A 56,378-nucleotide genomic window follows, 5' to 3' on the forward strand; every position below is an offset into this window, starting at 1 on the left:
CCAGCCCGATGCAGAGCAGGACAATTTCCAGCGTAAGCATGACGCTGGCCCAGAAGATGCCGGGAAGGCCCAGAAAGCTTGAGACGTGATGGGCAACAGACGGCGTGAGTGCCCCGAGAGCGGCTACGACCAGCAGCGGCAGAATAGGGCGCAGAACAGACACCGTCATGACAAGCCTCCTGTCATATTGCTGTCATGAAGCTGGCGTTTTTGAGTGCATGGCGTCAAGGAAAAAGACGCAACTTCCGATCGTGTTGCTGTGTTGTTTTGTATCATGACCAAAACTTCGTTCACTACGTCTCCCTCCAGCACCGAAGACCTCATGCAGAGGCTGGAGAAGCTAAGGCGTCTTGCCTGGATTCTGAATGCTGCCGTGCGCATTCCCGGTCTGCGCCTGCGGGCGGGTGCAGATACGATTCTGGGTCTTGTTCCGGGTGGGCTTGCGTTCGGAACGCTTCTTTCACTTTACATCGTGTGGGAAGGCCATCGGATGGGCGTTGGAAGGCGCATTGTTCGCAAGATGCTGCTGAATGTCGGAATTGAAGCGGCTGTTGGTGTGGTGCCGCTTCTTGGAGATGTGTTTGATACGGTCTTCAAGGCTGATCTCCGGAATGTTGCGCTGATTGAAGAGGTTCTTGCGCGGACGACATTCCGGAATAATGCGGGATCAGTGATCGAGAAGAATCCGGCGGACGGACTCTTCTACCCGTCCCGAAGTCGGTTTTGACAGCGGCGTGAACCAGCGGGTGAGATTGCCGTCACGGCCGATCAGGTATTTGTAGAAATTCCAGCGTGGGCGCGAAAGGAAGCCGCCCTCCTGACGAAGCCACTGGAAAAGGGGAATGGCTTCTGGTCCTTTCACATGAGCCTTTGCGGCCATGGGGAAAGTCACGCCATAATTCCGATAGCAGAATGTTTTAATTTCTTCCGCTGATCCTGGTTCCTGCTCGCCAAAATCATTTGACGGGACGCCAAGAACCATCAGTCCATCAGGTTTGTCTCGCCCGTAGAGAGACCAGAGATGTTGCAGGTCTTCATATTGGGGCGTGAAACCACATTTTGATGCCGTATTGACCACCAGAAGTGGGCGACCACGATAGGCGGAGAGGTCGATGGTTTCACCTGACAGGCCCGGCAGGTGGAAGTCATAGGCGCAGGACATGGGTTTCTCCCTCTCGTTTTGAATGAGTGTAATGGCATAACGCGTCGGACGCGAGAGGAGGGCTGGACACGGCGCTGTCATGCAGACAGTTTGGGAACCGTTCTGTCTCTGAAAGGGAGCTTCTGTTCGTGATCCTGCGCGTCCTGATCGGCATGGCCGGTCTTCTCTGCCTCGGCGCGCTGTTTTCTACGAACCGTCGGGCGATTGACTGGATTTTCGTTCTGCGGGCACTCGCTTTGCAGGTTGCGATTGCTGCTGTGATTCTGTGGGTTCCGATGGGCGCGCATCTCCTGCACCTGGTGTCTGATGGTATTACGAAAGTGCTGTCTTACGGCGATCAGGGAAGCGCTTTTCTGTTCGGAGGGCTCGTTGGGCCCAGAATGGCTGATGTGCTGGGCAATGGTGGCTTTGTTTTTGCCCTGAAAGTTCTGCCTGAAATCGTTTATGTCGCGGCCCTTCTGGCGCTGTTGCAGCACTGGGGCGTTCTCCAGTTTTTGTCCCGACTGATTGGTGGGGGCCTTGCCAAGATTTTGCGAACCACCCGGATTGAATCTTTCTCCGCAGTTCTGACGATTTTTCTCGGGCAAAGCGAAATGCCCATCGTGCTTCAGAGTTGTCTGGCTGGATTGTCGATGGGAGAACTGGCGACCGTTCTGTGTAGCGGGACGTCCTCTATCGCGGGGTCCGTACTGGCCGGGTATGCGTCTCTGGGTGTGCCGATGGAGAACCTGCTCGCAGCGTCTGCCATGGCTATTCCGGGTGGTTTGCTGTTTTCCCGGGTGCTGTTCCCCGGTCCGCGGCATGCCAGCACGGAAATTGCCGGGGCCGATCATGGCCATCACAGCATGTTCGAAGCGTTGGCCGAAGGCGCGATGAACGGGGCCAGGATTGCCGTTGCCGTTGGTGCGGTTCTCATTGCGTTTGTGGGAATTATTGCGCTGACGGATGGGCTGCTCGCCATGGTTGGGCTGTCTCTGTCCCGCATTCTCGGAATGGTTTTCGCGCCTTTTGCATGGCTGATTGGTGTTCCTTGGGCGGAATGCAATGTCGCGGGTGGCCTGTTGGGTCAGAAAATCGCGTTCAATGAGTTTGTGGCTTACGTGAACCTGTCGCCGATGATTCAGGCGCATGCTTTGTCGCATCGGACGATTACAATCCTGTCTTTTGCGCTGTGTGGCTTTGCCAATATTTCCACGATTGGAATTCTGATCGGCGCGTTCGGGAGCGCGGAACCACGTCGGCGGACGGATGTAGCGAAGCTGGCTGTCCGGGCAGTTGTGGCTGGAACGTTTTCCAATGCGATGAGTGCAGTGATTGCGGGACTGTTTGTTTGACGCGGCTTCTGGAGACGGGCTTCAGAGGCGTTAGGGCTTTGGCGACGTTCTTTTAAAAACGAGCATTGCCCATAGGGAAGCTACGGCGATCCCGACCCATTCCCAGAAGTGAAAGCTGTTGAAGATGTTCTCTTGGGTCGTGAAGAATTTCAGCAGGTTGACGCCTATCCCGAGCAGAGAAAAAATGAGCATCGTCAGAAAAAATTGCCGCGAGAGTTTCATATTTGTCGTTTCAATATAAGGAACTACTCAACTGTTGGTGGACGATCCAGCAGCAGGGACCGGGCTTCGTCGATCGTCAGCTTCTCTGAGAGAAGATGCGTGATGGTTTCGAGAATGGGGACCTGAACATTCAGGCTTCGTGCCAAAGTGACGAGCGCCGGAGCTGTGAGGACACCTTCAGCCACAGTAGTGCGAGAACTTAGGATGTCCGTTAGTGAGCGTCCTTCACCGAGTTCGATGCCTAGGCTGTAGTTTCGTGATCCCCGCCCGGTGCACGTCAGGATCAGATCGCCAACGCCGGAGAGACCTGCAAGGGTGGAGGCTCGACCGCCGAGAGCTTCCGCCAGACGGGCGATTTCTGCCACAGCGCGTGTGATGAGAGCGGCGCGTCCATTCTCACCAAGCCCTGCGCCGATGACGATGCCCGCACCGATCGCCACAACGTTCTTTGCAGCTCCGGCAAGCTGGACGGCGGCAGTGTCCTGACTGGCATAGAGGCGGAAGGAAGAAGAATTGAGTTGGCTGGCCAGATGATGGGCAAGCGACAGATCCGCACTGGCGAGCGTCGCGGCGGCGGGCAGGCCCTGGGCGACTTCAATGGCGAAATTCGGGCCGGAAAGGACGGCTGTTGGCCGGCCGGGCATGGTCTCGGCGAGAACACCGAGGGGGAGAAGGGATGTGCCCTGTTCCAGTCCTTTGCAACAGGTGATGATGGGTATTCCGGGCGCTAAAGACCGTTCTAACGCACTCGAAACCTGTCGTGCGGTTTGAACAGGAACGACCAGAAGGATCAGATCGGCCTGTGTTGGAAATTCTCCCGTGATGTGCACTGTATCGGGCAGGCAGATGCCGGGCAGGCGAGGGAGTTCTCGAACAACGGGGGCAACAGGCGAACGCATCCAAAGCGTCACGCGAGCTCCTGTCCGGGCTGCGGCACAGGCAAGGGCCGTTCCCCAGGCGCCTGCTCCGATGACGGCGATATGGCGGCCCGTCATGCTCATTCTTCGGCCAGTCGTTCGATATGCACCTGCATGTCTTCCCGATCCTCTGTAGCCAGTCCGGTTTTCATAGCCTCCAGAACTGTGCGGGCTTCGTTCTCAAACCCATATGGGGCGTTCACGACCAGCATTCCACATCCATTCAGGCGAGAGGGGTCGAGGGCGGGGCGCAACAGGAATTCACAGGCGATAATGTCCCGGATGCCAGCATCGGTCAGGGCATTATAGAAGGCGCGGACGGGCGTACGATGTTTGATCGGATACCAGACCGCTACGATCCCAGCGCGGAAGCGATTGCGGATAAGTGAAACGGCCTGCGCGCATTGCTGGAAATCATCCAGCTTTTCAAACGGGGGATCGATCAGGACCAGACCGCGCTTCAAATGCTTCGGTGGCAGGAGCGCGCGCAGGGCTTCATAGCCGTTGCGATGATGGATGGAGACCTGTGGATCATCCCGAAACAGACGACGCAGAGGGCGAACGTCTTCCGGGTGTAGTTCGCAGGCGATGAGTTCATCCTGCGGGCGCAGGACGTGGCGTGTGAAAGCCGGGGAGCCGGGATACAGCCCAAGATCCCGTACGGTTGCCAGATAGTCCTGAAGCGCAGGGTCTTCCGAATCTTCCAGGAGGCCGATCCCCGTTTTCCACTCGCCGGTTTTCTGGGCTTCCTCGGAAGACAGGTCGTATTGCCCGCAGCCGGCATGTGTGTCCAGAACGCAGAACCCTGCCGGTTTGCGGGCGAGGGCTTTCAGAAGGGCCAGAAGGATCGCGTGTTTGACGCAGTCCGCGAAGTTTCCCGCGTGGTAGGCGTGGCGGTAGTTCAAGGGTTCTGTATTCCGGCTTGGGGTCAGGACAATGCGGTGGCGGGCTGGCGTTCCGAAAGAGGCCAGCGGGGACGTGCGGCGACGTCGATTTCGTGTGGCTGTTCGCCTGCATGCAGGCGTTCCAGGGCGGCCCAGCCGATCATGACGGCGTTATCCGTGCAGAGGCGTAGGGGCGGTGCGATAAAGGGGATGCCATGACGGTCGGCAACGGCTTCGAGCGCGCTGCGTAGCGTGCGGTTCGCCGCGACCCCTCCGGCCACGACAAGGGCCGTGGAATGGGGAGCCATGGCAAGCGCGTGTTCCGCACGATCTGCCATGACGTCGGCAACGGCGCGTTGGAAGGATGCGGCAACATCAGCGGCGAACTGGCGGGGGAGTGCGCCGGACCCTTGTGGTTTGATAAGGCGGCTTACGGCGGTTTTTAGACCAGAGAACGAGAAGTCGCATCCCTCGCGTCCTTTGAGCGGACGAGGCAGGGCGAAGGCATCATCCCGGCCTTCTGTGGCGAGTTTTTCAAGAGCGGGTCCGCCGGGCCAGCCGAGGCCGAGCATTTTGGCAACTTTATCGAAAGCCTCACCAGCGGCATCGTCAATGGTGCCTCCGAGGCGAATGTACTGCCCGGTCTTCTCCACGGAGATGCACTGGCAATGGCCACCAGAGACCAGCATCGTCAGAAATGGGAACTGAAGGTTAGCGTTAAGCACGGGCAGTCGTGCCGTCAGGACATGTCCCTCGATGTGATTGACCGCAATGAAAGGCCGCCTAAGGGCAAGAGCCAGCCCTTTTGCGTAGGAACTGCCGACAATCAGGCCACCGATCAGGCCGGGTCCGGTTGTTCCAGCAAAGGTGTCGATGTCTGCCAGTGTGAGGGAGGCCTTGGCGAGAACGGACTGAACCAGTGCGGGCAGGGCATCCAGATGCGCACGGGCTGCAATTTCGGGAACAACGCCGCCCAGAATGGCATGATCGTTCTGGGAGAGGACGCCTTCGGCCAGAATGGTACCATCATAGGCAAGAATGGCGCAGGCGGTGTCATCGCAGGACGTTTCGATCGCCAGAAGCGGGCGCAATGCAGCAGGGTCGGACATGCCATGCATTATGACCGAGTCTCTCTCATCATGACAGCCCCGCATGAATAAGCTAAAGCTGCCGTCCATGAATGCTTCCGTCCTGTCTTCCGACGCCCTCCAAAAGGTCGCGGCGGAAGCCGTCCGCCGATCTCATGCCGCCAGCCCCTCCGGTCAGCGCAAACTCCCGCTCAGAGTTGGCTCACGCGCCTCTCCGCTGGCGCTCTGGCAGACGCGGACGTTTCTGACCCGTCTGACGCGGTTCTGTCCTGTGCTCCGAGACATGGGAGCGTTTCAGGAGCATCAGATCAGCACTGAGGGCGACCGTAACCTTACGCAGCGTCTGGCTGAAATTGGTGGCAAAGGTCTGTTCGCCAAAGAAATTCACGAAGCACTTGTGGCTGGACGGATTGATTTTGCGGTTCACAGTCTCAAAGATCTTGAAACAAATCTGCCTCCCGGTCTGGTTCTGGCCTGTACGTTGAAGCGGGAAGATGCGCGGGATGCGATTATCCTGCGTGATCGGACGGTCAAGGTTGACCCAGCTGATCCGTATGCGTGCTTGCCAGAAGGTGCTCTGATTGGGTGTGCGTCTGTGCGTCGTCAGGCCCAGATGCTGAGTCGGCGCCCGGATCTGCGGTTCGGATTGCTGCGTGGAAATGTTCAGACTCGCCTGGACAAGCTTCAGGCTGGCGCTTGTGATGCTACGCTTCTGGCTCTTGCTGGTCTGCGCCGTCTCGGGATGGAAGACCGCGTTGATATCGTTCTTGAGCCGGATCAGATGCTGCCCGCCGCCGGGCAGGGCATTGTGGGTGTGACGGTGCGTGAGAGCGACACCGAACTGCGTGAACTGCTCTCCGCGATCGAAGATCCGGAAGCTCGCGCTGTGTCCACAGCGGAGCGTGCGCTTCTGGCTGAGCTTGATGGCTCCTGCCGGACACCGATTGGCGGCTATGCTCGCATCGAAAGTGGCGTTCTGAAGCTGACTGGTATGATCGCCAGTGAAGATGGAACATTCCTGATTCGCCGTGAAATTACTGGCGCACCGTTGGAGGCCGCTCGCATGGGAACGGAACTGGCGGAGGAACTACGCCGGGATACGCCTGCGGCCATTTTCGCTGAGATGATCCGCACCTGACCATGAAGCGGCAGGCCGTTCTTGTAACGCGTCCTGAACCGGGTCTGACGGGCACGCTGGAGGACGTCCGGCGCCTTGGGTGGAGCGCGATCGCCTGTCCAATGCTGGATGTTCGGGCTTATGCGCCTATAGCGGTGCGAGAATGTGTTGCTGTCGCTATTACCAGTGCGAATGCACTGGTCGCGCTGCAGGACTGGCCGCGCGATCAGCGGATTGTCGCTGTGGGCTCAAGTACCGCTGCCCGTGCTCGCGATATGGGATTTCAATGGGTCGAGGCGGCGGATGGTGATGCGCGTTCTCTCGCTGCGTATTGCCATAGCCATAATCTGACCGGTCCCTCACTCCTGCTGGCTTGCGGCAAAGGCTACGGGCTGGATCTTGCAGAAGAATTGAATGCATCCCGGGTGAGCGTTTATGGTGTGACCAAAAATGTCAGGCTTACGGATGCCGCTCGGGAGGCCCTGTTGAGGCATGAAGCCGAGGCCGTTGTTTTTTATTCCGGAAAAACGGCAGACGCCTTCTTGGAGGCGCTGGAGGAACAGGACAGGAAAAGCCTGTCCGGTGTAAGGGCGCTCTGTCTGTCAGAGGCCATCGCTGCACGCCTGACCGAAAAGGACTGGCGTGCAGTGGAGTGGCCCGATCCGCTGGAACGGCTCGGGCCTTACTGATCGGAAGATCAGGCTTCGCCAGCTGGCTCCGGGAACTGCTGGGCGCGCTTGGCCTGCCACAGGGCCACGAAGTCGATCGGCTGCAGAACCACCGGCGGGAAGCCGCCGTCACGGGTGACGTCGCTGATGATGGAGCGCACATACGGGAAGATTAGGCGCGGAACTTCAACTAGCAGGATCGGCTCGACGAGTTCCTGCGGGGCGTTGCCCAGCGTCACGATAGCGGCATAGGTCAGTTCGGCGATGAACACCGTGCGGCCAGCCTTGCCACCTTCTTCTGCTGCGGGTTCAGCAGCTTCGGCGCGGACGGCCAGAGCCACTTCATAAACCGGCTGCTCTTCTTCGAGGCGGTTTGCCTGAACGTCGATGTTGACGGAAATCTGCGGGGCCGAGCGGAGCGTTGCGAAAATGGAAGCGCCAGCCGGGACTTCGAAGGACAGGTCCTTCGTGTACTGCAGGTTGACAGCAAGCGGCATCTGCGGCGGAGCGCCGTCAAGATTTTGCGTGGCGTTGTCGTTGATGGTCTCGGACATAAAACGGTCTCCCGATCCGTGAGGCGGATAGCAATAGAACGATTGCGATACAGTGGCGGTAGCATGATGTGTCATGCACGCCAAGACAGGCTTCCTGCATGCATGAGGTTGAGATTGGGCCGCGGTCGCCCTATCTGTAAGAGAATAGAAACCTTAACGATCTGCGTGAAACATAACCTTCATGTCTTCTGACGACATTCATCTCCCGTCCGCCCTGATCGGTCATACTGGCCACGACTTTCCTTGGGACATCGTGGTGCTGGCCGTTCTGGCGGTTGCGTTGGGTTTCCGCCTCTATCGCGTGCTGGGACGTCGTATCGGGATGCAGGGCGTTCGTCAGGCACGCCCCCCAGTGTTTCCGGGCGCGGCAGGACAGGCTCAAACGCGCCAGACGCCGCCGCCTCTTCCGGCCGCTGCCGGGCAGGGGCAAGCCGAGCCTGCAGTTCAGGTCGATTATGATATTCCCGCACCAGCCACGCGTGTGGGGGGCATTCTGGGACAGATGACGCAGCTTGAGGGCAGTTTCACGCCGCAGGGCTTCCTGAAAGACGCCGAGACTACTTTCCGTCAGGTGGTTCCTGCTTTCGCTGCGGGAGACCGGGCGGCACTGTCAGGCCTGATGACACCGGAGACAGAAGAGGCATTTCTGGCTGCCATTAACGCGCGCACGGAAGCTGGCGAGACGCAGCGTAGTGATCTTCGTGGCATCGACAGCATGACTATTCTGGATGCGATGCTCGTTTCCGGGGACGCCAATACGCAGACCGGTCGAATCGAAGTACGGATTGTGTCGCGTCAGGTGAACATGTTGACGGATCGTCAGGGCGAGCCAGTACAGGGCACGGATGCCGTGACCGAGTTCCATGATCTGTGGTTGTTCGAACGCGAGTTTGGAGCCTCTGGAACACAATGGCGTCTGGCGGCATCCTGCCCGGCCTGATTATATACGCGCATCATGAAAAAACTGCTGACACTGGCTGCGCTTGCCTTCGTTGCGGGCTGCGCCACACAGAATGAGACGTCCGCTCCCCTTTCCCTGACAGCGACCAGCTTTGATGCCCTTGCAGGCTGGAACAGGGAGGATTTTTCCTCTCTTCTGCCTGTTCTGCGGCAGAATTGTCATCGGGTCATGCAGCTTCCGCCAGAAACCTCTTTGGGGGGCGCGGACGAACTGCCCTATGGCCGGGAAGCGGGGAACTGGTCTGCAGCCTGTGCGGCTCTTGAGACCACGACGGATGCCCGGAGCTATGTTCAGACATGGTTTCAGCCTTATGCTGTTGATGGAAACGCCTTCTACACAGGCTATTTCGAGCCACAGATTGAAGCTTCTCTGACACGCTACGGCCCTTATCAAACCCCGGTTTACGGGCGGCCCAAAGATCTTGTTCGGACCAAGGCTACCAATGGTCAGATGGTGACGGGGCGCTGGGACAATGGTCAGTTCAAGCCTTACTACGATCGTGCCCAGATTGATCAGGGCGCGCTGGACGGACAGGGGTTGGAAATTGCCTGGCTGAAAAGTCCGGTGGACCTGTTCTTCCTTCAAATTCAGGGATCGGGTCGATTGATTCTTCCTGATGGTTCCCAGATCCGCATGAGTTACGACGGGAAGAACGGTCAGCCTTATGTGCCGCTGGGCCGGGTGCTGGTTCAGGATAACGAATTGGCGTCCTCGGCCGTCAGCATGGACAGCATCCGCGGCTGGCTGGAAGCGCATCCGGATCGTATGATGGCAATGATGGAGCGTAATCCGAATTACGTTTTTTTCCGTCGTGATGATGGAAGTTTGGCACAGGGCGCAACCGGAGCTTTTGGCGTGCCGCTGACGGCTGGTCGGTCTGTCGCTGTTGATCGGTCTGTTATTCCGTTCGCGACCCCGCTCTGGATCGAGACGAAATTGCCGGATGCCAAAGGTCAGCCCGCGCCATGGCAGCATCTGGTCTTTGCGCAGGATATCGGAACGGACATTAAAGGAGCAGGACGGGCCGATCTGTTTACCGGATGGGGGGCTTTTGCCCAGTATGTGGCCGGTAATCTGCATGAAGAGGGCAGGATGGTTGTTCTGCTGCCACGTCCTCCTGCGGATTCCTCCGCTCCATGATCCGAAGCCGCCGGGAGACGCTCGGCGCCCATACGATGATCCGTGGAGACTGCACGACCGTTCTGCGGCGGATGCCGTCGCAGAGTGTAGATATTGTCGTCACATCCCCGCCGTATAATCTGGGCATTGAGTACCGCACCTATCAGGACCAGTTGCCTGAAGATGCCTATCTGGACTGGATGGAAGACGTCTGTGCCAGCGTGAAGCGGATCATGAAGGATGATGGATCGTTCTTCCTGAATATCGCGGGCTCATCGTCTCAGCCCTGGCTTCCGTTTGAACTGATGTCCCGGTTGCGCAAGCTGTTCGTGCTCCAGAACCATATCACCTGGATTAAATCGATCTCCGTGGGGGAAATCACATACGGGCATTTCAAGCCTTTGAATTCGCCGCGCTTCGTGAACCGGAACCATGAGCATATCTTTCATCTGACCAAGAAGGGCGATGTGAAGGTGGCCCGTTTGGATGCTGGCGTCCCCTTTACGGACAAGAGCAATATCTCCCGTAGACAGCACGAGATGGACCGGCGCTGTCGTGGTGATACGTGGTTTATTCCCTATGAAACGGTTCGGAGCCGTAAAGAAAAGTTCAGCCATCCGGGCACCTTTCCCATCGCGTTGCCGGAAGCCTGTATCCGTCTGCATGGTCTGAAGCCTGGCGGTGTATTGCTTGACCCGTTCATGGGGGTGGGCACGAGCCTGATTGCCGCAGAGCGCAAGGGGCTGTCGGGTATCGGGGTCGAGAAAGATACGCGTTACGTCAACATTGCACGCAAGCGTCTGCGGGCAGCGATCGGCACGCCAGAGGAAGACTGGGAGGACGAATGATCGGTCAGACCTGTGTGTCTGACAGGATCAATCGTTTTGACTTCTTCTGTTACAGTCTCCACATCTCACGATATCGTGACAGTGAGGAGATTTGCGGTGCGTCGCAGCACACTTACCAAAGGAATTGCCGGTCTGGTGGCATTGGGCGTTGTCGCCTGGGGTGGTACAGTCACCTATCTTGAGCATTTCGATCATGCTGGCGCGCCCAAGCTTCCAGCCAATAGCCCGACACGTCATGACCCTGTTGCCATGACGGCGTTTGCAGCTTTTCAGGAAGTGCGCTGTGATTATTGTCACACGCGGAATGCTGATCTGCCGTTCTATTTCAAGCTGCCTCTGGCCAATCAGATCATGAGCCGCGACTTGGAACAGGGGCAGCGTCACTTTGAATTTGCGCCGATCATCGAAGCGTTCCAGCAGGGCAAGCCGCCTTCCGTTGAACAGCTGTCGCGTATCGAAGAAGTCATTGTACAGAACCGGATGCCACCGGCCGCTTATCTCACGATGCATCCGCACGCTCATTTGAACGAAAAGCAGCGTGCTGATATCCTGAAGTGGGTACGTGACCAGCGCGAGCGTTATTACGCCAGCACGGATGTCGCTCCGCAGTTTCGTGGTGAAGTCATTCAGCCGATCCCGGAAACGATTGCCGTGGACTGGAAGAAGGCTGAACTGGGTCGCGCGCTGTTCTTTGATAAGCAGCTTTCCGGCAATGGCCAGCTTAACTGTGCAAGCTGCCACGGTCTGGACAAGGGCGGCGTGGATAACCAGACGACTGCGACAGGCATCAACGGCCAGACCGGCCCGATCAATGTGCCGACGGTTTACAACTCCGTCTTCAACATTGGGCAGTTCTGGAATGGTCGTGCCAAAGATCTGGCCGAACAGGCTGCTGGTCCTGTCATGAACCCGCTGGAAATGGGCTCGCATGACTGGGCTGCCGTGGCAGATCGCGTGCGTGCAGAGCCGGGTTATTCGGATCAGTTCACGGCTGTTTACGGGTCTGACGATGTTACCAAGAATACCGTGACCGATGCGATTGCCGAGTATGAAAAGACGCTGATTACGCCGGACAGCCGCTTTGACCTGTATCTGAAGGGCAAGGCAGACGCTATTACGGCGCAGGAAAAGCGCGGCTATGAGCGCTTCAAGGCCATTGGTTGCTCAGGGTGCCATAGTGGTGTTGCGGTTGGTGGCGATGCCTACGAAATTCTGGGCCTGGAAGGGCCATATTTCGAAGACCGTCACAGCAAGCTGACGGCTGCGGATGATGGACGCTTCTCGTTCACCAATAATCCGTCTGATCGTGAACGCTTCAAGGTGCCGAACCTGCGAAACGTTGAACTGACCGGTCCCTGGTTCCATGACGGATCAGCAAAGACACTGGAGGCTGCGGTTCGAGCGATGGCGCGTTACGAAACGCCGGATCACGACATTACTGATCAGGATGTTGCAGACATCGTGGTGTTCCTGAAGACCTTGACGGGCAAGTATCAGGGGATTCCGCTCAAGGATGTTCCTGCTGATGCTCCGCTGCGGGCGGCGCAGGCGAACTGATTCGGTGTTGAGAGAAAACGGCCTCGGAGTGATCCGGGGCCGTTTTTGATTCTGGCTAGTTTTTGTTCAGTTTTCGATCTGCAGCACGGTCGATTTCATCCCGCTCTTCTGGCGTGAGAAGCCCCCGTTCGAGTTCCTGCGTGGCGCGGGCTTTCGCATTGCGTGCTCGTGCCTTGGTATCGACAGGATAGGCCCGTTTTTCAGGGAGCCCGAATTCATCGTCAGGCAGGCTGTCCCGTTCTTCTTTTGTGAGTTTGCTCATGGGGTGCTTCCTTGTTTGCAAGGATATATGGGATGGACAGTAAGGTTTGTGCAGATATCACGAACTTTATCCCTATGTGTGCGGAAGAAAGTCACAGGATGGAATTGTTTCCTGGGAGGCAAGGTCAGGAAATTCTGTCTTTGCCATTGTTCGAGAGCCACGGAAGCAGTTACACGTTTCGCAGGTTTTGTGCGGGTTGCGTGCCCAGGGTCGGTTCAGAGGAAACATGCGTGGCAAAACGGGTTTTGAAGGAGGAGGAAGTGGCTTTGTGGCGCATGGTCGTGCGCGATATCGCTCCCATGCATCCTGCTCGCGCGAAGCCTGAGCCGCAGCCTGTTTCCCAGAAGATCAAGGAAGACCCGAAGCCGATGAAGGCTCTGCCGGCCGCTGTGACGGTGCCGGAAAGGGAGTTGTCTTTTGGGGCGATGCTTGCGCGCCCGGTGGTTCGCCGGACCCGGGCGCAGGATCTCCGCATTGGGGTTCGTGCACCAGGGCTGGATGATACGAGTTGGAAGCGTCTTTCGCGTGGCAATCTCAAGGTCGATGCCAAGCTGGATCTGCATGGGTATATCGTTCAGGACGCCTTTGATCGCCTGATCGAGTTCATGCATCGCGCCAAGGCCAGAAACTGGCGTTGTGTCGAGGTTGTGACCGGGTTGGGAAGTGGAGCGACAAGCGGCCTGATCCGTCGTGAACTGCCGCTCTGGCTTCAGAGGGCGGATATTCGCCCGATGGTGCTTGCTGTTGTGCATCCGCACGCCGCCAATCATGGCTCCGTGCGGATTTTGCTGCGTACAAAACGGAAGTAGATCTCAGATCGGGCGTGTTTCCTGCCCCAGTCTCCAGCGCGGTGTGTTCATGGCAATCCAGCGCCTCAAGGCGAGGATGGCTCCTATGTCTGGTGTGGCGCGGGAGAGGAAGGGAGCAGCGTTATCACCGGCAGCCAGCATGAAATGGTGTTTTTCTGCCCAGCGGTGCACGGTCGGATCAATGGCCGCATCCCAACAGGCTTTCTGCCAGCTTTTGACCAAATCAGGCGGCGTCAACATGGGGAGTGCCACAGTCAGGGCTGTATAGGTGCTGGCCGAGACTGCCTGCCATGCTCTGTAGAGCGCTCCTTCTGGCGGTCGCCGCCGGGCCTGCTGATAGGCCTCAAGGAAATTCGGAATGCTGTTTGCGCTTGTCTCGGCCAGATCGCCTGTATGATAAAGCGGGACCGTATCTGGGGGCAGTTTGGCCAGAATGTCCTCCACCGGAACCCCGAGTGTGTAGGGAAGAAGCTGCACGGCATCGACCTGATTGTTGGCCAGCGCGTCCAGCGCATCCTCCGTACGAACAAAGCCGGAAACAGGGATGGGGCGCAGACCCAGCAGGGTCAGACCCAGCAATGCATCAAGCTCTGTCCCTGTTGGCCGTGACACGGCGAGGCGAACGGGATGATCGTGGAAAAAGCCTTTGAGGCGGCTTTTGAGAGTTTTGTGCAGTTCTGCCCGGGCAATCACCACCGTTGTGGTGTGAGCCGTCAGCAGGGGCGTCCATCGGGTAAAATCATAATGGACGCGTGAGTCCCCTGTTAGTGAGGCCAGCAGAACACTTCCCGGCGCAATCAGGGCTGTGCTGCCATCAGGGGCGGTATTGGCGTCAAAGAGGTTTGCCGCCCGTACACCATCCTGACCGATGTCAGGTGTGATTTCGAGTGGTGCATCCAGGCCTAGCGTATGAGAAATGACGCCGGCGGCCAGTTCTGCAAACTGGCCCTGTATGGAGGCCAGTGTTCCACCAAGGAGGAGGCGGGCATCAGAAATATCTGCGGCCTGAGCCCCTGCCAACGGTATGGCGCTTCCGGCACCGAGCAGGGCTAGCCCTTTCAGGCAGTCACGGCGGGTCGGAGAATGGGGCATCACGGCCAGCGGACTTCCGGTGGCATGCTCATCAGGATTGCTTCCGTGTTTCCACCTGTTTTCAGGCCGAACAGGGTTCCGCGATCGTGGAGCAGGTTGAATTCGACGTAGCGGCCACGGCGAATGAGCTGGGCTTCGCGGTCGGCTTCAGTCCAGGGGGTGAACATGCGACGGCGGACCACGGCGGGGTAGGCGTCGTGGAAAGCCATCCCCACGTCCTTTGTGAAGGCAAAGTCGCCTTCCAGGCTGCCGGTTGAGAACTGATCGTAGAAGATGCCACCCAGACCGCGGGGTTCGTCACGGTGATGGAGATGGAAGTAGCGGTCACACCATTCCTTGAAGCGCGGATAGTGTTCCGGGTCGTGCTTGTTGCACGCGGCTTCAAACATCTTGTGGAAGTAATCCGCGTCACTGCGGGCTTCGGCGCTGTCGGGGAACATGGGCGTAATATCGCCACCACCCCCAAACCAGCCCTTGGTCGTGATGATCATGCGCGTATTGAAATGCGCGGCGCTGACATGAGGATTGCAGGGGTGCGCGACGAGAGAAACGCCTGTTGCAAAGAAGCGTGGATCTTCCGAGGCACCGGGGATGTTCTTCCGGAATTCGGGAGAGAACTCGCCCCAGACCGTGGAGACGTTAACGCCCACCTTCTCGAAGACGCGGCCGCGCATGACCGACATAACGCCGCCGCCGCCTTCCGGTCGGCTCCATGCGGTACGAGTGAAGCGGCCCGCTTCCGTGCGGTCCCGGAGAACCTGTGAATCACCTTCTACGGCCTCGTCTTCGAGCTGCTCGTAGGACGCGCAGATCCGGTCCCGGAGAGTTTCAAACCAGGCCTTCGCCTCACGCTTCAGCGTATCATGAGGCACATCCGGGCGAACGAGTTCAGCAAAATCGGGGCTGGTCTGGTCCATTTTTCTCTCCCCTACCATCCTGGGTACAAAATCACGTTAACGCGGAATGTCCTAGCAAATCGCACTTGATACGAACAGTTGGTTGGTTGCATGTCAGCTGCGGCTCTGTGGCGCGATGATGGCAGAGAATGTCTTGCTGCTTCGTAAATATGAAACCGTTTTTTGCACCGGGCTGAACAGCAGAGACTTGCGCAGGGCTTCGGTCTCGTGTTCCTGAACGATCCTCAAACATGTTCATCAGGGGCGGATTGAACACTCATGTCTTCGGAAACAGAAATTCAGCCGGTTATCGGCGTCATAGGCGGCTCTGGCCTGTATGATATTGATGGTCTGGAAAACAAGGAATGGCGCCGGGTTGAAACGCCTTGGGGCGAAACATCCGACGAACTGCTTTTCGGAACATTCGAGGGCGTAAAATGCGTCTTCCTGCCGCGTCATGGCCGTGGGCATCCAATCCCGCCGTCACGTCTTAACTTCCGTGCAAATATTGATGCTCTGAAGCGCTCGGGCGTGACGGATATTCTGTCGCTCTCAGCTGTGGGCTCTTTGAAAGAAGAGCTGCCACCAGGCCGTTTCGTGCTCGTCGATCAGTTCATTGATCGCAGCTTTGCGCGCGAAAAGAGCTTCTTTGAGACGGGATGTGTGGCGCATGTCGGCATGGCTGATCCGGTATCCAGCCGTCTGCTGGATGTTCTGGAAGCGGAGTCCCGTAAACTCGATATTCCGGTGACGCGCGGTGGCACTTACATCGTCATGGAAGGCCCGCAGTTCTCAACGCGTGCCGAGAGTGAACTCTATCGGTCCTGGGGATGCTCGGTCGTGGGCATGACCAACATGCCGGAAGCGAAACTCGCCCGTGAAGCTGAAATGACATACGCCACTGTTGCGATGGTCACGGATTATGACTGCTGGCACACCGAGCATGACAGTGTCACGGTTGAGGCTGTTGTGAAGGTCATGAAGGGGAATGCGGATAATGCCCGTCGCCTCGTGAAGGCTGTGATTCCCGTTCTGGGGCAGAAGCGCCCGCTGGATCTTTCCGCCGAGCGTGCGCTGAATTTTGCGATTATCACTGCGCCTGAAAAGCGTGACCCGGCGTTGGTCGCCAAGCTGGATGCCGTTGCAGGTCGTGTTCTGAACAAGGCCTGATGTGTCTGCCGCCCGCTTTTCAGGCGGGCGGCAACGGGGAGGGCAATCAGGGGCCTTCCTGCTTTTCATCAATCTGGGCATATCCCGGTTGACCGGCATCAGTGCTGGGATCATTCATCAGTTCACGCTCTTCTTTCCGGTCTGCAACGGGGAAATGGCGCCGGTCGCCCTGATCCGTGCTGCGCTCGGGGAATTCGCCCAGATTTTCCTGAAGGCGCGGATCTTCGATTTGAATATCCGCCAGTTCTGGCGGCGGCAGGTCTTCAACAGGGATGCCTTCCGGTACGCCTTTGATGGAAATCAGATCTGTTGCTTTTTCCAGATAGGCTTCCGGCCCACCGTCCGGCTTTCCATCGGCTTCCCACAGCAGTTTGGCCTCGCGGCGAATAGCCGCATTACGTTTCGGGTCGGCTTCAAGGGGGTTATTGCTCATGATCAGAATTCCTGAAGGGTTGGGCGCAGAACAATCTCGTTGATGTCCACGTCGTCAGGCTGGGAAATGGCAAAGGCAATGGCTCGTGCTACGGACTCTGCCGGAATGGCCATTTTGTAGAAGTTTTCGACTGTCTTGCGGCTCTCGCTGTCACCGCTGCCAGCCTTGAGTTCGCTCTCGACTGCGCCAGGTTCGATGGATGTCACGCGGAACGCGTTGCCTGCTTCCTGGCGCAGGCCGTCGCTGATGGCGCGAACAGCGAATTTCGTTCCTGAATAAACGCTGCCACCCGGGGCAAACACCTTGATCCCTGCCACGGAAGACAGGTTGATGACGTGTCCCGAACGCTGGCGCTCAAAGATGGGAAGGGCCGCGGCGATCCCGTACAGAACGCCTTTGATGTTGATGTCGATCATCCGGTCCCACTCATCGACCATCAGTCGCTTCATGGGGGCGATCGCCATCAGGCCCGCATTATTGATCAGAACATCGAGGCGGCCGAAATCGCACTCCACAGCTTCGACGACCTGCGAGACTTGCTCTCGGTTCGTGACGTCCAGCGTATAAGCCCGCGCGGTCTGTCCTAACGCTTCAAGTTCTGAGACGATTTTGTCCAGCCGCTCCCGTCGTCGGGCGGCAATAGCGACGTAGGCGCCCCGGGCCGCCAGGTAACGAGCTGTTGCCTCACCAAGACCGCTGCTGCCGCCCGTGATGAGAACGATCTTTCCTGCAATGCCTTCCATGATGGACCTCATGCTCTTTTGAGATGGTGTTTCAGGAAGGCAACGCTACGGCTCCAGGCGAGATCACGTGCATCCTGATTAAAGCTGGATCGTTCCGGACAACCGAAGCCGTGACCGGCTTGATCGTAGAGGAAGACCTCCACTTCAGAGCGTGCTGCCCGGATTTTTTGAACATCGGCTGGAGGAATGGATGCGTCTTCACCGCCAAAATGCAGTTGTGTGGCACAATGGGGGGCAGTCTCGCAGTGATTGGCAATACCGCCGCCATACCAGCCAACGGCCGCATTGAAATGATGCGTCCGTGTTGCTGCCAGCCAGGCGATCAGGCCACCCCAGCAGAAGCCAAGGACGCCCACAGGACGTTGATCGTCATTTTCGCGAAGTTTTTCGGCGCAGGCTGCGAGGTCCTGCTGGATCAGGTCCGGTGAAATTCCGCTGCGAAACTCCAGGCCTTCCTTCAGGCCTGCTTCGTTATAGGCGAGAACCGTATGGGGTTTGACCCGGTCAAATAAAGCCGGGGCGAGGACATGGAAACCCTGTTGTGTCAGTTCCGAACAGACCTCCCGGATATGTCCGGTCAGGCCAAAGATTTCCTGTACCACAACGATCGAGCGGGGGGACTCGGGGGAGCCGGTTTCCCAGGCTTCAAATTCATGTCCGTCAGCCGCCTTGAGGCGGATCATGTGACCTTCAACCTTTTCTTGGAAATGCTTGTGGTTCATTGAGTTCTGTCCAATCTCTGTAACGCCGGAAAGGCAGGTGCCATGAGCGACGTCATCAATCTCCGTCGGGAACGCAAACGCCGCAAGTCTGTCGAGGATGCGAAGGACGCTGAAACTAATCGTCGTCTATTCGGGCGGACGAAGGGGCAAAAAATGGCAGATTCTCTTGAGAAGAAGCGTCTCAAAACCCTTCTGGATGGCAAGAAAATTTTTTCCCTGAAGGATGATGGTTCTTGACGAAAACAGTCGTTGGGACTACCTCTCTTGGCACTCTCGATGTGGGAGTGCTAACTGCGCTGCAGTCATTGAGCGCGTAACCCGGCCGCGTCGCTTTGTAGAAGGGCACGGCCTAAAATGGAGCAATCCATGACGACTTTTCGTCCCCTGCATGACCGCGTTGTGGTCCGTCGCCTGACTGGTGAAGAGAAGACCGCTGGCGGCATCATCATCCCTGACACCGCCAAGGACAAGCCGACCGAAGGCGAAGTCGTTTCCGTAGGCCCTGGCGCCCGGAACGAGCAGGGCCAGATCGTGGCTCTCGACGTCAAGGCTGGTGACAAGGTGCTGTTCGGCAAGTGGTCCGGCACCGAGGTGAAGATCGACGGCGAAGAGCTGCTGATCATGAAAGAGAGCGACATCATGGGTGTGATCGGCTGAACAGCCGTCCCCGTTTCCTCTCATTAAAAGACCTCAACAGGAGATAAGAACATGGCTGCCAAGGACGTAAAGTTTGGTGCCGATGCCCGCGACCGTATGCTGCGTGGCGTTGATATTCTTGCAAATGCCGTCAAGGTAACGCTGGGCCCGAAGGGTCGTAACGTTGTCCTCGACAAGAGCTTCGGCGCACCGCGCATCACCAAGGACGGTGTCTCTGTCGCCAAGGAAATCGAACTGGCTGACAAGTTCGAGAACATGGGCGCTCAGATGGTGCGCGAAGTCGCATCCAAGACGAACGACCTCGCCGGTGACGGCACGACGACCTCCACGGTTCTCGCACAGGCTATCATCCGTGAAGGTGCCAAGGCTGTTGCTGCTGGCATGAACCCGATGGACCTGAAGCGCGGCATCGACAAGGCTGTTGGCGTTGTTGTTGAAGAGCTGAAGAAGAACAGCAAGAAGATGACGTCCCCTGAGGAAATCGCTCAGGTCGGTACGATCTCTTCCAACGGTGAGCGCGAAATCGGTGAGATGATCTCCTCTGCCATGCAGAAGGTCGGCTCCGAAGGTGTCATCACAGTTGAAGAAGCCAAGGGTCTGCACACGGAACTCGACGTCGTCGAGGGTATGCAGTTCGACCGCGGCTACATCTCCCCGTACTTCGTGACGAACCCGGAGAAGATGACGGCCGATCTCGATGCGCCGTACATCCTGATCCACGAAAAGAAGCTCTCCTCGCTTCAGCCGATGCTGCCGCTGCTTGAGAGCGTTGTGCAGTCCGGTCGTCCGCTGATGATCATTGCTGAAGACGTTGACGGCGAAGCCCTTGCCACGCTGGTCGTGAACAAGCTGCGTGGTGGTCTGAAGATCGCTGCCGTCAAGGCTCCGGGCTTCGGTGATCGCCGCAAGGCCATGCTGGAAGACATCGCGATCCTGACGGGTGGCCAGGTCATCTCCGAAGACATCGGGATCAAGCTGGAATCCGTTACCCTCGACATGCTGGGCCGCGCCAAGAAGGTTCACATTGAGAAGGAAAACACCACGATCGTCGAAGGCGCTGGTAACAGCGAAGACATCAAGGGTCGTTGCAACCAGATCCGCGCACAGGTCGAAGAGACGACGTCTGACTACGACCGTGAGAAGCTCCAGGAGCGTCTGGCCAAGCTGGCTGGTGGCGTTGCCGTCATCCGCGTCGGTGGTAGCACCGAAGTGGAAGTGAAGGAGCGTAAGGATCGCGTTGACGATGCGCTGCACGCAACCCGCGCTGCTGTTGAAGAAGGTATCGTTCCGGGTGGTGGTACGGCTCTTGCCCGCGCTTCTGTCGCTCTGAAGGGCCTGACCTTCGACAACGATGACCAGCGCATCGGTGGTGAGATCGTTCGCAAGGCACTTCAGACGCCGCTGCGTCAGATTGCTGAGAACGCTGGCGAAGATGGCGCCGTGATTGCTGGCAAGGTGCTCGAAAACGACACCTACAACTTTGGTTTCGATGCTCAGAATGCTGAGTACAAGGACCTTGTTGCGGCTGGCATCATCGATCCGACGAAGGTTGTCCGTACGGCTCTGCAGGATGCCGCTTCGGTGGGTGGTCTGCTGATCACGACGGAAGCTATGGTTGCCGAACGCCCAGAGAAGAAGGCTCCGGCCGCTCCGGGTGGAATGGGCGGCATGGGCGACATGGATTTCTGATCCGGTCGCGCCTGATTTTCGCCCCGTTTCAAGGGGCGGAGATTGCGTCAAAAGATTACAAAAAGGGCCGTTCCACGAAGGTGGGGCGGCCTTTTTTGATATGTGCAGGGCGCATATGTGACCCTTATGCAACGCCTGTCACAGAACCATCATGTAACGACTGTAACCACGGTAACTTGGGGTGACATAATCGTAACGATCCGTCTAAAGGACTCCACCGCCTTTAGAAGGATTTCGTTTCACTATGATCGTATCGCGTCGCAATACGTTACTTTGCGCATCGGTGCTGGGGATGGGAGCGCTTTCTAGCGTTGCTCATGCTGCAACCGAAAGCACTCACACGTCCTCACATGTGCGCCACAAGACTGTGACCCATAGTCCGGTGCGTTCTGCTGCGACGCCTGCAACAACAGCACCAGCATCGGTGATTCGTCCCGTAGCGGCTCCGCAGTTTAATGCACCTGTAGCGGTCAACCGGAGCCACGTCCTTCGTTCCATTAATTCGGAAACGCAGGAAAGCGTTGTCGTCACGGGTTCAGCGCTTGGAACTTCGAATAACACCAACGCAAATCCCGTGCAGATTGTTACTTCGAAACAGATTCAGCAGACGGGTGCGACGACACTTTCTGACTTTTTTCAACGGTTGCCGTCCGTCGGGTCCAGCAGTCAGCAGAACACTGATACCAACGGTGGTGGTGGCGTAAGCTGCACGGATATCCGTAATCTGGGTGCAAGTCGCGTCCTTGTGTTGGTGGATGGAAAGCGAGCTGCGCTGAATAGCGGTAGTGCCTGTTTTGATATGAACGCCATTCCTGTACAGCAGGTGGCAAGTGTCGAAATTCTTAAAGACGGTGGCTCTGAACTTTATGGCGCAGATGCTGTTTCCGGCGTTATTAACATCAAGCTGCGGCATGATATTGATAGCGGTAATATCACTATTCGGGGTGGTATAACCGGACATGGGGATGCTCCGCAGGGGATCATTTCCGGTTTTAAGGGTTTCAATTTTGATCATGGTAAGGGGAATGTAAGCCTTTTTGGGCAGTACATGACGCAAGGGGGGGTACGTCAGCGTAACCGTTCATGGTCAAGCAATCCTCAGATTGGTGATGATGCAAATCCTGCCAATAATGCGTTTGGTTCTAGCTATTCTCCTTATGGGGCTTTTTCATACCAAGATATCAATCAAAACAATCATTACTATCACAGTGACCTCAATGGGAATCTTGTTTCTGGAAGGAAGCGCTATAGTTTTGCTCATGATACATCCTTAATGAATCAAATTCAGGATGCATCTTTGAATGGTGATGCCCATTACGATTTTGACAGGCATTTCTCGCTGTATTCAAACGTTATGTATTCACACACGAATTCCATGACGAATATGGCCGCCGAACCTGTTTATGGTTCTGTACCACAGGGTGGCCCATATCCCACGGCTATTACTGTTCCGGCAGATTATCCTGGTAATACAACCGGCGAAGATTTGACTATGACGCGTCGGATGACCGAATGGGGGCCGCGCGAGACGCAGACAGCAAGTGATACGCTGACTGCTAAAGTAGGTGCGCAGGGCGATATTTATAAGGGCTGGAAGTATGATATTTCTTATACTTACGGTTCTAATATGTATAAGTATCAACAGAGCAATATCGGTAGTTATCCGGCAATGCTGCGGATGTATGGCCTAAAGCCAACTAGCTTTGGTGATCCAAACTCGGGTATGGCTTATGATCCAAGTGTGTGCAGTTCTTCTCCGAACTGCGTACTGTCTAGTCCATTCTCGGCGCTCTCTCCTGCTGCAGCTCAATATTCAAATCTCGATACTGTTAGCAATGGTCACTACCAGTTGCGTGACTTAAATCTGCGCATTCATAATAATCATGTTGTGAAAATGCCTTGGGCGCATGGTGGTGATATTGGTATCGCTTTGGGCATGGAGCATCGAGGGGAGCAGCTGACATATAATCCTGACCCGGCTCTTCAATCCGGGGTCGCGCTGACTAATCCTCAGGGTGTAACTTCAGGTGGCTTTAATGTGACAGAAGGCTATCTTGAAGGAAAAGCACAACTTCTCAAGGACGCATTTCTCGCTAAAGATCTGACAATCGATGCTCAGGGGCGCTATTCATCCTACAATACATTTGGTAGCGTCAAGAACTGGAAGGCATCTATAGACTGGGCTCCGACACGGGATGTTCGTTTCCGTGGAACGATCGGGACATCTTTTCGTCAGCCATCAGTTTACCAGTTATATGGTGCGCAGGCTCTTGGTTTCCCATATGCTAATGACCCCTGTGAAAATCCTTCAAATCCAACAGTTGTTGCGAACTGCGTAAAAGCAGGAATTAAAAATCCTGCTACGTTCCAGCAGCAAGGAGGCGGTCAGGTGCCGACACTTTCTGGCGGTAATACCAAGTTGCAGCCGGAAGCTGGACGCACCTATACGTTTGGTGCCGTTATTACGCCGCGTTGGATTCCTGGCCTTTCAACGTCTGTGACATTTTGGCACTATAACGTAAGCTCAAGTATCGGAGCGCTTCCAACGAACTATATTTTGAACAATTGCTACAATGGTTCTAACCCAGAGCTCTGTAACTCTATAAGCCGTTCTTCCGACGGTCAGATTTCTCAGGTCTCGGCTCTTGATCAAAATCTTGGGACAACGAACACGAGTGGTATTGACTGGGATTTTGATTACCGCATTCGCTTGACGGCTATGGATTCTATTACAATTAGCAATAATCTACAAAATCTAGTTAACTATTCGCAGCAACAGGCTCCTGGTGGTCAATACTACCATTATACTAACGCTATTTTTTATCCTGGAGGGACCTCCAATCCTCGTTGGCGTGATTATGCCACAGCCACGTGGCAACACGGTGCCTTCTCCTTTACTTATATGGCAAATTATACTGGTGGCATGCGTTATAATGACACCTCATCATTTATGCATTTGAATGATGATAATAATTGGGGTCGTGTGAAGGTTCCTGCAATCGTACAGCAAGATATCTCTGTTGGATATCGATATCATTCTTGGAATATGACAAGTGGTATTAATAATATCACAAACAAGGCGCCGACATTCTTCCCAGATGGTGCAACGAACACTGACACCTCGACTTATTCGTCTTTTGTAATGGGTCGTAATTTCTGGTTGCAGATCAGCAAGGACTTCTAAGAGATTTCCTTGGTGCAATGTGAAAAACCGCCGCTCCGAAAGGTGCGGCGGTTTTTTTTATTTCAAGTACAGTATCTGGGAGCTTTTCCTCGTTGGGAAAATTGAGTGAATGCGAGGCGGTCAGGAAAGGTTGTGGGCTGCAGGTGCTAGAAATTTCCGGATATCCTTCAATGTCTCCACAAGGCTGAGGCGTCGGACTTCGACGCCTTCGGGGAATGCTGAGAGAAGGCGGGAAGGCATGCGGCGATCCAGCATGACGAAAACGCCTCTGTCGTCGCCCCGTCTGATTAATCGGCCGAAAGCCTGTCTGAGGCGCATTCTGGTGATGCGGTCGTCATAATCACTAGGGCGGCCTTCCGAGAGCAGGCGTCGGCGTTCCCGATGAAGAATGTCGGGGCGAGGCCAGGGCGTTTTTTCAAACACTACCATTCGCAGGGCTTCTCCCGGCACATCGACGCCATCGCGCATGGCGTCTGTTCCAAGCAGGCAGCTATGGGTTTCGGTGCGAAAGACGTCCACCAGGGTTGCGTTGTCCATTGCATCCACATGCTGGGCGTAGAGAGGGAAGCCCTGCGTTTCCAGCGGTTCGCTAATGCGTTTGTGGACTTCTCGCAGTCTTCGGATTGCCGTGAAAAGTCCTAGAGCGCCGCCACCCGCAGTCTCGAACAGGGCACGAAAGGCATGGGCCAGAGACGCGATTTCAACTGAGACGTCTGTGACGACATAAGCGCGCGTCTGCTTTGCGTAGTCGAACGGACTCATGAGCGATGCCCGGATTGGCGGCTTCATGAAATGCGTGGCGCCCAGGCGAAGTTCGGCGGCGTGCCAGCTTTCTTCTCCGTCTTCAGGACCAGTTTGATCCCGAAGTGTGGCGGAGGTTAGCAGAAGGCCATGAGCCGGTGTCTGGATGGTAGACGCGAATGGAATGGTCGGGTCCAGCCAGTGCCGATACAGCCCAACGTCGTGGTCACCCTGAGTGGCCCGGGTTCGAGGTAATCGCTCGGTGCGAATGAAGTCGATATGGACGGGTGTGATGTCAGCTTCCGGAGGTGTTTGCAGGGCGTCCAGCATCCCTACCCATCCTGTCACGCGACTAATGGCGCGACGATGAAGTGTGCGAATGAAGGCTTCTATCCGCTGGCGCGTTGGGGCTTCCATTTCGGGATCATCTTCGACCTGGGCTTCAAGCCGTTTGGTCAGAAGGATCAGCGGCTCCTGCAAGCGGCGGAGCGCACGAGAAAGATCCTCAGCAGTTTTCCGGACGGCATCATTTGTCGGATGAAGATCGCACTCCGTGGAGATGTATCCGGTCTCATGCTGCGGGTTCTGGGACCTGCGGGCTTTGAGTTGCTGATCCAAGGCTTGAAGGAACAGTTCCGCAGGATTGTCGAGTTCAGGTTCTTCCAGTGGCAGAAGGGATGGAGCATCCTCTTCGGCAAGAGGAGCGTCCGGGCCACTTTTCAGTCGCGTACTCCAGCCGGGTGCCGGAAGTGCGCGGGCCGCCTGCAGGACAGCATGAAGCGGGGCATCAATGGCAGGGATGCGTTCGACAAGATCATCCAGTCGTCGCAAGAGCCCTCGCGCACGCGATCGGCTACCTTCCGCACCCAGGAGCCATCGTCTCAGTTCAGCAGCTTCTAGGCCTGAGAGAACGGTTGCAAAAGCACTATCGGCGGCTTCTGGAACATGATGGCCTTCGTCAAAAACATAGCGCGTGGGGGCTGCGTCTTCGTCCGGCAGGCCCGGAGGAGCCAGGGAAGCCCAGGCGGCCTGAGACATGACGAGGGCGTGATTGGCCACAACCAGATCGGCTTGTCTTGCCCGGCGGATACCGTGTTCCACGAAGCAGGCCTGATAGTGCGGGCAGGCAGCATGGATACACTCGCCACGTCGATCAGCAACGCCGTAGAGCGTGCCGTGTCCGAAGAGTTCCCCGAACCAGCCCGGAAGATCGCCACCCATCAGATCGCCATCGCGGCTGGCCTCTGCCCAGCGGGCAAGAAGGGCGAGGGGCAGGAGGGCTGCTGCGCCGTCGTTTCCACGGGATGTGGCGGTATTGAGAAGATCTTCCATGTTCAGAAGGCAGAGATAGTTCTCACGGCCTTTGCGAACGACGACCTTTTGCCGAAGGGTGGTCTCATCGGGATAGAGGCGATGAAGTTCCTGTTCGATCTGTCGCTGAAGATGACGCGTATAGGTGCTGACCCAGACGGCACCGTCATTCTGCTCGGCCCAGAGGCTTGAGGGCGCGATGTATCCCAGTGTCTTGCCAGTGCCTGTTCCGGCTTCTGCTAAAACGACGTTGGGTGAACCCAACGTTTCCCGAGGCTCAAAAGCGGATGTTGCGACTGATGCAAAATCAGCCTGACCGGGACGTTCTTCCGCGCCTTCACCTAAAATCTGGCGTAGTCTTTCGCGTGCTGCACGAGGAGAGACGGGTTGACTGCTGGGTGCAGGGCGGGGGGCTGTTTCCTCCCAGCGAGGGAGGCGTCTCCAGATGCGGACGGCATCGAAAGGATGCGCACTTCCCGGGTCTGAGGCAGAGCCAATGGCGTCTGCAACTTCGCCACTCCAGATCCACCCAGCACGGGTGAGGGGGAGCAGAAGCGCACGAAGACGCGCGCCTTCCGGCGTGTCCGCTTTGGCACGCAGTCTGCCAAGAAGATTTTCGCATAGAAGAGGAAGAAGATCGGCCGTTACGGTTTCGGGAGGTGTTAGCCCGAGCGCAATGGCCAGTCCTCGTGGCGTTGGTGCCACGGTTGTCGCTGGAAGGACGAATAGGAACAGGTCCAGAAGGTCGAACCAGGGAACCGGCTGTGACAGAGGTGTCAGGTCCAGTGCCCGGAGAGCTGCCGGCCCGTGCACCAAAAGGGGTGGGGGAAGCTGGGATAATTTTTCCCGTGCCTCTTCGGCTGACAGATCCAGAAGTTCTCCGTCTGGCGTCAGAAGAGACGACAGGCCCCGCCGTGCAATCAGGGCGGGAGCATCAAATGGCGACGGAAAAGAAGGGGCTGGTGGCATCTCCTTCAGTCTAGCGGGAAGGTGCGGAGGGGGCGAGAGGTTTCGGGAACAGATCGTGAAAGGAAAGGCCAGCGGCTAGAATGAGATCGTCAAAAACAGGGTCTGACATATTTCGTCACCATTTGAGGCGTGTCGAGAAACTCTGCTTCTGCTCGTATTGCTTGACCCGGGATACGTGTCTGCCTACTTTTTCCGGTAATCATGCACAATTCCAGTTCACAAACCTTTCCGTCCCTCGCACCGGATGCGCCTCTGCCCAAAGCATGGCCATTCGAAGAAGCGAAAAAAATCGCCGCGCATGTGGGTGAGCGCGATCCGAAAATCCCGGCCCTGCTTGAAACAGGGTACGGACCATCCGGGCTGCCGCATATCGGCACGTTCGGCGAAGTCGCTCGGACAACGTGGGTTCGGCAGGCTTTTGAAGCTCTGACTGGCCGTCCAACCCGTCTTCTGGCGTTTTCGGATGACATGGATGCCCTGCGCAAGGTGCCGACAAACGTGCCTCAGCAGGAGATGCTTGCGAAGTATCTTGGCCTGCCGCTGACCCGTATTCCGGATCCGTTCGGTGAATACGAAAGCTTTGCGGCCCATAATAACGCCCGTCTGCGCCAGTTTCTGGACAGCTTCGGCTTTGACTACGAATTTGCTTCCGCGACCGATTATTATACCGGTGGCACATTCGATGCTGCGCTTCGTCGTATGCTTGAAGTGCATGATGAAGTCGTCGCGACCATTATTCCGACGCTTGGGCCTGAGCGCCGTGCAACATATTCCCCGGTTCTGCCGATCCACCCTGAAACTGGGCAGGTGATGCAGGTTCCGATCATCAAGGTTGATCCGGATGCCGGGACGGTTGTCTGGAAAGACGACGCTGGGAAGACGTTTGAAACGTCTGTTCTGGGTGGTCATGCCAAGATGCAGTGGAAGGCCGATTGGGCCATGCGCTGGTATGCTCTGGGTGTCGACTACGAAATGTCCGGCAAGGATCTGATCGATAGTGTGAAGCTGTCCTCGAAGATCTGCCGCATTCTGGGCAAGGAGCCGCCTGCCGGGCTGACCTACGAGCTGTTCCTTGATGCTCAGGGGCAGAAGATCAGCAAGTCCAAGGGTAATGGCCTGTCTGTCGAGGAATGGCTGCGTTACGGTACGCCGGAAAGCCTTGCGCAGTACATGTTCCAGCAGCCTGCTCGCGCAAAGCGTCTGTTTTTTGACGTGATTCCGCGTGCGACGGATGACTATCTGACACTGGTTCAGAAAGCTGAAACGCAGGAACCAGTGGATCTGATGGCTAATCCGGTCTGGTTCATTCACGGTGGAACGGTGCGGCCGGAAGAGACAAGTCCCGTATCTTATACGGCACTTCTCAACCTTGCGAACGTCGCGAACGCGGACAACCCGGAAACTCTCTGGAAGTTCCTCCGCCGCTATGACGAGACGCTGTCACCGGAAACGCATCCGTATGTGGACAAGCTGGTTCGTTGCGCTCTGACCTATTTCCAGGAGCAGGTTTACCCGAACAAGACCTATCGCGATCCGTCCGAGAGAGAGCGCAAGGGCCTTGAGGATCTGGCAACAGAACTGGAAAAACTTCCGGCTCAGACACCGCCGCTTGAAGTGCAGGACGTGGTTTTCGAAGTGGGTAAGCGTTACTTCGAAAAGTCTGAACTGCGGTCGTGGTTTGGGTGTCTTTACGAAGTGCTGTTGGGTCAGAGCGAAGGACCACGCTTCGGAATTTTTGCATCGCTCTTCGGTTTGCCGGAGACAGTTGCCCTTATCCGGGGCGCGCTGGCCCGTCCGGTAACCGGGGCCATTCAGGCCTGACGCCGATGTGCCCTCACAGGGAAGACGACTGGCAGGATGACGCTCTCGCCCTCGAAGAAGAGGGTGAGAGCGGATGCGTTAAAAGTCGCTGGCAACTTCTGCTGACGCGTGCCCCCGCTGTTGTCGGGCTCGTGCTTCTGGTGGCGGCTGTCGTAGTGATCTGGCGTGAACTGCGTCATCTCTCCCTGCATGACATTCTCAGAAGTCTGGGGGATATTCCCTCAGGCGCTTTGATTGCGGGGGCAGGTGCGACAGTTCTGTCGTATTTCATCCTGTCGTTTTACGACCGGCTGGCCTGTCTGCATGTGCGTGCGAAGGTGTCTTTCCAGCGATCTGCCTTTGCTGCGTTCTGTTCTTATGTCCTGTCTCACAATCTTGGATGTGCTGCGATTTCCGGCGCAGCTGTCAGGTTCAGGCTTTATCGCAGTTGGGGGGTCGCTCCGGGCGATATTGCTCAGATTATTGCGTTCTGTTCGGCAACGTATCTGCTCGGAACCATGGCTCTGGTCGGGGGTATTCTGACTCTGGAGCCACATGCCATCCCCGTACTGTCTCATCTGCCGTCCTTTCTTTTGAGACTTGCAGGATTAGGGCTCTGGGGTGTTTTGGCAGCGTATGTCGTGCTGTCCCGTGTGCGTCGTCATGTCAGGATCTGGCGCTACACGATTGAAATTCCACGGACTGGTATTGCGATTTCCCAGATTGCTGTCAGTGCGGCCGATATGGCGGCAACAGCCTTGATCGCATATGGCGTTCTGCCTCCACTACCACCGGAAGCGCATTTTGGTTTTGGTACATTCCTGGCCATTTATATTGCGTCTTACACGGCTGGCTTGATTGCCAGTGTGCCCGGTGGGTTAGGCGTTTTTGACAGTGCCATGTTGCTGGCACTCCGCCCCTACCTTCCGGTTCCGGAAATCATGAGCGCCATTCTGGTGTTCCGCCTGTTTTATTACATCATTCCGCTTGTGCTGGCGGGCTTGATGTTTGCAGGGCATGAACTGTTTCTGCGGGGTGAGCAGGCGCTCGTGTCAGCGGGGCAGGCGCCACGTCGTATCCGGCCGAGCCAGGTGGTGCGGGAGTCTGAAGCGGATTTCTCTGTCACTGTTGCGACAAGCGTTCAGGCTGTCGCAGGTATTCTTCTGGTTCTTTATGCTTTGGCGGCTGAATTGCCGCCGCTGCACACCTCACTTGGCGCTGCAGTGTCCCAGATTGCGGATCTTTTTCTGACTGTCAGCGGCGTGGCTTTGGTCGGTTTGGCACTGGGACTGTCTCAGCGAGTGGCACTGGCATGGAAAGTGTCGCTGGGTGTTCTTGGGGCGTCCGTCGTTCTGCTGGTTCTACGTCATGCACCATGGGAGGCGCCAGTTGCACTTGGGTTGGTGATGCTGCTGATTGCGCCCTTCCGGAACTGCTATTATCGGCGTGCACAAATCCTTGTCGCGCCCTTGACGCCTGCCATGCTCGCTCCCGTTTCTTTGTGGGCACTGGGTTTGCTGGGTGTGGGATGGGTAGCGTTGCAACGTCATCTCGGTCCTATCTGGTGGCGTTCAATGATTTACGACGCACACACCGCGATCGGGCGCTGGTTTTTGGCCATTTCTGCGCTGTGCGGGCTTTTCGCGCTCTGGTTTGGAATGCGCCGGACGCGCATCCGCTTTGAGGCGTGGAACTCAGAAAATGAGCGGCGTTATCGCAGTCTTCCGCATGCTTTGCAGGAACTGGGGCGTCGTCGGCCCAGTGGTCTGCTGCATGATGAGGCCGGACGTGCGGCCATTCCGTTCCTGCGTACGGGCCAGTTTATCATTGGTCTGGGCGATCCGGCTGGTTCGGAGCGGAACTGTATTGCCGCAATCTGGAGATTAAGGGATCTTGCCCTTCAGGAGGGACGCAAACTTGCGTTTGTCCGTGTTGGTCAGTCTCTCATGGCCGTCTATAATGATCTTGGATTAACGGTTTGCCCGGATGGGAAGGCTGGAACCATCTGCTGTTTTTCTGAGGATTATCGCATGATCCGGGCGTTTCTGAGTGGAGAAGAGCGGCAGGCTCGCAAGAAGCGGCCGGCAGGACGTCCTGAAGCGGCTTCAGGCACCGTAAGTTCATGAGTCTGCCGCCAAGTTTGGGTAATGCGGTCAACAGTTGGTTGATTGCTTTCCCGGCACTGTTCTCGATTATCAATCCGCTTGGTGCCTCCTTGATTTTTGCTCAGGCGACACAAGGGCGGACGCGGAAAGAAGTCATCGAGCTGGCGCGGCTTGTGGCTCTTAACTCGCTTGCGATCCTTCTTGTCTCCATCTGGTTCGGAAGCTGGATTCTAAGCTTTTTTGGTATCAGCATGAACGCACTGCGAATAACGGGCGGGCTGGTGGTGGCCTCTCGTGCCTGGGTCATGTTGCAGCAGCCGGAAACTAGTGAGGCCCGTAAAGAGAAGCAGGCTTTGCAGGGCGGCCGGACTGTCGCTGCACCTGATTTGAAAGAGCGTGCATTCTTCCCGTTGGCCATGCCTTTTACGGTGGGGCCGGGGAGTATTTCAGTCGCGATTGCCCTGAGTTCGTCCTGCCCGCCGCATATGCCGGTGCCGGATTATTTTATGGGTGTCTCTGCGGCAGCAACAGCTATGGGTATCGTTGTTGCGGTAGCCTATGCCTACGCGGAACGCATCGTTTCCATGTTGGGCGTGACGGGAGCTCGGATCGTCAGCCGTCTAGCGGCGCTGATCCTTCTGGCTATCGGGATTCAGATCCTGATTTCCGGTGTCCAGGGTTTTCTGGTCGATACCCTACGGCTTGTTCATCACTGAGAGCCAAAATGGTCTGCACCTTTTCGCGAAGGGCAGGAATGACCTCTTCCTGAAACCAGGGTGCTTTCTTTTCCCATACCCCTGTTCTCCATGAGGGATGGGGCAGGGGAAAGTAATTGTTGGGTAGATAATCCCGAAAATTCCTGACCCGTTCTGTGACCGAGCCTTTTCCTAAAACATGATGTTGTGAGTAGCTGCCGACCAAAAGGGTAAGTTGTAAAGCTGGCATTAGGGAGAGGACCCGATTTCGCCAGATTGGCGCACATTCCGGGCGTGGCGGGCAATCCCCGCCTTTGGGTAGGCGCCCGGGGTAGCAAAGGCCCATTGGGAGAATGGCAACGTGCCGTGTGTCGTAAAAGACATCTTCCGTCAGGCCAAGCCACTGTCTCAGCCGAACGCCTGACGGGTCCATGAAAGACGTATTCTTGAAATGGGCCTTCGTCCCCGGCGCCTGACTGGCGATCAGTAGTCGCGATGTTGCAGAGACATGGATAAGAGGTCTCGCGCCGAGCGGAAGATGATTTTCGCAGACGCGGCAGGCACGGACCTCCTGAACCAGAGCAGTCAATCGGTCTTGTGTAGTAGGATTGGAAATCATTCATCCTCAGGAAGAAGTGGCATGTCGGGGTGCCAGGCATATTCGGCGCGGGCAACATAGACATGCTGATCGTACCCACGCAGACTTTCAAAAAGTGTAACGTGGTGAACGGGCATTGGCTCACTTCTGAAAAGATTATGTCTTTGAACCCATCGAGCCGCATCGGCACGTTGTGTCGTCGCTAGGTGGCCGAGGGTTATGTGAGGTTGAAAGCGTCGCTTGGCCGGCGGGCAGCCTGCCTTGCGAAGAACGCTTTCAACCTGCGTCTGAAGTGTATTTAGAGCTTCAGATCGTTCGATACCGATGATCAGGCTGTCAGCCGTCATTCCTTCTCGGAGACCTGCTCCTTGAAATGAGACGTCAAACGGTTTCCAGGCCAGCCTGGAAAGGGCGAGATCAATCTCGTCCATGACATAGCGATCTGTAATTTCGCCGATAAAGCGCAAGGTTAAATGATAGTTCTCGGACGGAACCCACTGCACACCAGGCAATGACCCTCTGAGAAGAGCGAGCGCTTCGCGCTGGGCGGGGGAGAGGTCGAGTGCGACAAAAAGTCTCAAGAGGCTCGTTTCCCGGACAAATAGAACACAGATATGAAGGGTCTTCTTGACCGTGCAGTGAAAAGCCCCACATTCAGAGAAAGTACGGGCGAGCGTTCAAGGTTCGTCAAGCGCCCTTTTTGAAAGGGCCTTTTACTGGAAAAGGTATCATGGCTTTCAATTCCAATTTCGGCAGGGCCGGTACGCAGGCAGGGGTCGGCAGTCTTGATGTCGGTCTTCGTTCCTACATGTGCCGCGTCTTCAACTGGATGGCGATCGGCCTCGTCGTAACGGGGCTTGTTGCTTATGGCGTCGCAGAAACATCTTTGCGGGCGCTTTTCTTCCATCTGGCAGAAACGCCTAATGGCGCATTCGTTTTGCGGCCGACCTTTCTTGGTGGTGTCGCAATTTTTGCCCCTCTGGCATTTGTGATGGTGCTGTCCTTCGGGATCAATCGCCTTTCACGGTCTGCTGTTCAGGCAATCTTCCTACTGTTCAGCGCAGCGATGGGCGCAAGCATGTCCAGCCTGCTGTTGAGCTATACGGGGGTTTCGGTGGCCAGAACATTCTTTATCAGTGCTGTCATGTTCGGCGGAATGGCGCTGTGGGGATACACGACGGGAGCGAACCTTCTTCGACTCGGTTCCTTCCTGTTCATGGGCCTGATTGGCATCATGATTGCGATGGTTGTGAACATCTTCCTGCATAGCGCACCGCTGGCTATGCTTGTTTCTCTAATCGGTGTGGCTCTTTTTACTGGCCTGGCAGCCTACGATACGCAGCGCATCAAGATTAACTACCAGCAATATATGTCTTTCGCGTCGCAGGATGATATTGGGAAGCTTAGTATTTACGACGCGCTTTCCATGTATCTCAATTTCGTGAACCTGTTTCAGTTTCTTATTCAGTTCACAGGCGTCCGTTCCAGTAATAGCGACTGATATTACCTTTCAACTATTTTTGATGTTTCTGGGGGAGTGGCAGTCAATGTCGCTCCCTTTCTTGTTTTTGGACTAAAAAGGTCTTGAATTATTTTCGACTTATTCGAATTGGTTTACATTAAAAAACTGTAATTTTCAGACTTAATAAAAGTCGTAATTAGATCAAATGTGGCGAAAAACAGCCATTTATAGGGTTGTCGGGGATATGCCCTATTCCTCACGAAATCCGTGATAAGCCTTGTCTTCCGGTCGATTCAGGCAGAAAAAACCTGAGGAACCGGGACAGTCGTGTCCCATGCTGAATGAATTTCAGGATCGGATCTTTGATCCGGTTCCTGACGTCAGGATACGAACGAGAAAGGCAGCAGACTATGGCAGCGTTCGGCAGCTCTGATGCGGCCCTTATCGTGTCAAACCGTTTCCCGGCGAATACTCCATGCCGGAACGGATGATGAAAGCAGGACCGATGAAAAAACTCTGGCGATATCTCCCAGCGTTGCCGGCGCTGATGCTATCGGGTTGCACGGTTGATCTGCTTCAGCCGCGCGGTCCGATTGCAGAAATGAACCGCGACGTCATGGTGGCTGAATTTGCCATCATGATGGCGATTGTGGTTCCGACCTGTATCGCAACGCTTTACTTTGCTTGGAAGTATCGTGCTTCCAATACCCAGGCCGAATATCTACCGACCTGGGATCACTCAACGAAGATTGAGTATGTCATCTGGGGCATTCCTGCCCTGATCATCGTCGCTCTTGGCGCGATCAGCTGGTACAGCACCCACGCCTACGACCCGTACCGCCCCCTTCAGACGGCTGACAACGTCAAGCCACTGAATGTTCAGGTGGTCTCTCTCGATTGGAAATGGCTGTTCATCTATCCGGATCTGGGGATCGCGACGATCAACCAGCTGGATGTTCCGACGAACACGCCGCTGAACTTCCAGATCACTTCTGATACTGTCATGACGTCGTTCTTCATCCCGCGTCTGGGATCGATGATCTACTCCATGCCGGGTCAGCAGACGCAGCTGCATCTTCTTGCCGCTGAGTCCGGTGATTATCTGGGTGAAGCCTCCCAGTTCAGTGGTCGCGGTTTCTCTGACATGAAGTTCCGTACCCTTGCCATGGCACCTGAAGAATTCAGCGCCTGGGTTGAGAAGGTAAAGAGCGGCAGCGAAAACCTCGACGACACGACTTATCCGAAATATGCCGCCCCGCAGGAAGCTGCGCCGGTGCAGTATTTCGCGCATGTCCAGCCAGACCTCTTCGACGGCATCGTCGCCAAGTACAACAATGGCATGATGGTTGAGAAGACGACGGGCAAGGTCATGCATATGCAGTCCGCTTCCAGCGCTGCACCGTCCGACACTGGCATGAAGGAATAACCGACAGATGCTCGGAAAACTCTCCCTTTCAGCCATACCCTTTGATGTCCCGATTCTGGTCGGTACATTTCTGGCTGTGGCTGTCATCGGCCTTGCCGTGCTGGGTGCCGTTACTTATTTCGGTAAGTGGGGTTACCTGTGGCGCGAATGGTTGACGACAGTCGATCACAAGCGTCTTGCCGTGATGTATATCATCCTGGCAATCGTCATGCTGTTCCGTGGTTTCGCGGACGCCATCATGATGCGTACCCAGCTTGCGCTGGCCTATGCCGGTAACCCCGGTTACCTTCCGCCACACCACTACGACCAGATCTTCTCCGCTCACGGCACGATCATGATTTTCTTCATGGCCATGGCGTTCATGACGGGGCTGCTCAACCTGGTGGTACCTCTCCAGATCGGTGCGCGCGACGTTGCGTTCCCGTTCCTGAACTCGCTCAGCTTCTACATGACGCTGGTCGGCGCCCTTCTGATCAATATCTCGCTGTTCATCGGTGAGTTTGCTCAGTGCGGCTGGCTGGTTTACCCGCCACTGTCCGAAATGCAGTTCAGCCCGGGCGTTGGCGTTGACTACTACATCTGGGCCGTTCAGATCTCCGGTGTTGGTACGCTTCTGACGGGTGTGAACTTCTTCACGACCATCGTGAAGATGCGCGCTCCTGGCATGGGCTGGATGCAGATGCCGGTCTTTACCTGGACTGCGTTCTGCACGACCGTTCTGATCATGGCTTCGTTCCCGGTTCTGACCGTGACGCTGGCTCTGCTCAGCCTCGACCGTTACCTTGGCATGCACTTCTTCACGAACGATGCCGGCGGTAACGTCATGCTGTATCTGAGCATGATCTGGACCTGGGGCCATCCGGAAGTTTACATTCTGGTCATCCCGGCTTTCGGCGTGTTCTCTGAAGTTACCTCAACCTTCTCCCGCAAGCCGCTCTTTGGCTACAACACGATGGTTTACGCTACGTGCTCCATCATGGTGCTGTCGTTCGTCGTGTGGGTGCATCACTTCTTCACCATGGGCGCAGGCGCCAACGTCAATACCTTCTTCGGTATCATGACGATGGTCATTGCAGTCCCGACTGGCGTGAAGATCTTCAACTGGCTGTTCACCATGTATAAGGGACGTGTTGAATTCACGGCTCCGATGTACTGGACGATCGGCTTCATGATCACCTTCTCCATCGGTGGTATGACAGGTGTCATGCTGGCTATGCCGGCCGCTGACTGGATCCTTCACAACTCCCTGTTCCTGATCGCCCACTTCCATAACGTCATCATCGGCGGTGTGTACTTTGGCTACATTGCAGGTATGGGCTTCTGGTTCCCGAAGGCGTTCGGTTTCAAGCTGAATGAAGCCTGGGGTAAGCGTGCGTTCTGGTGCTGGTTCGTTGGCTTCTATCTGGCCTTTGTCCCGCTCTACATCCTCGGCCTCGAGGGCATGACGCGTCGTATGAACCACTATAACAACCCGGATTGGTATCCGTGGATGCTGGTTGCAGAAGCTGGTGCGATCGTGATCGCTCTGGGTATCGTCTGCCAGCTCACGCAGCTTTACGTTTCCATCCGCGATCGTAACCTGCCGGAAAATCTGGATCTCACGGGCGATCCGTGGGGTGGCCGTACGCTGGAGTGGTCCATTTCTTCTCCGCCGCCGGCTTATAACTTCGCAGTGATCCCGGACATCCATGGTCTGGACACGTTCCACACCGAAAAACAGCTTGGCCGTCGTGCACATAACAAGCCGCTGGCTCCGATCCACATGCCGAAGAACACGGCTGCGGGTGCCATTATCGGTGCGTTCTCGTTCATCCTCGGCTTTGGTGCCATCTGGTACATCTGGTGGATGGCAGGTCTTGGCCTGATCGGTATTGCCGTTACGATGATCATGCGCAGTGCAAACCGCGATGTCGATTACTACGTCCCTGTCAGCGAAATCGAGCACAACGAGGAAGTTTATTCCCGTCGTATCGCCGCTGCGCAGGCAGCAGAGTAAGGGGGGCATAGTTAATGGCTCACGAAGCAACCATGTCGCCTCTGGCACACGCTGACGACCACGGTCACGATCATCATCACGAGACGCCGAATGTTTTCGGCTTCTGGCTCTACCTGATGACGGACTGTGTCCTGTTCGGTTCGATCTTTGCTGCGTTCGCAGTCCTCCGGAACCAGTTTGCCGGGGGGCCTTCGGGCAAGGAACTGTTCGACCTGACGAATGTGGGGATCGAAACGGCAATTCTGCTGTTCTCGTCCATCACCTATGGCTTTGCCTCGATCAATGCGATGGCAAAGAACAAGACCATGGTGCTGGTCTGGCTGGCCATCACGTTCGTGCTGGGTCTGTCCTTCGTTGGTCTTGAAGTGAGCGAGTTCTCACACATGATCGCTGAAGGTAACGGTCCTGACCGTTCTGCATTCCTTTCCGCGTTCTTTACGCTGGTTGGAACGCACGGTCTGCACGTCACCTGTGGTCTGATCTGGATGGCAGTTCTGATGGTCCAGATGATGGGCCCGCAGGATCTGTCCCAGCGGATGATGGACAAGCTGACCTGCCTCAGCCTGTTCTGGCACTTTCTGGACATCGTCTGGATCTGTGTTTTCTCCTTCGTCTATCTCGCAGGTGTGATGTAATGGCCCAGGCACATACAACCCACGATGGTAGCCACGGCTCCTATCAGTCCTACATCATCGGGTTCGTTCTTGCGGTCGTTCTGACTGTTGCGTCTTTCGCAGCAGTCATGACCCACGCACTTGCTCCCGGGATGGCACTGGCCGCTCTTGGTGTGCTGGCGGTCGTTCAGATCGTTGTGCATCTGGTGTTCTTCCTGCACCTGAACACCAGCCGCGAGCAGAGCTGGAACCTGATGTGCTTCATCTTCGCAGCAGCATCAGTGGTCATCATTATCGGTGGTACGCTGTTCATCATGCATGACACGGCCATCAACATGATGTCCCGCTAAGATCCTTTACGGATCAAAGCTGAAGAAACCGGCAGGAGAAATCCTGCCGGTTTTTTTTGTGCCTGCCTGCCTTGTGATGCATCTGCTGTTCAGCCCAAGAACCGGTCGCAGATTTCAGGCGGCTGGGCGGACGTATCTGAGGGATTGCCCATAAAAAAAGCCCAGCACATTGTGCCGGGCTTTGAGCCTTCCGTTGAGAGAAGGGTTCAGTCCTTGTGAGGTGCCTCGGAAAGCATGGCTGCCTTGCCGGGCTTGTCTTTCCATTCTTCCGCATCGGCGGGCTGTTCACCCTTGCGGGTAATGTTCGGCCACTGGGCTGCGAATTTGGAGTTGATCTCAATCCATGGGGTAGCGCGGTTGTCGCTGTCTGGAAAAATGGCTTCAGCCGGGCACTCAGGTTCGCACACGCCGCAGTCAATGCATTCGTCCGGGTTGATGACGAGGAAATTCTCTCCGGCATAGAAGCAGTCTACGGGGCAAACTTCCACGCAGTCCATGAACTTGCACTTGATGCAGTTTTCCGTGACCACATAGCTCATTGGTGTCTCCGATCCTCATTCGGGCCCGGCTGTGCGGCCCATTTTTCAATTGTGCGGGAAGATATGCGAAGGATTGGCTTAGGAAGCAAGCTTCTTAGGCTCTTCTTTAATGATCTCGTATAGCAGGGATGCTTCTTTCGCGGGGCCGCGACGTTCCCCAAGGTCCAGAATACGCCAGACCCGCACGTCTTCACCGGGGTTCGTGGGGGGAAGCGTCAGCACATCTCCCACACGAAGTTTGGCATGAGGCTTGCTGGTTGGTTGCCGGTTTACGCGAATACGCCCCTTACTGACGATCGCTGCGCAAAGAGGGCGCGTTTTGGCGAGCCGGGCATAATAGAGCCACTGGTCCAGGCGCTGATAGTCATCACTCATGGGGTAGATCGTTCTCTTAAAATAGCGAGAGCGGCAAAAGGACTATCCTGTCGGACAGCAGTCGGTCGGCTGGTGCGTTGACCTGAAGCTTTAGACCTTCTGCGGCCCGCACGGGTACGCCGATCGGAAAGGATCATGAGGGGGGCGGGTGGTCCTGCGTGAGAAGGGCTGGCAGCCGACGGAGGGCGGTGAGCAATCCCGAGAGCCGTCAGAATTCCCGGAACCATGTCTGTTTTTACACCGAACCGTGAGGCCAGACCCGCGGGAGCAGGGTGATCCTGCTTACGGGTCAGATGCTCCAGTTCCGCGACGCTGCGTTCTGCAATATCAAGCCTGATCCCGGTCTGCCCAGCCTGAAGCCAGCCCGGCACGCCTGCGACAAGGTCCCAGGGAAGTGAGACCCGACCTGGAGCCGGTAGGGTGAGAGACTCGCCAAGACGAAGTTTGGTCAGAAGCGTCATGAGACCAAGGGGGCGAGGACGCAGAAGGGCAGGGAAGAAAATGGCAAAGCGGCCGACTTCTACGCCGATCTTGCGTAAGGACCGTTTGGCTTGTTGTGGCAACATTCTGTCAGGGGGGAGAAGGCTCGTGATGCCGCCGTCTTCATGGAGACGGTGAACGATACCCCTGAGGTCTGGCTGGTTCGTAACGGCCTGTTCTGCCTTGAAGAGAATGGCCATATCCCGCTTGATTATTGTCCGCACATAACGGAGCAACCTGTTCTCGACCTGATTGCGTTGATTGGTATCTGAAAATTCTCCAGAAAACAGACGTACGGCCGGTTGAAGGAATGTCTTTCCAGCAATCAGCTTACCGAGCGCGATACCTTCCCAGGAGAGAAGGCCCGTTTCAGTATCCAGAGAGAGGGCAGTGTCAGGTGCTTCCTGAAACAGGCGGACACGGCGGGGGATTTCCTGGAGCAGAGCCTTCCGGCCTGCGCGCATGATAATCTGGTGATCGGGCCCGCCTGTTGTATCGGCCTGCAACGCAAAGCCCCGGATTTTTCCGATGCTGTGGCCTTCAACAATCACATCTCCATCCGTTGTGACGGCAGAAAGAATGTTCCGATCTGTCTCTGCATCAAGGCGGCGAAGCAGGGATGTTGCTCGCCTGTCCACGAAGCGTGCCGTCAGACGCTCGTGAAGGGCGTCGGAGAGAAGGTCTTCCACTTCGCGGGCCCGTTGCTGCCAGGTGGCGGAGTGACGGCTCCACTCCGTTCTGGCGGCGACGTAGGAGCAGACGCGCACGCCGGTCAGGCGGTGCATCAGGGTGTCGATGTCTCCGTCAACGCGTGCGAGACCCTTGATGTGGCCTTCCATCCAGTTGGCCGGGACAGCGCCTTCTTTGAGAATATGCAGGAAAAGGCGCGCACAAAGTCTGGCGTGACTGTCATCTCCGAGTTTTCGGAAATCGGGGATCTGGCATACTTCCCAGAGCAGAGACGTGGCGCGACGTCCTTTTGCGACCTCCCGGATCTCTGGATCAAGGACGAGGGATTCGAGGGTTGTAACGTCTGATGCCACCCGGCCTGCGGTCAGGCCACGAAACGGTGGCGCGACCGTCAGGCTGGCAAGGAGGGCGCGCGGGTTAGTGAAATCCAGCTCGTGGTTTCGCCAGTAGAGTCTTTGGATTGGATCGAATCGATGCTGCTCCACGGCTTCAATAGTGGCGGCAGACATGGGTGGACAGTCGGCCGTGGTGCCGAAGGTGCCGTCCTTCATGCCACGGCCAGCACGTCCGGCGATCTGGGCGATCTCTTGGGGAAATAATGGACGCGGGGAAGTACCGTCGAATTTTGAGAGTTGGGCGAGGGCAACATGGTCCACATCCATGTTCAGCCCCATGCCGATCGCATCGGTGGCGACGAGGTAATCGACTTCCCGGTTCTGGTAGAGTTCGACCTGTGCGTTGCGTGTGCGGGGGCTCAGCTGTCCCATGATGACGGCACATCCGCCCCGGCGGCGGCGAATAACTTCCGCTAGTGCGTAAACCTCAGCCATGGAGAACGCGACGATCGCGGAGCGAGGTGGCAGACGTGACAGCTTGGTAGGGCCGGTGCTGACCAGGCTGGACAGGCGCGTCCGGGTGTCGATCTCGATGCCCGGAACCAGCTTCTGAAGAAGAGGGCGAATGGTTTCAGCACCGAGGAAGAGTGTTTCTACCGTGCCGCGGGCGTGCAGGAGTCGGTCCGTGAAGATATGTCCACGGTCCGGGTCGGATGCGAGCTGGATTTCATCGACAGCAACGAACTCGGTCTTTCGGTCCAGCGGCATGGCTTCTACCGTGCAGGCGAACCAACGGGCCCCGGGAGGAACGATTTTTTCCTCACCGGTAATGAGGGCGACAGACCGCTCTCCTTTGGCTTTCACCAGCCGCTCATAGTTCTCCCGCGCCAGCAGGCGCAGCGGAAAGCCGATGATGCCGGAGGAATGAGCCATCATGCGCGTGAGGGCATAATGCGTCTTGCCGGTATTGGTTGGACCCAGCGCCGCACGGACGCTTGCCGGCATGATATGATGAGCGGAATGGTTACCGCGGTGAGCACCCTTCATCCCTGAATGGTCGGGTGCCTGCGGAACAAAAGCAAGCGTTCGGGCCTCAAGGTTCGACACTTTTCAGGAAAGAGGTTCATGAGTTTTCATATTCAACTCCCTTTCGTGTCCGTTTCTGATGCTCCGGCACCTCGGACAGTCCATCTGGTGCGCTCTCAGGACACGGAAACAGTTGCTCGTCTGCTGGGAGAGCATGGCGCTTTTCTGAAGGCGCAGGGCTTTGCGTCCCGTGACGGCGCGTTCACGCTTCTGCCGGGCGAGAACGGATCAGGTGCGGCTCTGCTCTGTGTTGATGAGGGGAGACTGAATGATCCGACCGCTTTCGGTCTGCTAGGAACAGTTCTTCCTGCCGGTGACTGGCTTACTATCCTGCATGGGGTTGAAGACGGCGTTCAGGAGACCGCGCTCCTAGGGTTCGCAATGGGAGCCTATCGCTATCGTGTGGGTCAGGATCAGGACGCTGCGACGCGCATGGTGGTCCCGGATACTATTAAAACAGCAAGTGCCATTGCGAAGGCCATCTGGTTCGGTCGTGACCTTATCAACACGCCTGCCAATCTTCTTGGTCCGAGAGATCTCGCCCAGTCTGCCTACCGGGCTCTGGACGGGCGAGGCGCTGAAGTGCGCATTGTCGAGGGCGATGATTTGAAGGTGGCTTACCCTTGTCTGGCTGAAGTCGGCGAGGGATCTGAGCGCAAGCCTGCTGTTGTCGTTGCACGTTGGAAGGCGCGGGAAGGTGCGCCGCGTCTGTCACTGGTCGGGAAAGGTGTCTGCTTTGATACGGGCGGGTACGATCTGAAGCCTGCGGCCGGAATGCTGCGCATGAAAAAGGATATGGGCGGTGCGGCTCTGATGCTGGCTGTCATGTGTGCGGCGATTGACCTGAAGCTCGATATTGATCTGGAGCTTCGACTGGGCTGCGTCGAGAACAGTGTGTCCGGTCATGCCATGCGTCCAGGGGATGTTCTGAAGACGCGCAGTGGTAAGTTTGTGGAGATCGGGAACACAGATGCAGAAGGGCGTCTGGTGTTGTGTGATCTGATAACGGAAGCCTCTGAAAGTGCTCCGGATTACATTGTGGATGCTGCAACCCTGACCGGCGCTGCGCGCGTAGCTCTCGGTCCCGACCTTCCGGCGGTGTTCAGCAACAGTGATGAACTCGCTCAATTACTGCTCGAATCGGGTCTGGATACTGCGGATGCTTTGTGGAGATTGCCACTCTGGCATGGCTATGACGCATGGCTTGATAGTAAAATAGCCGATCTCGGAAATATAACGTCAAAACCAATGGCAGGGGCGATTACGGCTGCTCTCTACCTTCAGCGGTTCGTTCCGGACGGACAAAAGTGGCTCCATATAGACACTTACGCCTGGAATGATGCGAATTTACCAGGTCGTCCGGAGGGGGGAGAGACCCTCGCGCTTCGTGCGCTTCTTAAAATGATTGCAAGACTGGGTAGGTCTTCGTGAAGTGAACAACCAGACTACGGGGCGATCCTTAACGAACCGTAATATGATTGTCTTAAAACTATGGGGTGTAAATCTGCGTCTGATAGGGCATACGGCCTTCCATGTTCGAAAGCTGCTATCCGCAGCATAAATCGTTTTGAAACCCGCATACTTGCGGATGCGTTTCAAAACACCAGATGTAGAAGACCAGAGCTCAGACCCATGCGGGGCTGAGCGATATACACAACCCGTCGGGTCTAAATGGCTCGACTGTTCTTTTCCCTGTTGCCTGATCGGGCAACAGGGAGGGCAGACCGTAAGGAGAGAGAAATGCCTCAGGCTAACAACGACCAGATGCTTCACCTTCTGTGCGACACCGTCGTTTCCATGGTGCGCCGTGACGGTCCGGATCTGTCTGCCCGTCAGCTTGCCGTGTTCCTGACCTGCTATCTGCGTGACGGTGCCCACACCGTTCGTGGTCTGGCAGCGGAACTGAAGGTTTCCAAGCCGGCCATCACCCGCGCTCTGGACCGTCTGGGCGAGCTGGATCTGGCGCGTCGCAAGGTCGATCCTCTGGACCGTCGCTCCGTGCTGGTTCAGCGCACGCTGAAGGGATCGTCCTTCCTGCGTGAAATGCGTGCTGTCATGGCTGAAGCATCCGGAACGCGCCCTGCACGTGCAGAACGCGCTTCTGCTTCTGTCGAGCGTATCACACGCCGCGCTGGCTAATTACCAGCGATCCTGCACGCGGGCTTTGGCACGCGTGCAGATATATCCTGTCCAGCAAAGCTGGGGCAGAAGAACAAGCAGCACTGTTTCCCAAGGCTGCGTCGCTGCACAGGCCAGCGCTCCCCACAATACAAATCCCCAGTAAATCATTGTGACCAGTGGCATCGGCATCCCGGATCGGACTGCCAGCTGGTAAAGATGACCCCGATGAGCCTGTGCCAGTCGGTCTCCGGCACGAGCGCGGCGGGCTAAAGTGAACAGCACATCCCACAAAACGCCAGAGAGAAGTGCCAGTGTCAGCAGCCCTGCGAGGCGATGAGGCTGCATGGCACCCCAGGCGATAATCAAAGCGCCAGACTGGCTGCCAACGTCCCCCATGAAAATTCGCGCTTTGGGAAAATTGCAGGGAAGAAATGCCAGCAGGCAGACCGCGTATAAAACGAAAACGACTGGCTGAATTCCAGATGCCGCCAGGAACAGTGCGGTCAAGGCCATGACGCCGGATGCCAGGCCGTTGATTCCATCAATGAAATTGAGCGCATTTGTTATGAAGACCGCGCCGAGAATGAACAGTCCCGTCATGGGAAGGGACGCGCCGCTTCCGAATGCAGCCAATGCTGCCGCGATGAATTGCGCTGCCAGCTTATACCGCGCAGGAAAAGAATAGAGGTCATCCAGCCAGGAAACGGCTGCCAGCAGAATGACGCCACCTGCTAATCCAAGGATGGGCCCTGTGAAAAGCGGCTGATGAGTCAGGTAAAGGGCTGGAGCAAGACAGAGCAGGAAGGCTCCAATGATCCCGATACCACCGCCCTTGGGAATCGGGCGGGTATGAGAGCTTCGATGGACAGGATGATCCATCACCCCGGCGCGAATCATAAGCGCGATAAGCACCATGCAGAGAAGTGGGGCCAAAAGGTCGGGGGCCACAACGCCGGAAAGAAGAGATTGTAAAGAAAAGGGCATGGACTGACTTTATGGGAACGGGTGTTTTGACGCTATAAGGTGTGTGTGACAGTCACACCTCCATCCGGCCTTCATTTATCGGCCCAGTCTTCTTCCGTCAGCCGCACTGGTCGTACCACTGTGCAGGCCAGGCGTATTGCCCTCAATGTCCTGCTGGACGGAGTCGTTTCGGCTCTGGCGGCGCCTGTCGCCCGTTGGTTGGCAGATCCCCATGGGGGATGGCTTCATCCGTTGTGGTTTCTCGCAGGGGGCGGAATCACGCTGCTGGTCAGTGGGTTACCGTTCCGTATGGCACAGCAATACTGGCGGTTTTCCGGTCTCTCGGATCTGTTCAATATTGCCTGTGCCTCGGCGCTGAGTGCGGTTCTGTTTTCGACACTGCTGCATCTGGCAGGGTATCCGCTTCCCAGTTCAACATTCCCCTTCATTCATGCGCTGGTCCTGCTGACATTTCTCGGGTCCATCCGCATGATCTGGCGATTGAGTGCCCGTCGCCGATTGATGGTGGCTGGCCGGGAGCGTGTTCTCCTGCTCGGCGCGGATCATGAGGCGGATCTTTTCATCCGTGCGATGGAACGCGATCAGGAGGCGGGGCGGCGGGTTGTCGGTTTGCTGACAGGAGGGACACAGCAGGCGGGGCGGCGTATTCACAGTTGCCCTATTCTGGGAACGATTGATGAAACACCGGAAATTCTGAATCAAATGGCCGCAGCCGGGCGACTGCCTGACACGCTGGTCATCACAACATCAGACCTGCGAGGGGCGTCGCTCTCCCGGGTACTTGAGGTTGCGCGCCTTCATCATCTTGATGTTCAGAGAACACCGTCTCTGACGGATCTGAAGCCTGCGGAAAGTGTCGAGCTTCGGCCTGTGGCTATTGAAGATCTGCTGAATCGTCCTCAGGTGGCCTTGAACTCTCAAGGTATGAGCCGCCTGATTGCAGGACAAATTGTCGCGGTGACAGGAGCTGGTGGCAGCATCGGTTCAGAACTGGCCCGGCAGATCGCCTCATTTGGCCCAAAAGCCATTCTGTTGATTGAGAACAATGAATACGCGCTGTGGCAGATCAATCTCGATCTGTCTGAGCGCTATCCCGACGGCAAGCGGTATCAGATCGTTGCCGATGTTCGGGATCGACGCCGGATTGCTGAAATTTTCACTCAATACCGGCCCGCAATCGTTTTTCATGCTGCGGCTCTCAAGCATGTGCCTATCGTCGAATCCAACCCGATCGAAGGTGTCCTGACCAATGTGATCGGGACGCGGATCGTGCTTGATGAAGCCGAGCGCTCCGGTGCTCAGGCCATGGTCATGATTTCAACGGACAAAGCCGTCAATCCCTCCAGTCTGATGGGCGCCAGCAAGCGCTGTGCCGAGGTTTATGGTCAGGCATTGGATATGCGTGCCCGGGCCGGGAAAGGTGGACTGCGTTGCGTGACCGTTCGGTTTGGTAATGTCCTTGGCTCTACGGGATCTGTTGTGCCGCTTTTCCGCAGGCAACTTGAGCAGGGTGGTCCACTGACGGTCACGCATCCAGACATGACCCGCTATTTCATGACCATTCCCGAAGCCGTTGGTCTCGTTCTTCAGGCGGCGGTGCGTGGCACACAGGAAGCATCCGGTGAAGACACGACGGATCAGAAGCTGCGTCAGGGTGGCATCTTCGTGCTCGATATGGGTGATCCCGTTCGGATTATGGATCTCGCCTGTCAGATGATCCGCCTGGCGGGTCTGAGGCCTGAGACGGATGTGGAAATCCAGATTACAGGTCTGCGCCCTGGGGAGAAACTGTTTGAAGAGTTGTTCCACGGTCGCGAAGCACCCGTTCCGACGGATGCACCCGGCCTGCGTATGGCATCCCCACGGACAGTCGATTTCGATGTGGCGGCTGAGGCCATGGATGCGCTTGAAGCCGCCTGTCTAGAGGAAGATCTTCCCGCCATCATGACGATTTTTCAGCAGCTTGTGCCTGAATTCAATCATAACCGGGACGGCAAGACACCGTCTCAAACAGACCATTCCCAGCCCGATGTGGAGACGATTGCATGACTGATCCAATTGCTTTTCTGGATCTTCCGAAACAGCAGGCCCGTCTCAAGGATGCGATCGACCGTCGGGTAAAGACGGTTTTCGAGCATTGCCGCTTCGTTATGGGACCAGAAGTCGAGGAATTGGAACAGCGGCTGGCCGCGTTCGGTGGCGCGAAGTACGCGATTGGCGTGTCTTCAGGGACGGATGCGCTTCTGATGGTGCTGATGGGTGAAGAAATTGGGCCGGGGGACGCGGTCTTCCTTCCTGCCTTTACCTACACGGCGACGGCGGAGGTCGTGCTTCTTCTTGGGGCAACGCCCGTTTTTGTGGATGTTGAGCCAGATACATTCCAGATCAGCATGACCTCTCTGGCCGACCGCCTGGCGGCTGTGCGGACTGGAGAGGAACTGGAGCCACGCGCCGTCATCGGTGTCGACCTGTTTGGTCAGCCTGCCCCCTGGGATGAACTGAAGGCGTTTGCGGCTCAGGAAGAGCTAACCCTGATTGCAGACTGTGCCCAGTCTTTTGGAGCCTCCTATCATGGGCGTCGTCTTGGACACGAAGCCCGCGCTACGACGCTTTCGTTTTTTCCGTCCAAGCCGCTGGGCGGATACGGGGATGGCGGCGCGATCCTGACGGATGATGCAGATCTGGCTGCGCTTTACCGGTCGCTCCGCACCCATGGCGAGGGCAAAACCCGTTACGAAGTCGAGCGAATTGGGATCAATGGACGCCTCGATACCCTTCAGGCGGCTGTTCTGATTGCCAAGTTGGATGCTTTTGAAGATGAACTGAAGCGCCGGGGCGCTATTGCCAATGCCTATGACGCTGCCATGCCAGAAGGAATTCAGGCGCCAGCGCGCGTGGCGGAGAGTGAAAGTGCGTGGGCGATTTATAGTGTCCTGCTACCGGATGCCGCGGCTCGGGACTCATTGCAGGCGCATTTGAAAGAGGCAGGCGTGCCAACAGCGGTTTATTACCCCAAGCCACTGCATCATCAGCCTGCCTATAGCGAGCATCATGACGGTGCTTCACTGCCTGTTTCTGAAGGTCTTGGCGCGCGAGTGCTTGCGCTCCCCATTCACCCGGAGCTGACTGATGATGAAGTCAGCCGTATTACGGATGCCCTTAAAAGCTGGGCAGGAGAAAATACATGAGGCGCGAACAGAAGCTGCTTCTGGCTTTTTGTGCACTGGTTTTCATTCCCGTGGGTATCGTCTGGTTTGTCGCCTGGCCATTGATCCACGCATGGAAATTCCCGCCCGTCACGGAGGGTAAAATCGTGGCTCCTGTTAGTCGGGATCTGACGTCCGCGGAAGTGAGTGACATCAACCTTTGGCTTCAGTCCCATACGACGGGCTGGGGGCCGAGCGGTGAACAGCCGCCACAAAAGGGACAGGTGATTCTGCGTCTGAGCAACGCTGAAAACCACCCCGTCATCATCTCCATCTGGAAGCACAAGCATGAGGCCGATATCGTTGGCGTTCAGCTTGAGGATGATGGTCCTTACCGTATGAATGCCTTTGAAGATGCGTCTCTCAAGGCACTACAGCCCGCTGAGCTGCAGCCTCACGGATGAAAGTGTAAACTTCAGGGCTGAAAGGCGCCTGCCGCTCGGGCGTCTGCCAGTCCTGCATCTGCTCGTACATGGTTGCAGCTTTGCGCCATAGATCCGGTCCCACGGCATCCTGGAGCGGCTGCTGCAACTCCATCCACTCTTTGACAAGGTTCTGCGCTTCGGGGCTCGAAGGCGCGACCTTGCGGCCGATGGCTTCCTCACAGTGGGCGATCAGTTTTACCCATCGAATCTGATAGAATGTCTTTTCGTCTTCGCAGCCGAAATGAGTATCCATCTGCTTTTGCCACTCACGCTGCTCGGAAGGCGTGAAGTATTGCTCGAAAACAGGTCGTGTATTTTCCCATTGAAGAGCCGCTTCTCCTTCACGCAGTAAAAGGCAGAATGCGGTAAGATCAACGGCACCATGACCGATATCGTTTTCTTTTAGCAGATGGCGTGTTGCGTGAAGTTGGTTGATCGTGCCTTCGAGGGCCGTCTTTCGCACTGAAAGTAACGCCAGTTGAGCGTCGATTATCGCTTCGGGAGCGGTGGGCCTGCGTTCCATCTCTTTGATTTCTGAAAGACTGAAGCCCATACGCTTCAGAAGCAGCACATGAGCAAGGGTGCTTACGGCGGAAAGATCATAAACTCTTCTGCCGTTTTCTGCTCGGATGGGCCTGATAAGCCCCATTGATTCAAAATGTCGAAGGGTTCTGGGCGTGGTGGCGCTTGCTTTGGCCAGTTCCCCGATTGTCAGGGTTTGTGGTGTCATGGATCTTCCTCCTGACGCACCATGTGTCATGATGACGTTACGTCAGGAGCAAGAGAAAATTTACTCTTTGTGCGCTTCGGTCTCGGAAATCTCTCCAACATCCCGCTTGGTCTGATCTTCGTCTTCAAGCGGGGCAGTAGCTTTGTCTCCCATGGCAAGGAGCGCCGCCGTGATGGGAGATGCAAGAATCAGTCCTGGAATGCCGAGAATTGTGCTGAAAACGGTCTGGGACAGGATGGCCACAGCTGGCGGCATGTGAACAGCACGACGTTGGATCAGGGGGGCCAGAACATTACCCTCGAAGAACTGGATTACGCTGTAGAGAATGGCAACAAACAGCGCTTCTTTCGTTCCCATCGAGAGGCCTAGCAATATTGCCGGAACGGCTCCCAGGATGGCTCCAATATAAGGGATGAAGTTGCACAGCCCTGCAACAACACCGAGCGCCAGTGCCAGCGGCACTCCGATCAGCGACAATCCGATACCTGACAGAATACCGACGACCAGCATGTCCAGAGCCTGTCCCGCCGTCCAGGCCCAGAGCGTGGTGCCCGCAGCCATGAGCAGTGTACGGGCTGCATTACGGTGTTGGGTTGGAAACAGGCGCAGGAAGCCGTCAATGTAAATGGCAGGAGAGAGAGCAAAGTAGAGACCAGCAATCAGAATGACCGCCAAAGTTCCGAGAACGCCGAAAGCGCTGCTGAGGATGCCGGTTACGGATCCAGCGAGCCCTGATCCCAAGGATCCGAGGCTGCCTGAGGTCGCGTCATTGCCGCCTACAGCGGTGGGGAGGTGATCCAGAACCATCTGACCCAGCGTAGAGCCGGAAAGGTGGGATTTGAGGTCTCCCGACTGCTGAACAAGCGCCTGTTTGAGGCGAATGAACTGATCTCCGATCGCTGGGCCGCTACTCCAGACAAGGCCTGCCACGGCCAAAAGAATGATAACGGTCACAAGCGCTACGGCTGCCTGATAAGGGATGAACGTGATGTGACGTCGTACCATGCGGGCGAGACCATGAAGCACCACGGCCATCAGGGCAGAGGCGAAAACAACGGCCAACACGTCTTTCATGAGCCAGACGGCCAGTAGGATTAGCGTGACAGCGAGAGCAATACGGAGCAATCCTGCGATTCGGGATAACTCGCGCGCGCGAGGCTCCTTTTCGTCACGGTCCTTCGGGTCGGAAAACGAAATAGGCATCAGCCGGTCCATCCTGAATCTGTAGACCAGCATCGGCTTATGGATTTAGAGAGGGCGGGTCAATCGGGCCTTGGAAGAAACCAACGGTCAGCCAGCCCAACGGATCTGTGAAGCAGGCTGGGAAAGACTGTAAGGGCCACCGCCAATAATTTCGAGAGCCAGAGTACTCGGACCTTCCGTATTGAGATGTAAGGCGGCATCTCCATCGGTCCAGCCCTGACCCTGTGTCTCGTCTGCCATCCAGCCGGAGGTTGGTTCTGGTGGAACCAGATGATCGGTTACTTTTTGGGTTCTGGACGCATCGAAAAGGAGCACGTCCCGGATCAGGACGCCGAGAGTGCGCCGATCATCAATGTAAGGACCCTTCACGTCACAAGGGCGATTTGCGCGGGAAACAAGCCGCAGACTTCTGACAGGGGTTGGCAAAGTAAAGATGACGTATCCACCACTCTGACGGCTCGGATAGAGGCGTGTGCCGTCAGGAAGGATCAGATGCAGGGCGGGGTCTGTTGTTGTGAAGGCTTCAAACCCTTCAATACCTGCTCTGGTAGCGATGGCTTTCCAAGCCGCTTCGGTTTGGGACCGAGATGTCAGGAGTGGGGCAGCCGCATCTTTGTCCCAATTTTTCTGAATGGAACGCAGTGTTGCAATCTGACCTGTTTGCCGAAAAGCACGTCTGTCACCAGTGTCAAAATAACTTTCAGTAAAAATTCCATTTGCAGATATAATTGTATGCGTCTCGGTTTCAATGTGAAAATATTCGTAGGAGTGAATATTCCGATCCCACATGATGGATACACCATTGACCAGCATTCTTGCTGGAATGAGACCACCATTCATAAAAATACAATGTTCTGCTGTTACAAGGAGATCTGTGTGCGGCAGATGATCAGCGATTGCACCGGCCCGGATACGGATGGGCCAGCCTGCCAGATCATCTGGAAGATTTGGCCGAACACAACAGTGGCTTTTTCCAACCCAGACCAGTTTCTCACTTCGCCCCCCGGCTGTCAGAATTTCGTCGTTAATAACCAGGGTTTCTATGGGTTTTTCACCCTGTGGAGTGGCAATCAGACTGCCAGGCAGAAAGCAGGCTTCGGTAAAGTCCTCAATTTTTTGCTTTCTGGAAGCGGGCTTGTGGCCCGTATGCTTTTCATGATGCGACTGTGAGTGAGCAGGATTGTGGTGAGGGTGACCTGCAGTAGATTTTCCATGATGGCTGTTGAAGGTTGGATGCGAAAAGAACGACCTGGAGGAAGGTTTGGCGTGTGCCTCATGAGGTGCATGGGAAATTTTCTGAGGCACGCAGGCGTCCTGTCTGTCCTTGCAGGCGACTTTGAAAAAGCTAGTCGCTTGATGTTTGAAATCCAGACAGGACCCTATCAATCAAAAGTAAATAAACTCTTTATTGTCTTGGCGCGGGCGTTAGGATTTTGATTTTAGGCAGATGCTTCCTCCAGTTCTGCCTGGGCCTCAAGCCATAACTCTTCTGTTTGTTCCTGTGTTGTGTTGAGTGCGGACAAATGTGCATTCAGCGATGCAATTTCTCCTGGATTTCCTGACTGATACAATGCCGGATCAGCAAGCTTGGCCTCTATTTTTTCTTTTTCTTTTGTGATCTGGGCAAGTTTCGCTTCTGCATCACGGATTTTCCGTCGGAGAGGAGCCAAAGCGCGCGTCAGTTCCTTACGATCAACCCTTTTCTGGGGCGCGTCCTGAGAAGGCGAACGCGCCGTGCCTTTCGCGCGTTCCGCATTGTCTGCACGGGCTTTGCGGGCCCGCTCGATCAGCCATTCCTTGTATTCAGCCATATCCCCTTCGAAGGGGCTGATCGTTCCGTCCTCAACCAGCCAGAACCGGTCTGCGACAGATTCAACCAGATGGCTGTCATGGCTGATCAGAATTACGGCGCCTTCAAATTCTGATAGCGCACGGATCAGGGCATCTCGGGCGTCCAGATCCAGATGGTTGGTCGGCTCATCAAGGATAAGAAGGTGAGGGGCTTCCCGTGTGGAGAGCGCAAGAAGAAGTCGTGCTTTTTCACCGCCCGAGAGTTCGGATACCCGTGTTTCTGCGCGGTTTACATCCAGTCCAAATCGCGCCAACTGGGATCGCACCGCCACGGGTGTCGCATCTGGCATGGCGCGTGCCATGTGGTCGATCGGTGTTTCGGAGAGGACGAGTTCATCGGCCTGATGCTGGGCGAAATATCCGATCCGGAGTTTTGAGGAGTGGTTGTAAGAGCCACTCATGGGTTCAAGGCGACTCGCGAGGAGCTTGGCAAACGTGGACTTCCCGCGCCCGTTCTGACCCAGAAGCGCGATTCTGTCTTCCATATCCAGCCGCTGGTTCAGTCCTTTGAGAACCACGCGTCCATCATAACCAATGCTGACGTTGTTGAGGGTAATCATTGGCGGCGGAAGAGGCTGTGGCTCGGGGAAGGAAAAGCGTGTTGGCGTGTCTTCCACAACACTGTCGATCTGGGGGAGGCGTTCCAGTGCTTTCAATCGGGCCTGAGCCTGTTTGGCTTTGGTGGCTTTGGCACGAAACCGATCCACGAAAGATTGCATATGGGCGCGCTGGGTCGCGATGCGTTCTGCCATGCGATTTTGCTGGAGAGCCTGTTCCGTACGAATACGCACAAAATTGTCGTATCCTCCGGGTGTCAGACTGAGTTTCTGATGATCGAGATGGGCAATCGCATCGACGGTATTGTCGAGCAGTGAGCGGTCATGGCTGACGATGATGGCCGCACCAGGAAATTTGGCCAGCCAGGATTCAAGCCAAAGGGTGGCTTCGATATCCAGATGGTTGGTCGGTTCATCCAGCAGCAACAGGTCAGGACTCAGGAACAGTGCTGTGGCAAGGGAAACGCGCATCCTCCAGCCGCCAGAGAAGTCCGAAACCGAACGGAGTTGTGCTTCCTGATCAAATCCGAGGCCAGACAGAATAGCGCCGGCGCGAGCTGGGGCGGTGTAAGCATCAATTGCAATCAGGCGCTCATGAATGTCTGCAATCCGCTCCGGATCTGTGGCAGTTTCTGCTTCAGCCAGAAGTTTTGCGCGTTGGATATCGCCTTCCAGAACTGTATCGATCAGGGATGTCTCGCCCGAAGGCGTTTCCTGCTTCACGCGTCCCATTGTTGCGCGGTTGGCCAGCGTGATCGTACCGCCATCAGGGGCAATGTCGCCCGCGATGGCCCCAAGAAGCGTTGATTTTCCAGCCCCGTTCTTTCCAATGAGGCCGATTTTCCGACCGGGATCGACAGTCAGCGATGCACCGTCCAGCAGAGTGCGGCCAGCGATACGGAGTGTCAGGTCAGTGATGGTGAGCAGGCTCACGGGCGCCTCGATCAGTCGGGAAGAGTTAAAAAACCGCGACAGACCTATCAGGAACGACGAATTTGCTCTAGTGGAACGGCGGGATTTACCCCTTTGTCCAACAGGAGAAGAAAGATGGCTCTCGAGCGCACGCTTTCCATCATCAAGCCCGACGCTACGAAGCGTAACCTGACCGGCAAGATCAATGCCGTGTTCGAAGAAGCCGGTCTGCGCATCGTCGCCCAGAAGCGCATCCAACTGACCGAGAAGCAGGCTGGTGCTTTCTACGCTGTTCACAAGGAACGCCCGTTCTACGGCAGCCTCGTGTCCTCCATGATTGCCGAGCCGGTTGTCGTGCAGGTTCTGCAGGCTGAGAACGCTGTTGCCAAGCACCGTGAAGTCATGGGTGCAACGAACCCGGCTGACGCTGCTGAAGGCACTGTTCGCAAGCTGTACGCAGAAAGCATTGAAGCCAACTCTGTACATGGCTCTGACAGCCTCGAGAATGCAAAGAACGAAATCGCATTCTTCTTTGCAGAGACGGAAATTCTTCCGTAACTCTTTTAAATACAGTTGGGTTTCAAGGAAAAGCGTAGCATAAGCTACGCTTTTTTTATTTTTGATACATTTGTAGTGTATTTGTGTGTTGCTTCCTGCCATGGTCGAGATGGTAAGAAAGAGAAACTCGTGATATTATATAATTTGAAATTAATTTTTCCAGCGTAGGTTTCGGGCTTTATGCTGACGAAGTGTCATCAGACGATAGAATAGGTAGCGGATCTTGTTATGATCGATGGAAAGAAGATTGCGGTCGTTTTGCCTGCATATAATGCAGCCAAAACCCTGGAGCAGACTTATGCTGAAATCCCTCAGGACATTGTTGATGATGTTATTCTAACGGATGATGCTAGTCGTGATAACACAGCAGATATCGCGCGAAAGCTTGGGATACATGTCGTTCTTCATGAACGTAATCGGGGCTACGGCGGCAATCAGAAGACCTGTTATCATACAGCGCTAGAGCGAGGGGCTGATGTGGTCATTATGCTCCATCCTGACTATCAGTATTCGCCCAAATTATTGCGTGCAATGTGTAGTATGCTGACATCTGGCCATTATGACGTAGTTATCGCGTCTAGAATTTTAGGTAAAGGCGCTCTAAAGGGCGGAATGCCGCTTTATAAATATATTGCAAATCGGTTTCTGACATTCGCTCAGAATTTACTTCTAAACGCTAAACTGTCTGAATATCATACCGGGTATCGCGGCTGGACTAAATCTGTTCTGGAAAATCTTCCGCTCGATAAATGTTCGGATGATTTTGTTTTCGATAATCAGATGCTAGCTCAGGCTATTGGTCGTGGATACAAAATCGGTGAAATTTCCTGTCCGACGCGTTATTTCCCTGAAGCGTCTTCAATTAATCTCAAGCGAAGCATTGTTTATGGGCTTGGCTGCCTAAAGACCTCTTTGCAGTACCGTCTGCATCGTCTGGGTATCAAGCGTTCAAGCCTGTTCGGAAAATGAGCTCACTTTCTGAACGAAAACGTTCTCATCTGATGCGAGCTATAGTAGTTGGTGTTGTATTGGTTCTGTTGATTGCTTCGGGAATTATTTTCCGGGGCAATACAGAAATTCTTCAGCGTATGGTTCATGCCATACAGCATATACATGAGGTTTCTCCTGTTTATAGCTGGGTTGTATTTGGTTTGCTGCAAGTAGTGGTAGCGCTTTGTGGAGTTTTACCCGCATCAATAGGTGCTATAGTATCAGGAATGGTATTTGGGATCAGAGACGGTTTCATTCTCTCTGGTGCGGCTACCCTTATCGGAGCATTGGGAGCTTTTTATCTGAGCCGCGCTGTTTTTCGAGAGCAGATACAAGGTCTTCTAGCCCGCAGACGGTTTTTGTTGATGCTGGATCAGATGGCGCTGGACCAAGGGTGGAAAATTGTCTGTCTTCTCAGGTTGTCACCGGTTCTGCCGTTTGCAATCACCAGTTACGCACTTGGTCTTACGACAATTGCTGCCCGTGATTACCTCGTCGGTACGCTGGCATCCCTTCCGGCTTTACTTGGGTATGTGGTAATGGGGCATCTCGCAGAAAACGAAGTCTCTAATGCTACGCATGGAAGTATGAGCTGGATTCACCTCACTATGACAACGCTGGCTGTTCTGGCCACGGTGCTATTAGTCTGGCAGTTTGGTCGATTTGGCGCGCGTTATTTTCAGGATAAAAATAAAAGTGGTGCAAAATGAATTATTTTTTTAGTCACTATGAATATGGCAAAAAGAAATGGTTTTTTATTTCCATGGTTCTTTTTGTGTATGCAGTATTAATATGCACCCGTGCTCCTCAAATAATCATAACTGGTAGATTTTGGGCAGAGGAAGGAAAAATATTCTTCTATAATGCCATGGTCATGCCCCCATTAAAAGCTTTGTTTAATTCGTATGGGGGCTATCTTAATTTAGTGGCGAATGCTGCAACCCTTTTAGCATATAAAACGACATCTATCGCTTATGCTCCATACGTTACGATTACGATTGGGCTTATTTTTCAACTTTTACCTCCATTCCTGCTTTTGACAGCCAAGGATGAATGGTTGCGGCCACCTCTGGTGCGTATGAGTGCTGTGGCCCTGCTTTTATTTATTCCGTCCTCTTCAGAAGTGTGGTTGCAGGTTTTGCATTGTCAGTTTGAACTGGCTCTTTCCAGCGCCCTGATTC

The 56,378-nt window shown here is 55.8% G+C and carries 54 protein-coding genes (2 of these 54 cut by a window edge); 31 read left to right on the forward strand and 23 right to left on the reverse strand.

From position 1 onward, the window contains the following. Positions 1-169 carry the 5' portion of a hypothetical protein gene (locus J4P41_RS02350; RefSeq protein WP_007282397.1) on the reverse strand. 68 nt of this gene lie to the left of the window's left edge, so only the first 169 of its 237 coding nucleotides appear in the window; it begins with the start codon at positions 167-169; its stop codon lies beyond the left edge, outside the window. Positions 170-274: 105 nt separating this feature from the next. On the opposite strand from J4P41_RS02350, the gene J4P41_RS02355 reads away from it, so the two are divergent. Continuing rightward, positions 275-727, forward strand: coding sequence for a DUF4112 domain-containing protein (locus tag J4P41_RS02355; RefSeq protein ID WP_061931805.1), 453 nt, complete (start codon positions 275-277; stop codon positions 725-727). Here the strand turns inward: J4P41_RS02355 and J4P41_RS02360 are convergent. Then, positions 668-1,162, reverse strand: coding sequence for a glutathione peroxidase (locus tag J4P41_RS02360; protein WP_010502768.1), 495 nt, complete (start codon positions 1,160-1,162; stop codon positions 668-670). The genes J4P41_RS02355 and J4P41_RS02360 overlap by 60 nt on opposite strands. A 152-nt stretch (positions 1,163-1,314) precedes the next feature. Here J4P41_RS02360 and J4P41_RS02365 point away from each other — a divergent pair, with 152 nt between their 5' ends. Then, a complete protein-coding gene (locus J4P41_RS02365) occupies positions 1,315-2,496 on the forward strand; it encodes a NupC/NupG family nucleoside CNT transporter (protein WP_426066123.1) in 1,182 nt (393 codons plus the stop codon). A 245-nt stretch (positions 2,497-2,741) separates the two neighbouring features. Here J4P41_RS02365 and J4P41_RS02370 read toward each other — a convergent pair whose 3' ends face one another. Genes J4P41_RS02370 through tsaD form a run of 3 tightly spaced genes read right to left on the reverse strand, consistent with a single transcriptional unit; the run spans position 2,742 to position 5,637 of the window. Next, positions 2,742-3,719 carry an NAD(P)H-dependent glycerol-3-phosphate dehydrogenase gene (locus tag J4P41_RS02370; protein WP_426065984.1) on the reverse strand — a complete coding sequence of 326 codons (978 nt, stop codon included), beginning with the start codon at positions 3,717-3,719 and terminating at the stop codon, positions 2,742-2,744. Then, positions 3,716-4,540 (reverse strand): 23S rRNA (adenine(2030)-N(6))-methyltransferase RlmJ, encoded by an 825-nt coding sequence (locus J4P41_RS02375; RefSeq protein ID WP_426065985.1) that lies wholly within the window; start codon positions 4,538-4,540, stop codon positions 3,716-3,718. The genes J4P41_RS02370 and J4P41_RS02375 overlap by 4 nt, the downstream gene beginning before the upstream one ends. Positions 4,541-4,563: 23 nt before the next feature. Further along, on the reverse strand, positions 4,564-5,637 hold the full coding sequence (gene tsaD / locus J4P41_RS02380; protein WP_426065986.1) for a tRNA (adenosine(37)-N6)-threonylcarbamoyltransferase complex transferase subunit TsaD: 1,074 nt from the start codon (positions 5,635-5,637) through the stop codon (positions 4,564-4,566). 34 nt (positions 5,638-5,671) lie between these two features. Between tsaD and hemC the strand changes: the two genes are divergently transcribed. Continuing rightward, positions 5,672-6,745 carry a hydroxymethylbilane synthase gene (gene hemC, locus J4P41_RS02385; protein ID WP_426065987.1) on the forward strand — a complete coding sequence of 358 codons (1,074 nt, stop codon included), beginning with the start codon at positions 5,672-5,674 and terminating at the stop codon, positions 6,743-6,745. 2 nt (positions 6,746-6,747) lie between these two features. Continuing rightward, on the forward strand, positions 6,748-7,413 hold the full coding sequence (locus J4P41_RS02390) for a uroporphyrinogen-III synthase (RefSeq protein WP_023945230.1): 666 nt from the start codon (positions 6,748-6,750) through the stop codon (positions 7,411-7,413). Positions 7,414-7,421: 8 nt separating this feature from the next. On the opposite strand, the gene secB is transcribed toward J4P41_RS02390, so the two are convergent. Continuing rightward, positions 7,422-7,946: a protein-export chaperone SecB gene (gene secB / locus J4P41_RS02395; RefSeq protein WP_023945232.1), complete on the reverse strand. Its 525-nt coding sequence runs from the start codon at positions 7,944-7,946 to the stop codon at positions 7,422-7,424. A gap of 181 nt (positions 7,947-8,127) precedes the next feature. Between secB and J4P41_RS02400 the strand changes: the two genes are divergently transcribed. The 4 genes from J4P41_RS02400 (at position 8,128) to J4P41_RS02415 (ending at position 12,431) form a co-directional block, all read left to right on the forward strand. After that, a complete protein-coding gene (locus tag J4P41_RS02400) occupies positions 8,128-8,886 on the forward strand; it encodes a Tim44/TimA family putative adaptor protein (RefSeq protein WP_426065988.1) in 759 nt (252 codons plus the stop codon). A 15-nt stretch (positions 8,887-8,901) separates the two neighbouring features. Next, complete coding sequence (gene mltA / locus J4P41_RS02405; RefSeq protein WP_426065989.1) at positions 8,902-10,047, forward strand: murein transglycosylase A; 1,146 nt, start codon at positions 8,902-8,904, stop codon at positions 10,045-10,047. After that, entirely contained in the window at positions 10,044-10,874 is an 831-nt protein-coding gene (locus J4P41_RS02410) for a DNA-methyltransferase (protein ID WP_010502789.1), read from the forward strand. The genes mltA and J4P41_RS02410 overlap by 4 nt, the downstream gene beginning before the upstream one ends. 96 nt (positions 10,875-10,970) lie before the next feature. Then, on the forward strand, positions 10,971-12,431 hold the full coding sequence (locus J4P41_RS02415) for a cytochrome-c peroxidase (RefSeq protein WP_426066124.1): 1,461 nt from the start codon (positions 10,971-10,973) through the stop codon (positions 12,429-12,431). Between the two features lie 55 nt (positions 12,432-12,486). Here J4P41_RS02415 and J4P41_RS02420 read toward each other — a convergent pair whose 3' ends face one another. Then, positions 12,487-12,693, reverse strand: coding sequence for a hypothetical protein (locus J4P41_RS02420; RefSeq protein ID WP_426065990.1), 207 nt, complete (start codon positions 12,691-12,693; stop codon positions 12,487-12,489). Between the two features lie 230 nt (positions 12,694-12,923). Here J4P41_RS02420 and J4P41_RS02425 point away from each other — a divergent pair, with 230 nt between their 5' ends. After that, positions 12,924-13,502: a Smr/MutS family protein gene (locus J4P41_RS02425; protein WP_282857725.1), complete on the forward strand. Its 579-nt coding sequence runs from the start codon at positions 12,924-12,926 to the stop codon at positions 13,500-13,502. Between the two features lie 3 nt (positions 13,503-13,505). Here J4P41_RS02425 and J4P41_RS02430 read toward each other — a convergent pair whose 3' ends face one another. Beyond that, positions 13,506-14,594, reverse strand: a complete 1,089-nt coding sequence (locus tag J4P41_RS02430; protein ID WP_426066125.1) for a hypothetical protein — start codon at positions 14,592-14,594, stop codon at positions 13,506-13,508. Then, complete coding sequence (gene hemF / locus J4P41_RS02435) at positions 14,594-15,511, reverse strand: oxygen-dependent coproporphyrinogen oxidase (protein ID WP_426065991.1); 918 nt, start codon at positions 15,509-15,511, stop codon at positions 14,594-14,596. Before hemF ends, J4P41_RS02430 begins: the two co-directional genes overlap by 1 nt. Before the next feature lie 258 nt (positions 15,512-15,769). On the opposite strand from hemF, the gene J4P41_RS02440 reads away from it, so the two are divergent. After that, positions 15,770-16,660 (forward strand): S-methyl-5'-thioadenosine phosphorylase, encoded by an 891-nt coding sequence (locus J4P41_RS02440; RefSeq protein ID WP_426065992.1) that lies wholly within the window; start codon positions 15,770-15,772, stop codon positions 16,658-16,660. Positions 16,661-16,706: 46 nt separating this feature from the next. Here the strand turns inward: J4P41_RS02440 and J4P41_RS02445 are convergent, their stop codons facing one another. Genes J4P41_RS02445 through J4P41_RS02455 form a run of 3 tightly spaced genes read right to left on the reverse strand, consistent with a single transcriptional unit; the run spans position 16,707 to position 18,558 of the window. Next, positions 16,707-17,093: a DUF2934 domain-containing protein gene (locus J4P41_RS02445; RefSeq protein WP_426065993.1), complete on the reverse strand. Its 387-nt coding sequence runs from the start codon at positions 17,091-17,093 to the stop codon at positions 16,707-16,709. Positions 17,094-17,095: 2 nt separating this feature from the next. Next, positions 17,096-17,836 (reverse strand): SDR family oxidoreductase, encoded by a 741-nt coding sequence (locus J4P41_RS02450; RefSeq protein ID WP_426066126.1) that lies wholly within the window; start codon positions 17,834-17,836, stop codon positions 17,096-17,098. 8 nt (positions 17,837-17,844) lie between these two features. Further along, positions 17,845-18,558 (reverse strand): dienelactone hydrolase family protein, encoded by a 714-nt coding sequence (locus J4P41_RS02455; RefSeq protein WP_426065994.1) that lies wholly within the window; start codon positions 18,556-18,558, stop codon positions 17,845-17,847. A 42-nt stretch (positions 18,559-18,600) separates the two neighbouring features. On the opposite strand from J4P41_RS02455, the gene J4P41_RS02460 reads away from it, so the two are divergent. The 4 genes from J4P41_RS02460 (at position 18,601) to J4P41_RS02475 (ending at position 24,088) form a co-directional block, all read left to right on the forward strand. Continuing rightward, entirely contained in the window at positions 18,601-18,795 is a 195-nt protein-coding gene (locus J4P41_RS02460) for a DUF4169 family protein (RefSeq protein ID WP_062503160.1), read from the forward strand. A gap of 129 nt (positions 18,796-18,924) precedes the next feature. Beyond that, complete coding sequence (groES, locus tag J4P41_RS02465; protein ID WP_023945273.1) at positions 18,925-19,215, forward strand: co-chaperone GroES; 291 nt, start codon at positions 18,925-18,927, stop codon at positions 19,213-19,215. Between the two features lie 51 nt (positions 19,216-19,266). Next, positions 19,267-20,904 (forward strand): chaperonin GroEL, encoded by a 1,638-nt coding sequence (groL, locus tag J4P41_RS02470; RefSeq protein WP_007282363.1) that lies wholly within the window; start codon positions 19,267-19,269, stop codon positions 20,902-20,904. A 244-nt stretch (positions 20,905-21,148) separates the two neighbouring features. Then, entirely contained in the window at positions 21,149-24,088 is a 2,940-nt protein-coding gene (locus J4P41_RS02475; protein ID WP_426065995.1) for a TonB-dependent receptor domain-containing protein, read from the forward strand. Positions 24,089-24,208: 120 nt separating this feature from the next. Here J4P41_RS02475 and J4P41_RS02480 read toward each other — a convergent pair whose 3' ends face one another. Further along, positions 24,209-27,109: an ATP-dependent DNA helicase gene (locus tag J4P41_RS02480; RefSeq protein ID WP_426065996.1), complete on the reverse strand. Its 2,901-nt coding sequence runs from the start codon at positions 27,107-27,109 to the stop codon at positions 24,209-24,211. A 201-nt stretch (positions 27,110-27,310) separates the two neighbouring features. Here J4P41_RS02480 and J4P41_RS02485 point away from each other — a divergent pair, with 201 nt between their 5' ends. Genes J4P41_RS02485 through J4P41_RS02495 form a run of 3 tightly spaced genes read left to right on the forward strand, consistent with a single transcriptional unit; the run spans position 27,311 to position 31,730 of the window. Beyond that, on the forward strand, positions 27,311-28,930 hold the full coding sequence (locus J4P41_RS02485; RefSeq protein ID WP_426065997.1) for a lysine--tRNA ligase: 1,620 nt from the start codon (positions 27,311-27,313) through the stop codon (positions 28,928-28,930). Positions 28,931-28,935: 5 nt separating this feature from the next. Further along, positions 28,936-31,035: a lysylphosphatidylglycerol synthase domain-containing protein gene (locus J4P41_RS02490; protein ID WP_426065998.1), complete on the forward strand. Its 2,100-nt coding sequence runs from the start codon at positions 28,936-28,938 to the stop codon at positions 31,033-31,035. Continuing rightward, on the forward strand, positions 31,032-31,730 hold the full coding sequence (locus J4P41_RS02495; protein ID WP_062023803.1) for a MarC family protein: 699 nt from the start codon (positions 31,032-31,034) through the stop codon (positions 31,728-31,730). Before J4P41_RS02490 ends, J4P41_RS02495 begins: the two co-directional genes overlap by 4 nt. On the opposite strand, the gene J4P41_RS02500 is transcribed toward J4P41_RS02495, so the two are convergent. Both J4P41_RS02500 and thpR read right to left on the reverse strand, forming a co-directional pair. Further along, positions 31,657-32,328: a uracil-DNA glycosylase family protein gene (locus J4P41_RS02500; RefSeq protein ID WP_415515360.1), complete on the reverse strand. Its 672-nt coding sequence runs from the start codon at positions 32,326-32,328 to the stop codon at positions 31,657-31,659. The two genes, J4P41_RS02495 and J4P41_RS02500, sit on opposite strands and share 74 nt — an antisense overlap. Continuing rightward, on the reverse strand, positions 32,325-32,888 hold the full coding sequence (gene thpR / locus J4P41_RS02505; protein ID WP_426065999.1) for an RNA 2',3'-cyclic phosphodiesterase: 564 nt from the start codon (positions 32,886-32,888) through the stop codon (positions 32,325-32,327). The genes J4P41_RS02500 and thpR overlap by 4 nt, the downstream gene beginning before the upstream one ends. Before the next feature lie 149 nt (positions 32,889-33,037). On the opposite strand from thpR, the gene J4P41_RS02510 reads away from it, so the two are divergent. The 5 genes from J4P41_RS02510 to cyoD all read left to right on the forward strand — a co-directional run bounded on the left by J4P41_RS02510 (position 33,038) and on the right by cyoD (position 38,155). Further along, entirely contained in the window at positions 33,038-33,808 is a 771-nt protein-coding gene (locus J4P41_RS02510) for a Bax inhibitor-1/YccA family protein (RefSeq protein WP_426066000.1), read from the forward strand. 448 nt (positions 33,809-34,256) lie between these two features. Further along, positions 34,257-35,195 carry a ubiquinol oxidase subunit II gene (gene cyoA, locus J4P41_RS02515; RefSeq protein WP_034881193.1) on the forward strand — a complete coding sequence of 313 codons (939 nt, stop codon included), beginning with the start codon at positions 34,257-34,259 and terminating at the stop codon, positions 35,193-35,195. A 7-nt stretch (positions 35,196-35,202) separates the two neighbouring features. Next, positions 35,203-37,191 (forward strand): cytochrome o ubiquinol oxidase subunit I, encoded by a 1,989-nt coding sequence (cyoB, locus tag J4P41_RS02520; RefSeq protein ID WP_023945293.1) that lies wholly within the window; start codon positions 35,203-35,205, stop codon positions 37,189-37,191. 14 nt (positions 37,192-37,205) lie between these two features. Then, complete coding sequence (gene cyoC / locus J4P41_RS02525; RefSeq protein ID WP_023945295.1) at positions 37,206-37,826, forward strand: cytochrome o ubiquinol oxidase subunit III; 621 nt, start codon at positions 37,206-37,208, stop codon at positions 37,824-37,826. Beyond that, positions 37,826-38,155 (forward strand): cytochrome o ubiquinol oxidase subunit IV, encoded by a 330-nt coding sequence (gene cyoD / locus J4P41_RS02530; RefSeq protein ID WP_010502846.1) that lies wholly within the window; start codon positions 37,826-37,828, stop codon positions 38,153-38,155. The genes cyoC and cyoD overlap by 1 nt, the downstream gene beginning before the upstream one ends. Positions 38,156-38,361: 206 nt before the next feature. Here cyoD and fdxA read toward each other — a convergent pair whose 3' ends face one another. The 3 genes from fdxA to J4P41_RS02545 form a co-directional block, all read right to left on the reverse strand. Continuing rightward, positions 38,362-38,694, reverse strand: a complete 333-nt coding sequence (gene fdxA, locus J4P41_RS02535; protein WP_010502849.1) for a ferredoxin FdxA — start codon at positions 38,692-38,694, stop codon at positions 38,362-38,364. A gap of 78 nt (positions 38,695-38,772) precedes the next feature. Then, a complete protein-coding gene (locus J4P41_RS02540; RefSeq protein ID WP_426066001.1) occupies positions 38,773-39,069 on the reverse strand; it encodes an RNA-binding S4 domain-containing protein in 297 nt (98 codons plus the stop codon). Further along, positions 39,066-41,681 (reverse strand): helicase-related protein, encoded by a 2,616-nt coding sequence (locus tag J4P41_RS02545; protein WP_426066002.1) that lies wholly within the window; start codon positions 41,679-41,681, stop codon positions 39,066-39,068. The genes J4P41_RS02540 and J4P41_RS02545 overlap by 4 nt, the downstream gene beginning before the upstream one ends. An 18-nt stretch (positions 41,682-41,699) precedes the next feature. Here J4P41_RS02545 and J4P41_RS02550 point away from each other — a divergent pair, with 18 nt between their 5' ends. Continuing rightward, positions 41,700-43,091, forward strand: a complete 1,392-nt coding sequence (locus tag J4P41_RS02550; RefSeq protein WP_426066003.1) for a M17 family metallopeptidase — start codon at positions 41,700-41,702, stop codon at positions 43,089-43,091. A 309-nt stretch (positions 43,092-43,400) separates the two neighbouring features. Then, the gene (locus J4P41_RS02555; RefSeq protein WP_010502853.1) at positions 43,401-43,799 is read left to right on the forward strand and encodes a MarR family transcriptional regulator; all 399 of its coding nucleotides are present in this window, start codon (positions 43,401-43,403) and stop codon (positions 43,797-43,799) included. Here the strand turns inward: J4P41_RS02555 and J4P41_RS02560 are convergent, their stop codons facing one another. Further along, positions 43,800-44,765, reverse strand: coding sequence for a glycosyltransferase family 4 protein (locus J4P41_RS02560; protein ID WP_426066004.1), 966 nt, complete (start codon positions 44,763-44,765; stop codon positions 43,800-43,802). Between the two features lie 45 nt (positions 44,766-44,810). Between J4P41_RS02560 and J4P41_RS02565 the strand changes: the two genes are divergently transcribed. Genes J4P41_RS02565 through J4P41_RS02575 form a run of 3 tightly spaced genes read left to right on the forward strand, consistent with a single transcriptional unit; the run spans position 44,811 to position 48,375 of the window. Then, a complete protein-coding gene (locus J4P41_RS02565) occupies positions 44,811-46,814 on the forward strand; it encodes a polysaccharide biosynthesis protein (RefSeq protein WP_426066005.1) in 2,004 nt (667 codons plus the stop codon). Beyond that, positions 46,811-47,953 (forward strand): DegT/DnrJ/EryC1/StrS family aminotransferase, encoded by a 1,143-nt coding sequence (locus J4P41_RS02570; protein WP_426066006.1) that lies wholly within the window; start codon positions 46,811-46,813, stop codon positions 47,951-47,953. Before J4P41_RS02565 ends, J4P41_RS02570 begins: the two co-directional genes overlap by 4 nt. Further along, positions 47,950-48,375: a hypothetical protein gene (locus tag J4P41_RS02575; protein WP_062023788.1), complete on the forward strand. Its 426-nt coding sequence runs from the start codon at positions 47,950-47,952 to the stop codon at positions 48,373-48,375. Before J4P41_RS02570 ends, J4P41_RS02575 begins: the two co-directional genes overlap by 4 nt. Here J4P41_RS02575 and J4P41_RS02580 read toward each other — a convergent pair. The 4 genes from J4P41_RS02580 to J4P41_RS02595 form a co-directional block, all read right to left on the reverse strand. Beyond that, positions 48,335-49,126, reverse strand: a complete 792-nt coding sequence (locus J4P41_RS02580; protein WP_426066007.1) for a MerR family transcriptional regulator — start codon at positions 49,124-49,126, stop codon at positions 48,335-48,337. The genes J4P41_RS02575 and J4P41_RS02580 overlap by 41 nt on opposite strands. 60 nt (positions 49,127-49,186) lie before the next feature. Continuing rightward, entirely contained in the window at positions 49,187-50,329 is a 1,143-nt protein-coding gene (locus J4P41_RS02585; protein WP_228118713.1) for an AI-2E family transporter, read from the reverse strand. An 87-nt stretch (positions 50,330-50,416) separates the two neighbouring features. Next, the gene (locus tag J4P41_RS02590; RefSeq protein ID WP_426066008.1) at positions 50,417-51,634 is read right to left on the reverse strand and encodes a Hint domain-containing protein; all 1,218 of its coding nucleotides are present in this window, start codon (positions 51,632-51,634) and stop codon (positions 50,417-50,419) included. A 134-nt stretch (positions 51,635-51,768) separates the two neighbouring features. Beyond that, complete coding sequence (locus J4P41_RS02595) at positions 51,769-53,670, reverse strand: ABC-F family ATP-binding cassette domain-containing protein (protein WP_426066009.1); 1,902 nt, start codon at positions 53,668-53,670, stop codon at positions 51,769-51,771. Positions 53,671-53,784: 114 nt separating this feature from the next. Between J4P41_RS02595 and ndk the strand changes: the two genes are divergently transcribed. From ndk to J4P41_RS02615, 4 genes are all read left to right on the forward strand, one after another. Beyond that, positions 53,785-54,207, forward strand: a complete 423-nt coding sequence (gene ndk / locus J4P41_RS02600) for a nucleoside-diphosphate kinase (RefSeq protein ID WP_007282334.1) — start codon at positions 53,785-53,787, stop codon at positions 54,205-54,207. A gap of 228 nt (positions 54,208-54,435) precedes the next feature. Continuing rightward, positions 54,436-55,176 (forward strand): glycosyltransferase family 2 protein, encoded by a 741-nt coding sequence (locus tag J4P41_RS02605; protein ID WP_023945320.1) that lies wholly within the window; start codon positions 54,436-54,438, stop codon positions 55,174-55,176. After that, positions 55,173-55,907: a TVP38/TMEM64 family protein gene (locus J4P41_RS02610; RefSeq protein WP_426066010.1), complete on the forward strand. Its 735-nt coding sequence runs from the start codon at positions 55,173-55,175 to the stop codon at positions 55,905-55,907. Before J4P41_RS02605 ends, J4P41_RS02610 begins: the two co-directional genes overlap by 4 nt. Further along, on the forward strand, positions 55,904-56,378 hold the 5' portion of the coding sequence (locus tag J4P41_RS02615; protein WP_426066011.1) for a hypothetical protein. The gene runs 785 nt beyond the window's last position; the window shows 475 of its 1,260 coding nt (coding positions 1-475); its start codon is at positions 55,904-55,906; its stop codon lies beyond the right edge, outside the window. The genes J4P41_RS02610 and J4P41_RS02615 overlap by 4 nt, the downstream gene beginning before the upstream one ends.

This window comes from Gluconobacter sp. NFX36 (genome assembly GCF_049887835.1).
In the GTDB taxonomy this organism is placed as follows: Bacteria; Pseudomonadota; Alphaproteobacteria; order Acetobacterales; family Acetobacteraceae; genus Gluconobacter; species Gluconobacter japonicus_A.

Excerpts from the sequence above, each read along its gene's own strand:
- J4P41_RS02355 (WP_061931805.1), top strand. The coding sequence starts at position 275 with ATGACCAAAACTTCGTTCACTACGTCTCCCTCCAGCACCGAAGACCTC.
- J4P41_RS02360 (WP_010502768.1), bottom strand. The coding sequence starts at position 1,162 with ATGTCCTGCGCCTATGACTTCCACCTGCCGGGCCTGTCAGGTGAAACC.
- J4P41_RS02365 (WP_426066123.1), top strand. The coding sequence starts at position 1,315 with ATGGCCGGTCTTCTCTGCCTCGGCGCGCTGTTTTCTACGAACCGTCGG.
- J4P41_RS02370 (WP_426065984.1), bottom strand. The coding sequence starts at position 3,719 with ATGAGCATGACGGGCCGCCATATCGCCGTCATCGGAGCAGGCGCCTGG.
- tsaD (WP_426065986.1), bottom strand. The coding sequence starts at position 5,637 with ATGCATGGCATGTCCGACCCTGCTGCATTGCGCCCGCTTCTGGCGATC.
- hemC (WP_426065987.1), top strand. The coding sequence starts at position 5,672 with ATGAATAAGCTAAAGCTGCCGTCCATGAATGCTTCCGTCCTGTCTTCC.
- J4P41_RS02390 (WP_023945230.1), top strand. The coding sequence starts at position 6,748 with ATGAAGCGGCAGGCCGTTCTTGTAACGCGTCCTGAACCGGGTCTGACG.
- secB (WP_023945232.1), bottom strand. The coding sequence starts at position 7,946 with ATGTCCGAGACCATCAACGACAACGCCACGCAAAATCTTGACGGCGCT.
- J4P41_RS02400 (WP_426065988.1), top strand. The coding sequence starts at position 8,128 with ATGTCTTCTGACGACATTCATCTCCCGTCCGCCCTGATCGGTCATACT.
- mltA (WP_426065989.1), top strand. The coding sequence starts at position 8,902 with ATGAAAAAACTGCTGACACTGGCTGCGCTTGCCTTCGTTGCGGGCTGC.
- J4P41_RS02410 (WP_010502789.1), top strand. The coding sequence starts at position 10,044 with ATGATCCGAAGCCGCCGGGAGACGCTCGGCGCCCATACGATGATCCGT.
- J4P41_RS02420 (WP_426065990.1), bottom strand. The coding sequence starts at position 12,693 with ATGAGCAAACTCACAAAAGAAGAACGGGACAGCCTGCCTGACGATGAA.
- J4P41_RS02430 (WP_426066125.1), bottom strand. The coding sequence starts at position 14,594 with ATGCCCCATTCTCCGACCCGCCGTGACTGCCTGAAAGGGCTAGCCCTG.
- hemF (WP_426065991.1), bottom strand. The coding sequence starts at position 15,511 with ATGGACCAGACCAGCCCCGATTTTGCTGAACTCGTTCGCCCGGATGTG.
- J4P41_RS02440 (WP_426065992.1), top strand. The coding sequence starts at position 15,770 with ATGTCTTCGGAAACAGAAATTCAGCCGGTTATCGGCGTCATAGGCGGC.
- J4P41_RS02445 (WP_426065993.1), bottom strand. The coding sequence starts at position 17,093 with ATGAGCAATAACCCCCTTGAAGCCGACCCGAAACGTAATGCGGCTATT.
- J4P41_RS02450 (WP_426066126.1), bottom strand. The coding sequence starts at position 17,836 with ATGGAAGGCATTGCAGGAAAGATCGTTCTCATCACGGGCGGCAGCAGC.
- J4P41_RS02455 (WP_426065994.1), bottom strand. The coding sequence starts at position 18,558 with ATGAACCACAAGCATTTCCAAGAAAAGGTTGAAGGTCACATGATCCGC.
- J4P41_RS02460 (WP_062503160.1), top strand. The coding sequence starts at position 18,601 with ATGAGCGACGTCATCAATCTCCGTCGGGAACGCAAACGCCGCAAGTCT.
- groES (WP_023945273.1), top strand. The coding sequence starts at position 18,925 with ATGACGACTTTTCGTCCCCTGCATGACCGCGTTGTGGTCCGTCGCCTG.
- groL (WP_007282363.1), top strand. The coding sequence starts at position 19,267 with ATGGCTGCCAAGGACGTAAAGTTTGGTGCCGATGCCCGCGACCGTATG.
- J4P41_RS02475 (WP_426065995.1), top strand. The coding sequence starts at position 21,149 with ATGATCGTATCGCGTCGCAATACGTTACTTTGCGCATCGGTGCTGGGG.
- J4P41_RS02480 (WP_426065996.1), bottom strand. The coding sequence starts at position 27,109 with ATGCCACCAGCCCCTTCTTTTCCGTCGCCATTTGATGCTCCCGCCCTG.
- J4P41_RS02485 (WP_426065997.1), top strand. The coding sequence starts at position 27,311 with ATGCACAATTCCAGTTCACAAACCTTTCCGTCCCTCGCACCGGATGCG.
- J4P41_RS02490 (WP_426065998.1), top strand. The coding sequence starts at position 28,936 with ATGTGCCCTCACAGGGAAGACGACTGGCAGGATGACGCTCTCGCCCTC.
- J4P41_RS02495 (WP_062023803.1), top strand. The coding sequence starts at position 31,032 with ATGAGTCTGCCGCCAAGTTTGGGTAATGCGGTCAACAGTTGGTTGATT.
- J4P41_RS02500 (WP_415515360.1), bottom strand. The coding sequence starts at position 32,328 with ATGATTTCCAATCCTACTACACAAGACCGATTGACTGCTCTGGTTCAG.
- J4P41_RS02510 (WP_426066000.1), top strand. The coding sequence starts at position 33,038 with ATGGCTTTCAATTCCAATTTCGGCAGGGCCGGTACGCAGGCAGGGGTC.
- cyoA (WP_034881193.1), top strand. The coding sequence starts at position 34,257 with ATGATGAAAGCAGGACCGATGAAAAAACTCTGGCGATATCTCCCAGCG.
- cyoB (WP_023945293.1), top strand. The coding sequence starts at position 35,203 with ATGCTCGGAAAACTCTCCCTTTCAGCCATACCCTTTGATGTCCCGATT.
- cyoC (WP_023945295.1), top strand. The coding sequence starts at position 37,206 with ATGGCTCACGAAGCAACCATGTCGCCTCTGGCACACGCTGACGACCAC.
- cyoD (WP_010502846.1), top strand. The coding sequence starts at position 37,826 with ATGGCCCAGGCACATACAACCCACGATGGTAGCCACGGCTCCTATCAG.
- fdxA (WP_010502849.1), bottom strand. The coding sequence starts at position 38,694 with ATGAGCTATGTGGTCACGGAAAACTGCATCAAGTGCAAGTTCATGGAC.
- J4P41_RS02540 (WP_426066001.1), bottom strand. The coding sequence starts at position 39,069 with ATGAGTGATGACTATCAGCGCCTGGACCAGTGGCTCTATTATGCCCGG.
- J4P41_RS02550 (WP_426066003.1), top strand. The coding sequence starts at position 41,700 with ATGAGTTTTCATATTCAACTCCCTTTCGTGTCCGTTTCTGATGCTCCG.
- J4P41_RS02555 (WP_010502853.1), top strand. The coding sequence starts at position 43,401 with ATGCCTCAGGCTAACAACGACCAGATGCTTCACCTTCTGTGCGACACC.
- J4P41_RS02560 (WP_426066004.1), bottom strand. The coding sequence starts at position 44,765 with ATGCCCTTTTCTTTACAATCTCTTCTTTCCGGCGTTGTGGCCCCCGAC.
- J4P41_RS02570 (WP_426066006.1), top strand. The coding sequence starts at position 46,811 with ATGACTGATCCAATTGCTTTTCTGGATCTTCCGAAACAGCAGGCCCGT.
- J4P41_RS02575 (WP_062023788.1), top strand. The coding sequence starts at position 47,950 with ATGAGGCGCGAACAGAAGCTGCTTCTGGCTTTTTGTGCACTGGTTTTC.
- J4P41_RS02580 (WP_426066007.1), bottom strand. The coding sequence starts at position 49,126 with ATGACACCACAAACCCTGACAATCGGGGAACTGGCCAAAGCAAGCGCC.
- J4P41_RS02585 (WP_228118713.1), bottom strand. The coding sequence starts at position 50,329 with ATGCCTATTTCGTTTTCCGACCCGAAGGACCGTGACGAAAAGGAGCCT.
- ndk (WP_007282334.1), top strand. The coding sequence starts at position 53,785 with ATGGCTCTCGAGCGCACGCTTTCCATCATCAAGCCCGACGCTACGAAG.
- J4P41_RS02605 (WP_023945320.1), top strand. The coding sequence starts at position 54,436 with ATGATCGATGGAAAGAAGATTGCGGTCGTTTTGCCTGCATATAATGCA.
- J4P41_RS02610 (WP_426066010.1), top strand. The coding sequence starts at position 55,173 with ATGAGCTCACTTTCTGAACGAAAACGTTCTCATCTGATGCGAGCTATA.